The following is a 51903-nucleotide window of genomic DNA, read 5'->3' on the forward strand; positions in this document are numbered from 1 at the left end:
TGGAGGAACACGCCGAGATAATTGCCGCCATTGCCCGAGAGAAGGCAATGAAGGCATGGAAGCGTGAGTGGAAAATCGAACTCATCGAAAAGCACAATCCCGGATGGTGCGATCTGTTCGAACGTCTCGTTTGACCGAGAGCGATCCCAGCTTTCGCTGGGATGACGGTATTATGAGAACGTCCACTCCCCACCCAAAAAACAGACATTGAGTGAGCGCCAAATCGTTCACGCCACTCAAGTCCCCTCACCAGTCGATCGTGCCGCGTCCGTGTTCGGCCAGAAAGGCGTTGGCGCGGCTGAAGTGGCGGCAGCCGAAGAAACCGCGGTGCGCCGACAGCGGGCTGGGATGCGGACCTGACAGCACCAGATGATGGCTCTGCGCGAGGCCCGGTACGCGCATCGCCTTGGTCTGGGCGTGACTGCCCCACAGCAGGAAGACGCAGGGTTCGGCCTTGGCCGCGACGGCTGCGACGACGGCATCGGTGATCGCCTCCCAGCCGCGTTTCTGGTGCGATCCGGCCTGCCCTTCCTCCACCGTCAACGCATTGTTGAGCAGCAGCACGCCCTGCCGCGCCCAGTGTTCGAGATTGCCGTGCCCCGGCGCGGCGACGCCGCAGTCGGTGGCCAGTTCCTTGTAGATGTTCACCAGCGAGGGCGGCGTGCGCACACCCTCCTGCACCGAAAAGGCAAGGCCATGCGCCTGCCCGGCGCCATGATAGGGATCCTGCCCCAGGATCACCACGCGCACCTCGTCCAGCGGCGTCAACTCCAGCGCGCGCAGGCGGGTGCCGCGCGGCGGGTAGATGCGCTTTCCGGCGGCTTCCTGTTCGTGCAGCCAGCCCCCCAGGCGCCGCGACTCGGGCGTAGAGAGCACAGTTTCCAGTGCCCCCTGCCACGAGATCGGAACCGAGGGCGGAACGCCCGGCGCCTGATCCGTGTGATCCATTTGCCTCGCATCCATGGACTTCGCCCTTCGTTGTGCATCGCATCGGCCTGTTGTGCATTGCATCGACAATGCCGCCATTGCGGAAACCGGGTCCAGTCCCTAAGCATTTTCAGATTATGGCTGTCTATCTCCACGAAGAAGATCTCCCCGAGGGCGTGCTCGCTCCGGGCCCCGTCGCCGTCGACACCGAGACGATGGGGCTCATCACCCCGCGTGATCGTCTGTGCGTCGTCCAGATTTCCGATGGCAAGGGCGACGAGCACCTCGTTCGCTTCGCGCCGGGCAGCGACTATGCCGCGCCCAACCTGCGCGCGGTGCTGGCTGATCCGGCCCGGCTGAAGCTCTATCACTTCGCCCGCTTCGATCTGGCGGCGATCGAGCACTACCTCGGCGTCACCGCCGCGCCCGTGTTCTGCACCAAGATCGCCAGCAAGCTGGTCCGCACCTATACCGACCGCCATGGCCTGAAGGATCTGGTGCGCGAACTGCTGGGCAAGGAAGTCTCCAAGCAGCAGCAGTCGAGCGACTGGGGCGCGGCGGAACTGAGCGAACCGCAGAAGGACTATGCCGCCTCCGACGTGCGCTACCTCCACGCCATGCACACCATTCTGGTGGAGCGTCTGGCACGCGAGAAGCGCACCGAGCTGGCGCAGGCCTGTTTCGATTTCCTGCCCGCCCGCGCGCGGCTGGATCTCGCCGGCTGGCCCGAGCACGACATCTTCAGCCACGCCGCGGCCTGATCGCGGCCCCTTCGGAACCATCGCATGTCGGTAGAGGCCACCCAGATCCGCAACCGCCGCCAGCATCTGGCAAGGCCGGGCGGTGCGCGCGACCGGATGATCGCGCTGCTGTCCAGGGCCCTGCCCGCAGGCATCGGCGTGATGCTGGCGGTACTGATCGTCACACCACTGGCGCCGCGCGGCGAAGTCAGCTTCCTGCTCGACCGCAACAAGGTGGCCGTCACCAACGATCGCCTGGCCGCCACCAATGCGGGCTATCGCGGCAAGGATGACCGGGGCCGCCCGTTCCTCATCACAGCCGATCATGCGCTGCAGACATCGGCAACCGACACGATCGTCAACCTGCAGGGGCTCGGCGCCGAGCTGTCGTTGAACGACGGCCCCGCACGGATCGTGGCCCCCACAGGCCGTTATGATTACAGCATCGAAAAACTGCAGGCCGATGGCCCGGTGGTTTTCAACGGGCCTGACGGCTATCATATGACCACCAGCAAGGTGGATATCGACATCAAGACCAAGACTGCTAAGGGAACCGGCGGCGTTCAGGGCCAGGTTCCGACCGGTACGTTCAGCGGAGACACGATGTCTGCCGATTTCGAGAACCGGACGGTCAATCTGGACGGCCGTGCCCGCATGACGATCGTGCCGGGCAAGATGAGGATACCCAAATGACGCTTCGCCGCGCAGGCCGTGCCGTTTTGATGACCGCCATGGCGGGTAGCTGCCTGCTGCTGGCCACGCAGTCCGGCGCGCAGATGCTCAAGGGTCATGACAGCAATGCGCCGGTCCATACCGAAGCCGATCACATCGAGCTTCAGGACAAGCAGAACCGCGTGATCCTGACCGGCAACGTCGATGTCACGCAGGCCGAACTGCGCCTGCGCTCGGCCCGCACGCTGGTCAATTACACACAGGGCAACCAGACGCAGATCCAGCGCATCACCGCCAGCGGCAACGTGATCGTCACGCGTCCGGGTGAAGTGGCGACCGGCGACACCGCGATCTACGATTTCAACAAGCGGATCATCACGATGATCGGCAATGCCACGATCAAGCGCGACAACGGCGATACGCTGCACGGCGGCCGTTTCGTGATCGACCTCAACTCCGGGGTCTCGCAGGCGACGGGCGGGCGCGTCTCAGGCACCTTCACGGTGCCCAAGCAGCAGAACCAGTCCTCGTCGACGCAGAGCACCGCCACGCAGGGCGCGCCCAAGAAGAAGTGATCTTCGCAGGCCTTCCGGAAGCGAAATTCCGGAAGGCCTGCGACCAAACCGTTTTCCTACATCATCGAACCTGCGTATCTGGTTTTGGGCCTTCCTCAGTGACAGGAGTCCCGATGACCAGTCCGATTTCGACCCCCGCCCGCTATACGCCCGCCTTTGCAGTCGGCTTTTCCGACACCGGCGGCGAATTCTCGCTCGTGCATGCAGCACAGCCTCTGCCGGTCACGATGGCCGTCGGCGAGCCTGCAACACCTCTCAGCAGCGCGACCGCCACCAGTCTGACGGCTGGCCCCTACGTTCCGGTTGCCGGCCGCACGGTGATGATCTCGCTTGCGGGAACCTGGTCCGGCGCCGTCCGCCTGCTGCGCTCGATCGATGGCGGCACGACAAAAGTGCCCGTCACTGTGGGTGGCAGCGCCTGGGGACAGTTCACCGGCAATGCCTGCGAGCCGGTATGGGCAGAAGAAGAGGACGGCGTAAGCCTCTGGCTCGATATTACGCTGACCAGCGGCAGCGTCAGCTATCGGCTTTCGCAGTAATACCAAAGCGCGATGAGCTGGACTCATCGCGCTTTGGTGTAAGGGCCCGTTTGAAAATTCGGCATAGCCGGATTTGGCGGCACCGGCACTCTCCCCCACTGAGCACCCAACGGTAGTATCCTGCGGGTGATAGGGTGGGGGAGAGGGCCGGTGCCGAACCAAAAATGCCGCCGCAGGCATTTTTCAAACAAACTCTAAAAGCGCCTTTCGCAAGACCATCGTCATTTGCGGGATCGCCGGCCTTCTGTCGCCATGCATCAATAGGCGCGATCGTGGACCAGCACTCTGAGCGTCATAGCAAGTATCTGGAGGTCGCGCAGGATCGTCCAGCCCTCCAGATATTCCAGATCCGCCTGCAAGCGATCGGTAAGGTCCGATTCGCGATCCGTGGCGCCGCGAAAGCCACGCACCTGCGCCAGCCCGCTGAGGCCCGGCTTCAGGCAGTGCCGCTGCCAATAGCGACGATCGACTTCCCAGAACAGCTTGCTGCCCGCCAGCGAGCCCATGGCATGCGGACGGGGCCCGACAAGGCTCATGTCGCCCAGCAGAACGTTGAACAGTTGCGGCAGCTCATCGATGCTGGTGCCGCGGATGAACCGGCCGACGCGGGTGATCCGCTGATCGGTACGCGACGCGGACTGACTGCCGTCCGCATCGTTCAGCGCGTGGGTCATCGAACGGAACTTGTACATCGAGAAGAAGCGATTGCCGCGACCGATGCGCCGCTGGACGAACAGCACCGGACCACCGTCCTGAAGCTTCACCGCCGCCGCCACGACAAGCAGCAATGGCGAAAGTGCCAGGATTGCCGCACCGGAAAACGCCATGTCGAAGAGCCGCTTCATCGCCCGGTCGCGCAGCCCCAGCGGCCCGGTCGAGACCATGAGCAGACCATAGCCACCAGCAACACGCGCGCCCTGAGCACCGAGCCGCGCGACCTCGTCGTCCAGCACTTCCCCGTCTACATTGGCGCCCTTCAGCACCACAGCCCAGGATGCGCGCCGCTCCGGCGGGCAGCTGACGATCACACGGTCGATATTGCGCAGCACCAGCCCCACGCGCGCCAGCATGTGCGGATCATCGAGGTTCAGGCGCAACCCCATGGCTGCCGCGGAGATGCGGATGGCCCCGGGTATCTGCACTTGCGGGCCACCGTCATCGATCACCAGTTCGTTGATGACGTTGTGTCCGCACCGCCAGCTGACAAAGCTGCGCAGCTGAAGGCGCCCCCATACAGCGAATGCCGATGCGCTCAGGGCCCCGGACACGAAGCCGATGCGCGAAAACTCCGTCGATGCCTTGACCAGGAAGTGTACGAAGATCACCGCGACCAGGCCGACCGCCATGGCGAACAGCGCCCGACCGATGCCGGTCCAGGGGCGTCGCAGTGCCGCGATTGAATAGGCGCCGTTGTACAGGCCGATGGTCAGGTAGATAGGGAAAAGCATCTGCGCGAGCAGCAGGGATTCTTCGGCCCCGCGCTGCCCCATGAAAACATAACCGACGATCGAAAACCCGACCAGGATCGCGAAAATGTCTGCCAGGAGCAGGGCCAAATAGCATTGCAGACGTCGTTGCGTGAGCGAAGGCGCCACGAGCAGTGCACTGTCCGCCAGCTGCGAATCAGCCAATGCCTGTTGGGCGATGGGCGCATTCATGACGTTTGCACTCCCCAACCTGTTCCTCCCGCCCGATAATTCTCAGACGGCGCGCCAGACAGCCCCTTGCTGCACTGCAATAGGTATAACTACCAGGGCATTCTTACGGCAACCACAAATACTGCAATGATGGAATGTTCTGCAGGCAGGGTTATATTTACGATTTGCTGGCGACCTGCGCTATCTGAGCCATCACCTGCGACAGTAAAAGTTCGGAATCCTGATTGTTTTTCATCAGGATGCGATGCGTTTCCACCAGCCTCGCGCCCAGTCGGGCCAACCGCGGACCGTGCCATATCCGCAACTGTGCGCCCAATACCGCCTGATCTTTCCAGAATATCCGACGGGCATCGACTTCAGTCTTGATAAAGGCTGCAATATCGGCCTGCTCGCCCAGCCGCGCGTTGAGCGCCGCCAGTTGTGCCACGCGCCGCTCGATGGCCAGCAACAATCCCACCGGGTTGATCGCCTGATCGCGAAACCGCTTGAGTTCACCTGCCAGCTGGGCCTTCCGGCCGCCCAGCACGGTATCCACCAATGGCCCGAAATCGTCATCCTCGGTTCGCGCAGCCACGGCATCGAGATCGGCAACCGTGACGGCACGCGGTGTCTGCGCCGTCGCATCCATGTAGAGCGCCAGCTTTTCGACCTCGGCACGGGCAAGGCGCGTGTCGAGCCCGGCAGCGCGGGCGATCCGCTCGGCCAGATCGCTGCCCATCTTCAATCCCGCACCATTGGCCATGGCACGTACCGAGCCCGAAACCGCGGCGAGATCGGGCGGATAGAACATCGCGACGAGCGCATCGGGGCGCGGCGCGAGCAATTTGGCGGTGCGCGACTTGTCGGTGGCGCCGGTGGCAACGACCAGCACCGGACAAGGCTCGGCCTCGCCTTCCAGCAGGATCGACAGGGCATCGTGTGCCTCGTCGCCCTGCACGCGGATCCAGATATGGCGCGTACCGCCGAACAGCGAGGTCGAGCGCGCTTCATCGCCCAGCCGGACGGGATCGCGCTTCAGCTCGGCGCCGGTAAACTCGATTCGCTCGCCGGGATCGGGCAACAGGTCGAAAATGCGTGCAGCGGCATCGCCCGCACTCGCCTCGTCACCGCAGAAGAAGAAGACGCGCGCCTGACCCGCGACGCGCTGAGCCAGACCTGCGAAATCGCGCTGGGTGGCCTTCACTGGTCCGTGTCGCCGCGCAGGCGCAGCGCGACACTGGTGACGATCCGGGTGGCGATGTCCTTCGAGAGATTCTCCAGCGCCGTCTGCTCCGCCGCGATTGTGGCATAGTCCGAACTGACCACGTCGATGCCCGCGTCCGAGCTGGCGCTCGAATCGAGCAGGACTTCGCCGGTGGCGTTGTCTACCAGCTGATAGCGCGCGCTGAGCGTGCGGCGTTCGCGCGTGATCGAGTCGTCCGACAGCACCGCAAGGCCTTCAAGCTTGTCATCGAGACGCACATCGAGGCGGTACTTGGGATTACTCGCCTTGCCGCTGCCAAGGCTGTCAACCAGCGCATTGCGCACCAGCCAGCCGTCCTGCCCACTGATCGCCGAAACTTCCACGCTGGAAAGCCCCTGCGCGACCGCGCCATGGCCGCCGCCGGCATACATCGGCGTCAGGCCGCAGCCCGAAAGCGTCAGTGTGACAGCCAGCGCACCGGCAACGAGAGGCAGGACGCGCTTCATGCGACCAGGTTCACCAGACGGTCGGGCACGACGATCACTTTCCTTACCTCGGCTCCATCGAGGGCACGCTGCACCTTCTCGCTGGCGAGGGCAAGCGCTTCGAGCTCCTCCTTCGAGGTGCCCTTGGCGACCGTGAGCGTATCGCGCAGCTTGCCTTTGACCTGCACCGCCACGGTCACTTCGTCGTCGACCAGCAGCGCCGGATCGACCTCGGGCCACAGCGCCTCGGCGACAAGGCCCTCTCCGAAAGTCGACCATGCCTCTTCGGCAAGGTGCGGCATCATCGGTGCGATCAGCAGCAGCAGCGTGCGGATCGCCTGCGAGCGACTGGCAGAGGGCGCGGCCTTTTCGGTGGCGCCGGTCAGCTCGTAGATGCGCGCCACGGCCTTGTTGAAGCCGAGCGATTCGATGTCGCCCGCGATCGCGGCGACGGTCTGGTGCGCCTTGCGGTCCAGACCCTTGTCTTCGCCGGTCGCGCTCGCATCGAACTGGCCGAACAGACGCCACAGGCGCTGCACGAAGCGGCCGCAGCCCTCGATCCCGGCTTCCGACCACGGCAGGTCGCGCTCGGGCGGGCTGTCGGACAGCATGAACCAGCGGATCGCGTCGGCGCCGTAGGTCGCGACGATCTCATCGGGATCGACGACGTTCTTCTTCGACTTCGACATCTTGATGACTTTGCCGACTTCCACCGGCTGGCCATCGGCCTTGAGCGTCGCGCCATCGGCGCTGCGCGTGATCTCGGACGGCGCGAAGAACACCGAACGCCCGCCTTCGGGGCGCGAATAGGTCTCGTGCGTCACCATCCCTTGCGTGAACAGGCTGGCGAACGGTTCCTTGACCTCGACCTTGCCGATCCGGGCCAGTGCGCGGGTCCAGAAGCGGGCATAGAGCAGGTGCAGGATCGCGTGCTCGATCCCGCCGATGTACTGTTCCACCGGCAGCCACCTGGCGATCACCGCCGGGTCGAACGGCGCATCGGCAGGCTGGCTGGCGAAGCGCAGGAAGTACCACGAGCTGTCTGCGAAGGTATCGAGCGTATCGGTCTCGCGCCGCGCTGCGTGCCCGCATTGCGGGCAGTCGACATGCTTCCACGTCGGGTGACGGTCGAGCGGATTGCCCGGCACCGAGAAATCGACGTCCTCGGGCAGCGTGACCGGCAGGTGCTTCTTGGGCACCGGCACCACGCCGCAGATCTCGCAGTGGACGAACGGGATCGGCGTGCCCCAGTAACGCTGGCGCGAAACGCCCCAGTCGCGCAGGCGCCACACCGTCTGGCCCTGTCCCCAGCCCTCGCCCTCGGCGCGGGCGATGACGGCGGCCTTGGCCTCGGCCACGCTCAGACCGTTGAGGAAGTCGGAGTTCACCAGAACGCCGTCGCCAGCCTCTGACTCACCGTCGAAGGGCTTGTCGGCCTCCTCGGCGCTGGCCGCGACGACGCGCAGGATCGGCAGGGCGTACTTGGTCGCGAACTCGAAATCGCGCTGGTCGTGCCCCGGAACGGCCATGACCGCGCCGGTGCCGTAATCCATCAGCACGAAGTTGGCGATGTAGACCGGCAGCTCCGCGCCCGTGAACGGGTGCTTCGCGGTGACGCCAGTATCGAAGCCCAGCTTCTCCGCCGTTTCCAGCTCGGCCGCGGTCGTCCCGCCCTGCTTGCACAGCGCGATGAAGTCCTGCACGTCCGGGCGACCTTCGGCGGCCTTCTGCGCGATCGGGTGATCGGCGGCGACAGCCACGAAGCTGGCGCCGAAAATGGTGTCGGGCCGGGTCGAGTAGACCTCGACGCTGCCGCCGTCGGACAGGTCGAAGCGGAACTGCAAGCCCTGTGACTTGCCGATCCAGTTCTCCTGCATCGTGCGGACCTTATCGGGCCACTTGTCTAGCGTGGAGAGACCTTCGAGCAGTTCGTCGGCAAAGTCGGTGATCTTGAGGAACCACTGGGAGAGCTTGCGCTTCTCGACCAGCGCGCCCGAACGCCAGCCGCGCCCGTCGATCACCTGCTCGTTCGCCAGCACGGTCATGTCGACCGGATCCCAGTTCACCGCCGATTCCTTGCGGTAAACGAGATCGTTCGCATAGAGATCGAGGAACAGCGCCTGTTCGTGGCCGTAGTATTCCGGCTCGCAAGTGGCGATCTCGCGGCTCCAGTCGAGCGCGAAGCCCAGGCGCTTCAACTGCGCCTTCATGTTGGCGATGTTGTCGCGCGTCCAGCCGCCAGGGTGAACGCCCTTTTCCATCGCCGCGTTCTCGGCGGGCATGCCGAACGCGTCCCAGCCCATCGGGTGCAGCACTTCGTGGCCGCGCATGCGCTTGTAGCGCGCCAGCACGTCACCCATCGTATAGTTGCGCACGTGGCCGATGTGGATGCGCCCCGAAGGATAGGGGAACATCTCAAGGACATAGCTGCGCGGCTTGGTGGTCGCATCGTCGGCACGGAAAACCTGTGCCTCATCCCACACCTTCTGCCAGCGCGTGTCCGCCTGAGCCGGATCGAACCGCTCGGTCATTGTATTTCAGTCTCTCTCAAGGGCGCATCGCGCCCTGCGGGGTGGCGCCGCCGGTCCGCTGCCGAACAGGGAACGACGACGCGCAGGAAGAATCAGTTGGAGCTGGTGATCGATTCGCGACGCAGGTCGCGCGCCTTGGTGAGGATGATATCCTCCAGCTTCTGGACCGTTGCAGCCTGTACCGGCGCAGGCGCCCAGGTGCCGTTCTGCTGCACTTCGCGGGTCGCCGCGACGTTCAGCGCATCGGCGCGCAGATCCTGGTCGAGGATCGTCACCGAGACCTTCATCCGCTCGGTCGGGTCCTTGGGGTTGACGTACCAGTCGGTGACGATGACGCCGCCGTTGCTGTCGGTCTGGAGCAGCGGCATGAACGACAGCGCATCGAGGCTGGCGCGCCACAGGTAGCTGTTCACGCCGATCGTCGTCACCTTGGAGGCCGCAAGCACGGCCTGCGACTGCACCGGACGCTTGCCCGCGCACCCCGCCATCGAAAGCGCGACAACGCCGCAGAGGCCGGCGGCGAGACCGGCGCGGGCCAGCTTGCCTGCAAGAGTACGGCCGGTGTCGGTGCTTCCTGTCATCGTAATTCCAGTTCCTGTTCCATGACGTCCATCCGGCCACAGGGGCAACGGGCCTGACGCGCGAAGATCCATCGCCTCTATAGCTGCCCGCGCTCGCGCGGCAAGGGCCACCGCAGCAGGTGCCGTCGTTTGCCGGCCTGTAGACGAAAGCGGATTGCATGCGGGCACGATCGGCGACCGTGGCATTAGGGACGGGCAAGCTAAACGCGCGATGAACGAGGAAAGGGGAACGGGAAGGGTGTACGATGCACGAGACCGCTCCCCACGCCGATCAGCCTGTGTTAAGCCGGATGTTGCTTCATCGGATGCGCCCGAAGCCATCGCCCCGCCGGACGATGCCGCGCTGAAGGAAAACTGGGTCGGATCGTCTGGACATGGCAACCCTTGCCTTATCTCAACCCCGTATCGCGCAAGAGCAGGACTCCGCGCCGCGCTCGGCCATGCGTGCGGGGCTGGGGCTTGCCTCCTGCGTGGCGGTGCTCGCCTTGCCCAGCGCGATGCTCGCCTTTGCAACGAACCTGCGTCACGCCCATGCCGTTACCGTGGTCGACCCGCTGACAGCGGCCACCGATTCGCTCTCGCTTGCCCGCGAAATGGCGCTGCGCTCGCTCGCCAAGGGTCAGCGGTTTCCGTTTACCCCGGCCGGTACGCCCAATCGTCCGGAGCGCGCCGTGACGGTGGCCGTGCGTGTCGACCCCGAAGCCGCCAAGGCGATCATCGTCCATGGGCATATCCCTCTGCCACAGGCCGATGACAGTCCCACTGCGGCCGCCAATCGCATGCGCATCGCACCGGCCGCCTTCAATCTGGGGGTTTCGCGCGGGGGATACCAGTCGTTCTCGCAGCAGAACCTGGTTCCTCCTTCGCCTGTCCCGCACGATATTCAGGACCTTCCCGATCTCAAGCGCTTCAATCTGACGCCAGGCGGGAACAGCAAGGCCGATCCGTCGCGCTTCAGCACGCGACTTTCCTTCGATGACAAGCACCCGACCGGACGATCGCCACGCAGCTATGCCGGTGATTCGAACGAAGTTGACGTCGGCGGCGCCTATCGCGTGACCAAGAATCTCGATGTCACGGCAGGCGTGCGCTACACACAGGACCGCGAGCGACTAATGCCGCTGACCGACGGCAAGCTGGACAGTCAGGCCGTCTACCTCGGCACCCAGTTCAAGTTCTGAAGCCTATATTCCCGTTCTGATAATAAGGGCGCAGGCCCGGGCGAGGGCCCTCGCGTGTCCGTTAAGCGGTCAGATGCAAAGCCCGAATGCAAAGCATTGCGTGCGCGGTGCGCATGTTGCGTTCAAAAATTGCAAGTTTCACTCACCGAACTGCAATCTTGCCCTGCCATCAACCATTTCCTAGCAATAGCATGACTGTCATCGGACAGGCACAAGGGAAAGGATCGATATGGCGAAAGTGGCAATCGTGACCGGTGGAACCCGTGGCATCGGCGAGGCGATCTCGCTCGCCCTGAAAGAGCGTGGCCATACCGTCGTCGCGAACTATGCCGGTAACGAGGAAAAGGCCAAGGCCTTCACCGAACGGACCGGGATCACCGCCTATCGCTGGGACGTGGGCGATCACGAGGCCTGCCTCGTTGGCTGCAAGCGCGTGGAAGATGAAGTCGGCCCGATCGATATCGTCGTCAACAATGCGGGGATCACCCGCGACGGCGTGCTTCACAAGATGACCTTCGATGACTGGAACGAGGTCATGCGGATCAACCTTGGCGGCTGCTTCAACATGGCCAAGGCGACGTTCCCCGGCATGCGCGAGCGCAAGTGGGGCCGTATCGTCAACATCGGCTCGATCAACGGGCAATCGGGCCAGTACGGTCAGGTGAATTACGCCGCTGCCAAGTCCGGCATCCACGGCTTCACCAAGGCGCTGGCGCAGGAAGGCGCCAAGTTCGGCGTGACCGTGAACGCCATCGCGCCCGGCTATATCGACACCGACATGGTCGCTGCCGTCCCCGCCACCGTGCTGGAGAAGATCGTCGCCCGCATCCCGGTGGGCCGCCTTGGCGCCGCCAAGGAAATCGCGCGCGGCGTGGCCTTCCTGTGCGACGACGAAGCCGCGTTCGTCACCGGCTCGACGCTGTCGATCAACGGCGGCCAGCACATGTACTGATCTGGAAGGCCGGGCGCGACAATCCCGTCGCGCCTGCCCTTTCTCGTCATGCCCCGTTGTCCTAGGAAGCGGCCATGACCTCGCCCTATCATCCCCCGGTCAAGCGTTCGGTCGAGATCGCCGGACACAAGACCTCGATCAGCCTCGAACCGGTGTTCTGGGACCGGCTGCGCACAGCGGCGCTACGCGAAGGCGTTCCGGTCAACGCCCTCGTTGCGCGAATCGACGCGGAACGGCTGGAAGCCGATGTGCCTCCCGGTCTGGCGGGGGCCATTCGCATCTGGCTGATGCTCTGCCAGCCCTGACACGAACAAGGGCGGCAAGGCATACGCCCGCCGCCCTTTTCCATGACTTGTGCCGAAGCCTCAGTACGCTGGCGGATCGCTGGCCGGGAAGCTCTCGTCCGAGGCTTCGTCCACCTTGCTCCAGCCCTTGGGCTTGCCGGTCATATTGTCCGGCCCGGCATCGCGGACGTGGCGGTGATCGCTACCGGCAAAGGCCAGTTCGTCCTTGTCGCGGTTGAGGTACTTGTAGAGCGCATAGCCAGCCGCGCCCAGCGCGGCGGTACGGATCAGACCCATGGGTGCATCCTCCTTGGCAGTGAATATCTGCCGGGAAGAACGCGCCCATCGGGCCGTTGGTTGCCGGTGCGGGAAAGACTCCGCCCCGGCTTATCCGTTATTCCCCGCCGACGCGTTCGATCTGCGCGCCGACCAGAGCCAGCTTCTCTTCGAGACGCTCGTACCCGCGGTCGAGGTGATAGAGGCGATGCACCTGCGTCTGCCCCTGCGCGACGAGGCCTGCAATCACCAGGCTCATCGAGGCGCGAAGATCGGTCGCCATCACTTCGGCGCCGTACATCTGCTTCACGCCGTGGACGATCGCCGTGCGGCCCTTAGTCTCGATATGCGCGCCCATGCGGTTCAGTTCGGGGACGTGCATGTAGCGGTTCTCGAAGATCGTCTCGGTGAGCACGCTGGAGCCTTCGGCCATGCACAGCAGCGCCATCAGCTGGGCCTGCATGTCGGTGGCGAAGCCCGGATAGGGTGCGGTCGAGAGCGTGACCGGACGCAGCTTGCCGTCCGATGCCACGTTGATGCCGCCCGCGACCGGCTCGACATGCACGCCCGCATCGCGCAGGGCCTGCACAGTCGCTTCCATGTCCTCGACCTTGGCGCCTTTGAGGAACACCTCGCCGCCGGTGATCGCCGCCGCGCAGGCGTAGGAGCCCGCCTCGATACGGTCGGGCATGACCATGTAGGTCGCGCCGTGCAGACGCGGCACGCCGTGGATGGTGAGGTCGGACGTGCCGATGCCCTCGATCTGCGCGCCCATCGCGACCAGCAGGTTGCACAGGTCGACGATCTCGGGCTCGCGCGCGGCGTTGTGCAGCGTGGACTTGCCGTTGCACAGCACTGCCGTCATCAGCGCGTTCTCGGTCGCGCCGACCGAGACCACCGGGAAAGCATAGCGTCCACCGGGCAGGCCGCCGTCGGGCGCCACGGCCTTCACGTAACCCGCCGCCATCTCGATCTTCGCGCCCAGCGCCTCCAGCGCCTTCAGGTGCAGGTCGATCGGTCGGTTGCCGATGGCGCAGCCGCCGGGCAGCGACACGGTCGCCTCGCCCATGCGCGCCAGCATCGGGCCCAGCACGAGGATCGAGGCGCGCATCTTGCGCACCAGATCATAGGGGGCGACGGTGCTGGTGATGCGCGTCGCCTGCAGGGTCATCACCCGGCCGAAGTCCTCCGGGCGGCTGCCCGCGATGGCCGTGGAAATGCCGAACTGGTTCATCAGGTGCTGGAACCCGTCGATGTCGGCCAGACGCGGCAGGTTGCGCAGCGTCAGCGGCTCATCGGTCAAGAGCGCACAGGGCAGCAGCGTGAGCGCGGCGTTCTTTGCACCGGAAACGGGAATGGTGCCGGAAAGGCGCTTGCCGCCTTCGATGATGATCTTGTCCATTTAGCGCCATGTAAAGGTATTCGCGATAGTCACAAGACGCTGCGTGACGCGCGAGTGTCATTGAGACGGCCCGCAACCTTTGGGCGACCGAAGGCATTGTGTGCCCGTTGCACATTTGTAGTGTTCCGTATCTAATCTGGCCGCCAGCACCAAGGAGGCGACGACCAATCCCATGAGTACCAAGGATTTCCGCAAACCGGTCCGCAAGGCCGTGTTCCCTGTCGCCGGGCTCGGCACCCGTTTCCTGCCTGCCACCAAGGCGATCCCCAAGGAACTGCTGCCGATCGTCGACCGCCCCCTGATCCAGTACGCCGTCGACGAGGCGCGCGAGGCGGGGATCGAGGAATTCATCTTCATCACCGGTCGCGGCAAGACCGCCATCGTCGAACATTTCGACACCGCCTTCGAACTGGAAGCCACCATGCGCGAGCGTGGCAAGTCGCTCGACGTGCTCGACCCCACCCGCATCGCGCCGGGCAATCTCACCACCGTTCGCCAGCAGGTGCCGATGGGCCTTGGCCACGCGGTGTGGTGCGCGCGCGCCGTGGTGGGTGACGAGCCTTTCGCGATCTTCCTGCCCGACGAGATGATGTACGGCTCGCCCGGCTGCATGAAGCAGATGGTCGAGGCTTACGACGAAGTGGGCGGCAACCTGATCTCGGTGCTCGAAGTGCCGCATGAGAGCGTGTCCAGCTACGGCGTGATCGCGCCCGGCGAAGTGCGCGGCAACCTGACCGAAGTGAAGGGGCTGGTCGAAAAGCCCAAGGTCGAGGAAGCGCCGTCGAACAAGATCGTCTCGGGCCGCTACATCCTCCAGCCCGAAATCATGGGCCTGCTCGAAACGCAGGGCAAGGGCGCGGGCGGCGAGATCCAGCTGACCGATTCGATGGCCAAGCTGATCGGCCAGCAGCCGTTCCACGCCGTCACCTTCAACGGCCGCCGCTTCGACTGCGGCTCGAAACTGGGCTTCGTCGAGGCGACGATGGCCGTCGCCCTCGACCGCGCCGACCTCGGCGACGACGTGCGCGCGCTGATGAAGACGATGCTGGGCTAAACCTTGAATGGCTCCCCGCCCGGCATCAAGCGCGGGCGGGGGGCCAACTCTCAACGCTCAGTCTGTCAGGCCGAGCCTTTGGCGTCGCGATAACCGCAACGCTGGCACGCGCTTTTGAATACGAAAAACGGCAGCATGAACGCGAAGTAACGCCGTTCGCAACACGGACATCGGGCCGTCACAGCCAGAACCAGCGCCAGTACGCTCGACACTGCGGCGAGCGGGATCATCGCAATGATGATCCCCGCGTACAAAGCCGACCCCTGCAGGTTCCACACGGTGCCCGGTACAATCGCGGGCACCCATGCCACCATTCCCAATGACACGATCGTTCGTTTGCCCTCAAGAGTCATGACACCTCTTCCCGCGTACAGCCGACCACCTCACTTCGCCGTCGAGGATGAATAAGGCCGCGCGGAAGGCGCCGTGCCCCAGGTCTTGTTCGGCTGGGCCTGCATCGTGAAGTGCAGCGTGCCGCCGGCGCGCACTTCCGCATCGGAAATCCATGTACGGGCCAGCGCCTTGCCGTTCAGCTCCACCCGCCCGACGTAGCGGTTCGCGTCCGACAGGCCATCCACGTCCACGGTGAAGGTCTTGCCGTTGGGCAATTCCACGGCGGCATGGCGCACGAAGGGCCGCCCGATCACATATTGCCCGCTGCCCGGCGTCACCGGGTAGAAACCGAGCCCGGTGAACACCAGCCAGGCCGACATCTGGCCAAGGTCGTCGTTGCCCGATAGGCCGTCCGGCGTCGGCTTGTACTGGCTCTCGACGATCTGCTTGAGCCGCTCCTGCGTGCGCCACGGCGCGCCGGCATAGTCATAGAGATAGGCGACGTGGTGGCTCGGTTCGTTGCCGTGGATGTACTGGCCGATGAGCCCGGCGATATCCTCGGCATGGCTGTAGTCGAGCTTGGAATTGTCATAGTCGAACATCGCATCGAGCTTGGCGACGACCTTCCTGTCACCGCCCAACGCCTTGAACAGCCCGGCCTGATCCTGCGGCACGAACCAGCTGTATTGCCAGGCATTGCCCTCGGTATAGTCCGAACCATAGTTGATCGCGGTGGGATCGAAGGGTGTGCGGAACGACCCGTCGCTCTTGCGCGCGCGGACCCAGCCGGTCTTGGCATCGAAGCTGTTGCGCCAGTACCCGGCGCGCCTGTCGAACGCGGCCTCGATATCCTTGCGGCCCATCTTCTGCGCCATGCGCGCGATGGTCCAGTCATCGTAAGCGTATTCGACCGTCTTGGACGCCGCCTCGGGCTCCTTGTCGATCGGCACATAGCCCAGCTTCATGTAGTAGCCGAGGCCGCCGTAAGGCGCGTAAGTCGCGCTCTTCACCATCGCATCGAGCGCGGCATTCGCATCGAACCCCGGCATGCCCTTGAGGTATGCATCCGCGATCACCGGGACCGCGTGATAGCCGATCATCGTCCAGGTCTCGCGCCCGGCGAACTGCCAGACGGGCAGGATGCCGTAAGGGCTCTCCTGCTGGCTGGCGACCAGCGAGTTCACCACGTCGGCGGTCGTCTGCGCGGGCTGGATCAGCGTCAGCAGCGGATGTTCGGCGCGGAAGGTATCCCACAGCGAGAAGGTGGAGCGGAAGGTAAAGCCCTGCGCCCGATGAACCTGATCGTCCGGCCCGCGATACTGGCCGTCGGCATCGCTCCACACCGAGGGGGCGAGCAGGCTGTGATAGAGCGCGGTATAGAGGTTGGTGCGCATCGGCTGGGGCGCGTCGATCTTCACCCGGTCGAGCGCGCTGCGCCACAGGCTCTCGGTCCGGGCGCGCACGGTGTCGAAATCGGCGCCTTCTGCATCAAGGTTGGCGATGGCGCCTTGCTCGTCCACGCCCGAGAGCGCCACGCGCACTTCCAAGGGCTTGGAAAGCGTGCCGAAATCGAGCCGCGCCTCCAGCGCCTTGCCCAGCTTTTCGGGCAGCGCATCGCTGCCGCGCCCCGGCCCCTGAAAGCCCTTGTAGGCGACATGCTCGTCCCGGTCGAGGAAGGCATGATCCGTCAGCGGCGCGGAAAAGCGCATCGCGAAGAACAGCTTGCGCCCCGCCGCCCAGCCGCGCGTCTCGCGAAAGCCGGTGAGCGTGCCGTCCGGGTGCAGGTGCAGGCCGGACCACAGGACCTTGCCGGGATAATCATAGAGGCTCGATCGCATGTCGAGCAGCAGGTGCGCCTCGGCGCCCTTGGGGAAGGTATAGCGATGGACGCCCACGCGCGTCCCCGCCGTCAGTTCCGCGCGCACGCCGCTGTCGGCCAGCGTCACCGCGTAATAGCCGGGCCTGGCGACTTCGGTATCGTGCGAGAAGTGCTGGCGATAGCCGCCTGCGGGGTTCTTCTCGCTGCCCGGATCCAGTTTCACGGCGGAGGTCGGGCCAACCTCGGGCATGACGAGGAAGTCGCCGAGGTCCGAGTGTCCCGCGCCCGAAAAGTGCGTGTGGCTGAAGCCCTGAATGGTGGTGTCGTGATAGCTGTAGCCCGCCGCGTGGGCGTAGCAGTCGCGCACCTGACACGTCGCGTCGGTATCGGGCGAGAGCTGGACCATGCCGAACGGGGCGCTGGCGCCGGGGAAGGTGTGGCCGTCCGGCCCGGTGCCGATCAGCGGATCGACCGAGGCCAGCGGGTCCGACGTGTCCTGTACAGGCGTATCGGCGATGGACGGAGCCGCGACCAGCGCGGTGCAGGCGAAGAGCGCGGCTGGCAGCGCAGCAAGCGGCGAAAGACGTTTCATGGCCGGGGGTTAAATCACGCCCGCCCCGCGCTGTCCAACCCCCCTGCTGTCCAACCTCGCGCTACTTTCGCTTGGTCGCTGCCTTCGCGAGTATCCCGAACATCGCCCCGCAGCAGGCAAGCCCCAGCACCGTGCCGATGATCGCCCCCCACATCGTGCCGCTGTCGCCGCCGACCATCGCTCCGATCACCGCGCCGAGGATGAAGAAGAGCACGGGAAAGAAGCAACCGATCGCGACCATGGTTTTCGTCCTGTTCTGCGGCACTGCGGCAAACTGCGCTGCGCCGCGATCAGCTTGCGAATGCCCGTCTTGCACTGGCGTCCATAAGCAGGAATGCTGCGCCGCGACAGGTGTTGCCGCCTTTCAGAGAACGAAATAATATTCCCATGCCTTGAAATTTATATCCACCCACTGCACAGCGCGTTCAGACCTCCTCCAACCGGGACACGACGCTTGACCGAGACCGATCACGACGCCTTCCCCAGCGCCACCCACGAAGCCGTGGAGGAGGCCAAGGCCCATCGCCACAGCATGGCGGAGGACGTCTATGCGATGCTGATCGGCTGTACTTTCACCGCCGTCGGCGTCGTGCTGCTCAAGCAGGCGGGGCTCGTTACCGGGAGCACGGCGGGGATCGCGCTGATCCTGTCGTACCTGCTGCCGCTCAGCCCGACGACGCTGATGCTGCTCGTGAACCTGCCGTTCTTCCTCTACGCTGCACGCGCCGTGAACATGACTTTCGCGGTGAAAAGCACGACCGCCAGCGTCGGCATGATGGGCATCGGCTTGCTGGTGCCGCACTATCTGGGCGTCTCGCATATCGACCCGTTCTTCGCGGCGCTGTTTTCCGGCACGCTGATCGGCATGGGCGTGCTGGCCTTGGCACGGCATGGTGCCGGGGCGGGCGGCATCGGCATCATCGCCCTCCACTTTCACGGTTCACGCGGCTGGAATGCGGGGCGCACGCAGATGCTGTTCGACGTGGTGATCCTGACCAGCGCCATCCCGGTGATCGGCCTTCCTCGCGTGGCGATGTCGCTGCTCTCCGCCGCCGCGATCAACGCGGTGATGTACGTGAACCACCGACCCGGCCGCTACAGCGGGCATTGATTACGCCCCCGGCGCGAAGAGGCATAGCGCCTGCGCCGGGATCGCTGCTGTCACGCCCTCCAGCGCCTGCTTGGCAAAGCAGTCTTCCGCCGCCGTATCGAGCACCCGGACCCAGCCGCCCTCGCGCTCGGGCAGCGTGAAGTCCAGCGCGTCCCCGGCATTCAGCACCATGAACAGCGGACGCGGGCCGCCCAGGAACACCTCGCGCGCGGAATAATCGAGCTGGAGCCCGAGCACGCGCAGGCTGGCCTGCTCCCACAGCTCCGGCGTCATTGCGCGCCCGTCCGGCTGGAACCACGCGATTTCGACGCGGCCTTCCTCGCTGCTGGCGCCGAGCAGGAAGTTGTCCTGCGCGAGCACCGGGTGGGCATGGCGCAACTCGATCATGCCGCTGCAGAAGTCGAGCAGGGCATCGTCGCGATGCGGCCAGTCGATCCACGCGGTCTCGTTGTCCTGACAGTAGACGTTATTGTTGCCCTGCTGGCTGTTGCCGATGGCATCGCCCGCCAGCATCATCGGCACCCCTTGCGAGACCAGCAGCGTCGCGATCATCGCCCGGCGACGGCGCGCGCGGGCCGCGTTCACGCCCTCGTCCTCGGTCGCTCCTTTGGCACCCATGTTGTCCGACAGGTTGTTGTCGTGGCCGTCCGCCCCGCCCTCGCCGTTCGCCTCGTTGTGGCGGTCGTTGTACGAGACGGTATCCATCAGCGTGAAGCCGTCGTGCGCGGCGAGGAAGTTGATCGAGGCGGTCGCGCCCCGGTCCGAATGGTTGAACTGCTGCGGCGAGCCGACGAGCACGTTGGCGAGCGGGCCGACCAGCGCCTCGTCGCCGCGCCAGAAGCCGCGCACGGTATCGCGGAACTTGTCATTCCATTCGCGGAAAGGGTGGGGGAAGCCGCCAACCTGATAGCCGCCAAGGCCGACGTCCCACGGCTCGGCAATCAGCTTCACGCCCGCCAGAATCGGGTCCTGCCGGATCGCATCGAAGAACCCGCCCTCGCGATCGAAACCGGTCGCCTCGCGCCCCAGCGTCGAGGCAAGGTCGAAGCGGAACCCGTCGACGTGCATCACCTGCACCCAGTAGCGCAGCGAATCGAGCACCATGCGCAAGACCATCGGATGGGCGACCGAAAGCGTATTGCCGGTGCCGGTCTGATCGAACGAATAGCGCGGGTTCTCGGGGCTGAGCATATAATAGGCAGCATTGTCGAGCCCGCGGAAGCCCAGCGTCGGCCCGCGCTCCGATCCTTCGGCGGTGTGGTTGTAGACCACGTCCATGATCACCTCGATCCCCGCCTTGTGGAACCGCTTCACCATGTCCTTGAACTGGCGGATGGCGCCGGGCGCGGTATCGCCGGTGCGCAGATAGCGCGGCTCGGGCGCGAAATAGCCGAGGCTCTGATAGCCCCAGTAGTTCGACAGGCCCTTGTCGAGCAGCTGGCGGTCGTCGAGGAAGAACTGGCACGGCAGCAGTTCCACCGCCGTCACGCCAAGGCGCCGCAGATGGTCGAGCACCGGCTCGCAGACCATGCCCTCATAGGTGCCGCGCAGCGCCTCGGGCACATCGGGGTGGAGCATGGTCATGCCCTTCACATGCGCTTCGCACAGCACGGTCTCGGTCCACGGACGGGCAATCGCCTGATCGCCCTCCCAGTCGAAATCCGGGTCCTGCACCCGCCCCTTGACCATAAAGGGCGCGGAATCGCGGGCATCGAAGGTCAGGTCGTCGCCGCTCGCAGGGTCATAGCCCCACAGCGCATCGTCCCAGCGGATCTGTCCCGCAATCTCGCGCGCATAGGGATCGAGCAGCAGCTTGTTGGGGTTGAAGCGATGCCCCCGCTCGGGCTCGTAGGCGCCATGGGCGCGGTAGCCGTAGAGCTGCCCCGGTCGCACGCCGGGCAGGTAGCCCGAGAAGATCGAGCCCTCGCGCGAGGGCAGTTCCAGCCGCGCGACTTCCTCGGCGCCATCGGGCGAGAACAGGCACAGCTCCATCGCCTCGGCATTTTCGGAAAAGACCGCGAAGTGCGTCCCCTCCCCGGTGAATTCGGCGCCAAGTTCGGCGCGGATGCGTTCGGGACGGGCGAAAGCGAACAGGGACGAAGACGACATGGCAGTCCTCCTGCGGGGGGCATCACGATCCCGCGCGCCGATGAGGATGCCTCCTCCCGCCCCCCGGAACATGCTGCACTGCAAACTCACGAGGGGGCAGGCGCGTTCCCGAGGGCGGCCTTATGGAATTCGTGATCCGCGTGGAACGTTTCCATGGAGTGAAGAGTACTGCCCCGATGTCATTACCCGCAGACTACAAGTGATGTGGTTGCGAATGATGCACCATCATTGTAGTCAGCTAAAAACTCATGCAAAATATCAAGCATGATTGCCCAAACTATCAGCTTCGCGGGTTACACCTTTGATGGCGACAAGGGTTGCTTCACCTGTCAGCACGTCATCGATGGCGCACCGGTCCTACTTTTCGTCCATGAAGCCGATGGAGACTTACAGTTTCTATGTGGCGCATCTGACCATGATTTTGATGAGCAAGGTCGCTATGTGCACACCGCACACCTTTTAGAATGGCATCCAGATCTGCTCTCGTTGCCAACAGTTGATTTCGGGTTCCTGGCTGAACGAAATGATCGGGACTCGCCGTGGGCAGTCTTGCCCGTAGCGACGTACGATTAGGTTCAACACCGCCCGGATGCTGGCCCCTCCCCAAAGAAAAACGGCCCGCCGGGCGAACCGGGGGCCGTTTTCTTTTGTCCGATCCGGCCCGCCGCAAGGGCAGGCCGAGAACCGGAAAATATCAGCGCTTCGAGAACTGGAAGCTGCGGCGTGCCTTTGCACGGCCGTACTTCTTACGCTCGACGACGCGGCTGTCGCGGGTCAGGAAGCCGGCGGCCTTGACGGCGGCGCGCAGGGCGGGCTCGTACTTGGCGAGGGCCTGGGCGATACCGTGCTTCACAGCGCCGGCCTGGCCCGAGAGACCACCACCCTTGACGGTGGCGACGACGTCGTACTGGTCTTCGCGGCCAGCGACCTGGAAGGTCTGGTTGATGACCAGACGCAGGGTCGGACGGGCGAAGTAGACTTCCTGATCACGGCCATTGACGATGATCTTGCCGGTGCCGGGCTTCAGCCACACGCGAGCCACGGCGTCCTTGCGGCGGCCGGTGGCGTAGGCGCGGCCCTGCGCGTCGATTTCCTGCTCGCGCAGCGGCGCGTTGGAAACGAACACGGGGGTCTCGGTCGACTCGACGGCAACGGTGCCGGCGATGTCTGCGAGGTCCGACAGGCTCTGAACGGTTTCGGTCTCAGACATTATGCGCCCACCTTGTTCTTGCGGTTCATCGAAGCGACGTCGAGCGCTTCGGGCTGGGTGCCACCGTGCGGGTGCTCGGTGCCGGCGTAGATGTGCAGAGCGCGCATCTGGTCACGGCCAAGCGGACCACGCGGGATCATACGCTCGACAGCCTTCTCGAGCACGCGCTCGGGGAAACGACCGGCGAGAACCTTGTCCGCGGTGATTTCCTTGATGCCGCCGGCATAACCGGTGTGCTTGTAGTAGGTCTGCTGCTTGAGCTTGTTGCCCGTGAAGCGCACCTTCTCGGCGTTGATGATGACGACGTGGTCGCCGCAATCAACGTGCGGGGTGAAGCTGGGCTTGTGCTTGCCGCGCAGCAGGTCGGCAACGATGACGGCCAGACGGCCAACCACCAGATTTTCGGCATCGATCAGATGCCACTTCTTTTCCACCTCGGCCGGCTTGATCGACCGGGTGACCTTCGTGAGCGCCTTCATGGCAGGTCAATCCTTGTTCGAGCGCGCTGCTGAACGATCGACCATCAAAAGGCGAATCTCCCGAGCGGCGCGTGGGAAGGCGCGCCCAATCGTCGAAATCCCCCCCCAAGTCAAGGCAAGTGCGGGTTTCCAGAGAGGTAAAATGATACCTCTGCGTTATCCGAGGCCATTCAGCCACGCCAGAGTCGCGGGCGCCGCGGCGTCACAGCGCCAGCCGAGCACGGCGGGCGTCTCGTAAGGGTGGAGTGCGGAAATCCGCGCCACCGCGCGCTCCAGCAGGGCCGCGCGGGTCTTGAACAGCACGCCGTGTTCTAAGGCTTCGTCCTTCACGCCGTTCCACACGAAGCGCGAGGTCATCGCCGGAAGCACGTTGCCGCAGGCGACGAGGCCTTCGTAGAGCAGCGTATCGATCACCGCCAGCGCCGAGGCCTCGTCCGGGAAGGGGCACCAGATCAGCGCGCCGTTCTCGGAAGCATCGGCCTCGTCAATCAACGGCGGCGCCCCAGCGCATGCGCGCCCCAGGTGGTGGCGCAGACCAGCAGCGCGGCGCAGACCTGATGCGCGACCGCGATCGGGATCGACACGCCCGACCACACCGTGCTGATCCCCAGCACCACCTGCAATCCGAAGGCGCAGTGCAGCGCGAAGCTCACCTCACGGCGGCGAGCGGCCTTCAGGCGGCGCCCCATCGCGATCAGGATGGCCACCACCACCCAGGCCCACCAGCGGTGGACGAAGTGGGTGAGATAGAGATCGTCGAACAGCGCGTGGAACAAGCCGCCCGTCCAGTCGACGCCATCGGGGAAGAAGCTGCCCTGCATCAGCGGCCAGGCATCGACATGGAACCAGCCGGAACCGGCGACATAGCCTGCACGTAGCCCCGCCACCATCGCGCCCATGAAGATCTGCATCGCCAGCGCGACCAGCGCCAGCGCACCGAAGCGCGTCAGTCTGGCCGGCGGATCGCCCTCCGCCCCCAGCGCCCGCAGATCGAGCGCGGTCCACACTAGGCCGCCCAGCGTGAACAGCGCGGTGATCAGGTGGGCGGCGAGCCAGTAGTGGCTCACCCGGTCCTGCGCGTCAGGCGTCAGGCCCGAATGCACCATCAGCCAGCCGATCGTGCCCTGCAGGCCGATCAGTGCGGTCAGCGCGATCAGGCGCGGGCGATAGCCCAGCGGGATCGTGCGGCGAATCCAGAACCACGCCAGCGGCAGCACCATCGCCATGCCGATCACACGGCCGAGCAGGCGGTGGAACCACTCCCAGAAATAGATGCCCTTGTACTGCGACAGCGTCATGCCCGCCGGGCCGTTGACGTCGATATACTGCGGGATGTGCTTGTAGCGCGCGAACTCGATCTGCCACTGCGCATCGGTCAGCGGCGGGAGCGCGCCCGTCACCGGCTTCCACTCGGTGATCGACAGGCCCGATTCGGTCAGGCGGGTGATACCGCCCACACACACGATCATGATGACGAGGCAGGCCACGATCAGCAGCCAGCGGGCCATCGGCCGGGTATCGTCGACAGTGCCGATCAGCGCGTGACTCGGCCGGGCTTTGCGGGAAGGTGCCTTCATGCCGGTCATCCCTGATAGTTTACGACCTGTTGTGCAAGAGACACATTGACCGGGGATGCGACCGGACGTGCCCGTCCCAAGGTCGGGACAGGCCGGGTACGACATGCGCACGCCAGACGAGCAGCCGCTCTTGCATGATGTTACAACGTAACATATTAGCCGTCTCATGCGTAACGCCATCGCCTCTGTCATCCTCCATTTTGGCCGCCACCGCTTCGACCGCCTCGGCATTGTGCTCAGCGGCCTGTGTGCGGTGCACTGCATGCTGACCGCGCTGCTGGTGGGTGTGCTGGGGATCGGCGGCAGCGTGCTGCTCTCGCCCGAGATCCACCATGTGGGCCTGGCGCTGGCAGTCGTGATCGCCGGGATCGGGCTTGGTTTCGGCGCGTATCGCCACGGCCAGCGTCTGCCACTGGCGATCGGCGCGGCAGGCCTTGCGCTGATGACCACGGCGCTGTTCGTCCGCCACGGGCTGGAGGAAGGCGCATTCACCGTCGCAGGCGTCGTCCTCGTCGCCTTCGCGCATATCCGCAACCTCCACGCCGGGCATTGATAGAGATACCGGGGAAGACAAGCTGGACGCGCGCGCACTTCTCCTTAAAAATCCCCGCGCAGGGTATTCTCAAACCCGCAGGGACCGCTATCTGGCCTGCATGGCCGAGAATACTCCCGTTTCGCTTTCGCTGACCGTCAATGGCGAACCGCGCCGCATCGCCGCCGGATCGACCATCGCCGACCTCGTGGCCGAGATCGGCCTCGATCCCGCCAAGGTCGCGGTGGAACGCAATGCCGAGATCGCCCCTCGCTCGCTGCTCGGTGAGATCGCGCTGACCGACGGCGACGTGCTGGAGATCGTCCACTTCGTCGGCGGCGGCTGACGCAACGGCAGCCCCGGCCTCGATGACCTCCCTGACTTACGCTTTCCCCGAAAGCCTCGCTCCCCCCGAAAGGATGCGCCCCCGTGACCGATACTGCTGCTGATACCTGGACCCCGGACACCTGGACTGTCGCCGGTCGTACCTTCACCTCGCGCCTGATCGTGGGCACCGGCAAGTACAAGGACTTCGCGCAGAATGCGGCGGCGGTGGAAGCCTCGGGCGCGGAGATCGTCACGGTCGCCGTGCGCCGCGTCAATGTGTCGGACCCCAAGGCGCCGATGCTGACCGACTTCATCGACCCGAAGAAGATCACCTACCTGCCCAACACCGCCGGTTGCTTCACCGCCGACGATGCCATCCGCACGCTGCGCCTCGCGCGCGAGGCGGGCGGCTGGGATCTGGTGAAGCTGGAAGTGCTGGGCGAGGCGCGCACGCTCTATCCCGACATGCGCGAGACGCTGAAGGCCACCGAGATCCTGGCGAAGGAAGGCTTCCTGCCGATGGTCTACTGCGTCGACGATCCGATTGCGGCCAAGCAGCTGGAAGAGTGCGGCGCTGTCGCGGTGATGCCGCTGGGCGCGCCGATCGGCTCAGGCCTCGGCATCCAGAACAAGGTGACGGTGCGCCTGATCGTCGAGGGCGCCAGGGTGCCGGTGCTGGTCGATGCGGGCGTGGGCACGGCTTCCGAAGCGGCGGTCGCGATGGAACTGGGCTGCGACGGCGTGCTGATGAACACCGCCATCGCCGAGGCGAAAGACCCGATCCGCATGGCCCGCGCGATGAAGCTGGCGGTGCAGGGCGGGCGCGACGCCTACCTCGCAGGCCGCATGCCCACGCGCAAGTACGCCGATCCGTCGAGCCCGCTGGCCGGGCTTATCTGAGGGGGACTCTTCCCCCTCCCCCTATCATATCCCTGTTTCGTCACCCCCGCGCAGGCGGGGGTCAAGCTTCTGCGCGCGTCAGGAGGCACCGCCTCTCCGGCGCGCACGAATCCAACCCGACCCACATCCTTTCTGATTTCTTAATTTCCCGTTCGTCGCAAATCGGGAAACAAAGCATTGCATAGTTAATGGAACAGAAAGCGGAAAAGTGCTTTTCTCTCTATGCGAAAGCGCATCAGCCTTTCGAGTCGCAGGGAGATACGACCATGGCCACCAAGGGCACGGCAACCGTCACCATCAGCGAACTGCGCGAGTTCGCCAGCTTCGCGCCTGCAGAGCAGCGCTATATCCGGCGCAGCCTCGACGTGGCGCTCGGCAAGCCGGACACCTACAAGCGCTGGGCCCGCGATGCCGGAGAAATGGTCTCCATCCGCGAACAGTACGAAATCTATCGCAGCATCGACGCGCTGCGCGCGCTCCATCCCGAAGAGGCGGGGCTCGATGGCGTCGAGGATTTCCTCGGCCCGCTGATCCGCATGGCTGCCTTCGATCTGGCGCAGGAACGGCTCGATTCGTTCAGCGCGTTTCGCTTCCTCTACGAGCGGCTGCTCGGTGCCTGGTCGCGCCCTTGGCTGCCCAGCGCGTTCTGCGGCGCCGCCGCGCTGCCACTGATCCGCCCGGAACGCCGTCGCCTGCTGCTCCACTCGATCAGCGAAGCCGCCGCGATGGCGCAGGGCTGGTCGGGCCGCGAACCGAAGTTCTATCCCGAATGGATCGAGAAGGAAGTCGCCTGATCTAGGAAATATCGGGGGCGCGCATCCGCTGACGCGCCGCGCGCCCCTCTCCTCTCACCTCTTCAAACCGGCCCATCTTCACACCGGCTCCGGAAGCGCCTGCGCACTCTCGCTCGCCCGCGCCCTGGCCACCAGACGGTTGACGTAATCCAGCTTCGCCACGATCGCGTCCGACAGGTGGAACGGATAGAGATCCGGCTGTCCCATCGAGCGGTTGATCGCATTCATCGCGAACGACAGCGGCGCCATCTGCCCGGCGAGCGCCGCCGTGGGCGCGGTGTAGGGATCGAAATCGACCTCCACTTCGCCATCGCCTGCAGCACCTTCGCCTGCCAGTCCGCTCAGGTGCAGGTGGAAGCCTTCCGCCGTCGCCAGCACGTCGACGATGTGCAGGTAATGCGCGAAGGTCTCGGCAAAATCCTCCCACGGATGCATCGTCGCATAGGCGCTGACGTAATCGGTGGTCCATACCGTGCCGCCATCCCCATAGTGCGAATTAAGGCTCGATTCGTAATCGACCGTCTCGTCGCCGAACAGCGCGCGGAAGGCCGCCAGTTCCTCCGGGTCGTGCTCGACCAGCCGCGACCAGTAATGGTGGCCCACCTCGTGCCGGAAATGGCCCAGCAGCGTGCGGTAGGGCTCGCCCATGGCGTGGCGGATACGCTCGCGCTCGGCATCGTCGGCCTCGATCAGGTTCAGCGTGACAAGCCCGCCATCGTGGCCGGTCATCACCTGCGGGGTGCCTGCGGCCTCCGCTGCCGGATCGTAGAGGAAATCGAAGGCCAGCCCCTGCACCGTGCGGCCCGAGGTTTCGTCCAGCTTGGTCTCCAGCGGCAGGCCGAGCTTGATCAGCGTATGGAACATCCGCCGCTTGGCCTCCTCGATCTTCGCCCAGCGCGGCGGGACCGAGGGCTGCGACAGGTCGGGGATCGTGCGATTGTGGCGGCAGGCGAGGCACATCTGCGTCTCGTCATGCTGGGTGACCAGCCAGTTGCAGATCGCATAGGCATTGTTGTTGGCGCAGACGACGACCTCGCCCACGGCCCCCTGCCCATCGCGCCAGACGGTAGCCTCGTCCGCCAGGAAACGGAAGGCGTCGATCGCAGGGTCATAGCCCAGCGTCGCGTTGCAGCCGGGGCAGACGCGGACTTCGAAATGGTTGAGGCGCTGGCAGTTGGGGCAAGCGAACGAGCGCATCGAAACGGGCCTTCCTGTCGAGTGACGAACTAGCGCTTCGCTCAACGCGGAAAGGCCCGCTGCGTTCCTTTCAGGGGCATATGTTGAAATTCGGCGCCGCCGAATTTGGGCGGCACCGGCCCTCTCCCCCACCCGGCCTCCCACGAATGTACCCTGTTGGGAGGCCGGGTGGGGGAGAGGGCCGGTGCCGAAACAAAGACGCCCGGCCTCGGTCAGCTTCGATAGAGCGCATCCACCCGGTCGCCATAGCGTTCGCGCAGCTTGTGGCGGCGGATCTTGAGGCTGGGGGTCATCTCCTCGTTCTCGATCGAGAACGCCTCGTCCGCGAAGGTGAACTGGCGCACCTTCTCGATCACCGAGAGATCGGCGTTGACCCGGTCGATGGCGGTGCGCACTGCCGCACGGAATGTCGCAAGCTCCTGCAACTGCGCGACAGTTCCGCTCTCGCCATGCTCCGCAGCCCAGGCCTCGGCCCATTCGGCATCGGGCACGATCAGGCCCACCACGTACGGCCGCCGGTCGCCGCTGACCATCGCCTGCGCGATTTCGGGCTGGAGCGTCAGCATCGATTCGACCTTCTGCGGAGAGACATTGTCGCCCTTGTCGTTGACGATCATGTCCTTCTTGCGATCGGTGATGACGATGCGCCCGCGCTCGTCGATGTGGCCGATGTCGCCGGTCTGGAGCCAGCCATCTTTCAGCGCCGCCGCCGTTGCCGCACTGTTCTGCCAGTAGCCGAACATCACCAGTTCGCCGCGCACGAGAATCTCGCCGTCCTCGGCGATCTTCACGTCCACGCCGCGCAGCGCCGGGCCTACCGTATCGAACTTCACGCCCGCTTTCGGACGGTTGCACGAGATCACCGGCCCCGCCTCGGTCTGGCCATAGCCCTGCAGCAGCGTCAGCCCCATGCCGCCGAAGAAGGCGCCGATCTCGGGGTTGAGCGGCGCGCCGCCCGAAACCAGCGCCTTGTTCCGCCCGCCGAAGCGCTTGCGCACCTTGGGGCGCAGCGTGCGCTCGATGATCGGATCGAGCAGTCGGTCGGCGAGCGTGGTGCGGCCCTGTTCGCGGCGCAGTGCCGCGCCCACGGCAGCCTGCATCAGCTTCTTGGCGAGCCCGCCCTGCTTGTCGATCTGCTTGATGATCCGCGCGCGCAGCACCTCGAACAGGCGCGGCACCACGACCATCACCGTCGGGCCGACCTCCTCCAGATTGGCCGCCAGCTTGTCGAGCCCTTCGCAGTAATAGATCTGGCCGCCCACCGCGATCGGCAGGAACTGCCCGCCGGTATGCTCGTAGGCATGGCTGAGCGGCAGGAACGAGAGGAAGATTTCCGGCTGCGAGAGGCCGAAGTCCTCGTCGATGATGGCGCCTGCTCCGGCGACGTTGGCCAGAATCATGCCGTGGTGCTGGCACACCCCGCGCGGCGCTCCGCCGGTGCCGCTGGTATAGATGATGCAGGCCAGATCCTTGCGCCCGATCCCGGCGATCGTCGCCTCCACTTCGGCGCGGGCAGGCTGGTAATCGCCCTCCAGCAGTTCCTGCCAGTCATGCACCATGACCGAACCGCCCTGTGCGGGCGCCAGCGTCTCCATGCCGATCAGGTGGCGGCACAGGTCGGTCTGGTCGATCGCCGCGCGCAGCGTCTTGGCGAGCTTCGCGGTCGAGCAGATCGCCGCGCTGGCCCCTGAGTTTTCGAGGATATGGACGTGATCGCGCACCGTATTGGTGGTGTAGGTGGGCACGGTGATGCAGCCCGCCGCCATGATCGCGAGGTCTGCCAGACACCATTCGGGCCGGTTTTCGGAAACGATCACCACGCGCTCGCCGGGCGCGATGCCCAGCCGCCGGATCGCCGCCGCCATCGTGCAGACGCGCCGCGCGGCCTCGCGCCAGCTCAGCGCGTGCCATTCGCCATCCTGTTTGGTCCACAGCATCGGCTCCTCGTCCAGCGCATCGGCGCGCGACAGGAACAGCGAGACGAGGTTGGGGCACTCGTCCAAGTCGGCAATCTTCATGGCGATCCCGTTATCCTTTTATCGGCATCCTCTCCACGCACCGCTCTAGGCGCGGGAGAGGCGGCCCACAAGCAGGGCCGGTTGGGCGAACAGTGCCCTGGTAATGTTACGGTGAGACAGTCTGCATAAAGAGACACGCTTTCCGGGCGGGAGAAGTTCCCGCCGCCCGCGAAGCGCTGTCAGGCGGTGCCTACCGCCTCGGCGATGGACGAGAAGCCATCGCGCTTCATCAACTGCTCCAGTCCGGCGCAGATTGTCTTCGCGATGCCCGGTCCTTCATAGACCATCGCGCTGTAGAGCTGGATCAGGCTGGCACCCGCGCGGATGCGCGCCCAGGCGTCATCGGCATTGGCGATGCCACCCACGCCGATGAGCGGCACCGCGCCGCCGGTCGCCTTGCGGAATTCCACCAGACGGCGATGCGCCATGTCCTTGAGCGGGGCCCCGGAAAGCCCGCCGCTCTCGCCGCCATGGGGCGAGGCCAGCGCCGGACGCGAGATCGTGGTGTTGGTGACGATCAGCGCGCCCAGCGTCTTGTCGATGGCGATGCGCGCGATCGAATCGATATCGGCAGGCTCAAGGTCGGGGGCGACCTTGAGGAAGATCGGCGGGCCGCTGCCCTGTCCGCAGGTCGCATCGCGTTCGGCGATCACGGCGTCGAGCAGGCTGGTCAGTGCCGATTCGTCCTGCAGCGCGCGCAGGCCCGGCGTGTTGGGGCTGGAAACGTTGACGACGATATAGCTGCACAGCGGCGCCATCAGCCGGACAAGGTGCGTGTAGTCCGCCACGCGGTCCTGCGAATCCTTGTTCGCACCGATGTTCATGCCGATCACGCCGGGGCGTCCAGCGCGCGCCTTGAGCCGGGCCGCCGCCGCATCGCCGCCATGGTTGTTGAAGCCCATGCGGTTGATCACCGCGCGGTCCTCGACCAGCCGGAACAGGCGCGGGCGCACGTTGCCCGCCTGCGGGCGCGGCGTCACCGAACCGACCTCGGCATAGCCGAAGCCCATGCCCAGAATAGCATCCGGGGCCTCGGCGTTCTTGTCGAATCCGGCCGCCATGCCCACGGGGTTGGGGAATTGCAGCCCGGCCACCGTACAGGCGAGCGGCCCGTCATGGCGGATTTCGGCCTTGGGGTTCTGCAGACGCAGGGCGCGGAAGGCCAATCCGTGTGCCGTTTCGGCATCGAGTCGGAAGAGCAGCGGGCGAAGAAGGGCGTAGTTCACAAAACGCGCATAACGCCAACGGTTGCATGGTGGCAATGTGTTGCATGAACAGCACAGCGGGAGCTTCACTTGCGGAAAGTTGCGAAGTTTCACCCCTCCCCCGGCACACCGTGTCGCGTTTCTACAATAAATCGGACAATTCTCCTCCTACACCGGCCCTGCGACCCGAAGGGCTCGTAGCCGGTTTGTGCACGAGTTCCTTATTAACTAAGCGGCGGTCCTTCCTCGGAGGGGCCGCCCTTTTTTCGTTTGGCCGGAACGGCGCGCCTGCGCCACGCCCTCGCACCGGCCTTTGCAGTTGCGAAAGACTCGCAAAAACTGGCTGAATTCTGCGCCTTTTACCCCATTGAAACCTCGACGGACCTGCACTAGGTGCAAATCGGAAGGAATCGCTCCGATTTGTCGGGAGCGCTTCCGGAAACACGTTTTCAGAGTTTCGAATCGATGCGCCTGTCCAGCATGGCCGACTATGCCGTTGTGATCATGTCCGCTGCCGCAAGGCATTGCGGAACATGCGCGATGGTGTCCGCCGCACAGGTTAACCGAGGGCAGGCACACCAAACGGGCGAGAACACCGCTGCCCTGCGCGGGCGGATTTCCGCCGCACAACTGGCCGAGGAAACCGGCCTGCCCGTTCCCACGGTGCAGAAGCTGGTCAGCAAGCTGAGCGCGGCCGGCCTCATGCGCTCCTCGCGCGGGGTCGGCGGCGGCCTTCGCCTCGCCCGCCCGCCAGCGACGATCTCGCTGGCCGATATCGTCGAGGCGGTGGAAGGGCCGATCGCGCTCACCGCCTGCCTCGAAACGCACAAGACCGACTGCACGCTGCACGAGGCCTGCCATGTCCGCCCGCACTGGCCCCAGGTCAACGCGGCGGTACGCGGCGCCCTTGCGGGCGTCACTCTGACCGCCCTGGTCGAGCAACCGAGATGACCGAGAAGACCATGAACACAACCGCCCTCTCGCCCGACACCACCCCGCAGGAACCCGTGCGCGATCAGGCCGCGCGCGATGCCGCCGCCCGCGCTGCCGAATACGAGCACGGCTGGGTTTCCGACATCGAGCAGGAATACGGCCCCAAGGGCCTGTCCGAGGACACCGTGCGCTTCATCTCGGCCAAGAAGGACGAGCCGGAGTGGATGCTCGAATGGCGCCTCAAGGCCTATCGCCGCTGGCTGGAGATGACCCCGCCGGACTGGGCCAAGCTGAACGTCCCGCCGATCGACTATCAGGAGGCCTATTACTGGGCCGCGCCCAAGAAGAAGGACGGCCCGGCCAGCCTTGACGAGGTCGATCCCGAGATCCTGCGCGTCTATGAGAAGCTCGGCATCTCGCTGGAGGAGCAGAAAGTGCTCGCCGGTGTCGAGGGCGCGCGCAAGGTCGCCGTCGATGCGGTGTTCGATTCGGTCTCCGTCGCCACCACCTTCCGCAAGGAGCTGGAGCAGGCGGGCGTGATCTTCCGCTCGATCTCCGAGGCGATCCGCGAATATCCCGAGCTGGTGAAGAAGTGGCTGGGCCGCGTCGTGCCGGTGCAGGACAACTACTTCGCGGCGCTGAACTGCGCGGTCTTCTCCGACGGCACCTTCGTCTATATCCCCGAAGGCGTGCGCTGCCCGATGGAGCTGAGCACCTATTTCCGCATCAATGCCGAGAATACCGGCCAGTTCGAGCGCACGCTGATCGTCGCCGAAAAGGGCTCCTACGTCTCGTACCTCGAAGGCTGCACCGCGCCGATGCGCGACGAGAACCAGCTGCACGCCGCCGTCGTCGAACTCGTCGCGCTGGACGATGCCGAGATCAAGTACTCCACGGTGCAGAACTGGTATCCCGGCAATGCCGAGGGCAAGGGCGGCATCTACAACTTCGTGACCAAGCGCGGCCTGTGCCAGGGTGCGCGCTCGAAGATCTCGTGGACGCAGGTCGAAACCGGCTCGGCGATCACCTGGAAGTACCCCTCGTGCGTGCTCAACGGCGAGGATTCGGTGGGCGAGTTCTACTCGGTCGCCGTCACCAACAACTTCCAGCAGGCCGATACCGGCACCAAGATGATCCACAACGGCAAGGGCAGCCGCTCGACGATCATCTCGAAGGGCATTTCGGCGGGCAAGAGCAACAACACCTATCGCGGGCTGGTGCGCGTGGCCGCCAATGCCGAGGGCGTGCGCAACTTCACCCAGTGCGATTCGCTGCTGCTCGGCAAGGAATGCGGCGCCCACACCGTGCCTTATATCGAGGTAAAGAACCCCTCGGCCCAGATCGAGCACGAGGCCACCACCAGCAAGATCAGCGACGACCAGCTGTTCTACGCGATGCAGCGCGGCCTCGACACCGAAGCGGCGGTCGGCCTGATCGTCAACGGCTTCGCCAAGGAAGTGCTCCAGCAGCTGCCGATGGAATTCGCGGTCGAAGCACAGAAGCTGCTCGGCATCAGCCTTGAGGGGAGCGTGGGCTAAGCCCGCTCCAACCAGAATGAACGATAAAGGACTTACACCATGACCGCCCGCAAGACCCTGGGCATCAGCACGGCGACAGCGCCCAAGGCGGATGCCAAGGCCAGCTTCAATGTCACCGGCGCGCGCCTCGAAACGCTCAAGGAGCGGGCCAAGGACATGCGCCGCCATCCCAGCGAGGCGCAGAAGGCGCTGTGGGCGCAGCTTTCGGGCTCGAAGCAGGGCGGCGTGAAGTTCATCCGCTACAGCGTTGTCGGCTCGACCGTGGTCGATTTCGCCTGCCCCTCGCGCTGGATCGTCGTCCAGCTCAGCCCCGAGGATTCCAACCCCGACGTCAGCGAGTTGCAGGACCGCAAGCTGACCGACGTCGGCATCCGCGTGCTGCGCTTCTCGGAAGAGGAAGTGCTCGGCAACGTCGAGAGCGTGCTGCGCGAGATCACCGCCGAACTCGCGGTGCCGTTCGACAAGCGCTCTGCGCGCAAGAAGGCGGGCGCCCGCCCGGCCACAACATTCGCCCCCAATTTCGCCTCCAGCTTCGAGGGCGACGAAGGATGACCATGCTTACGATCGACAACCTCCACGCCACCGTAGCCGAAAAGCCGATCCTGAAGGGCCTGTCGCTGACGATCAATCCGGGCGAGGTCCATGCGATCATGGGCCCGAACGGCGCGGGCAAGTCGACGCTGGGCTACACGCTCGGCGGCCGTCCCGGCTACGAGGTGACCGGCGGCAGCGTCGATTTCGGCGGTGAGGATCTGCTGGAGATGGAGCCGCACGAGCGCGCTGCGGCTGGCCTGTTCCTGGGCTTCCAGTATCCGGTCGAGATCCCCGGCGTCTCCTACGTCCAGTTCCTGCGCGAAGCGGCCAATGCCCAGCGCCGGGTGCGTGGTGAGGAACCGCTGTCGGGCGGCGCCTTCCTGAAGCTCGCCAAGGAAAAGGCCGCGCTGCTGCGCATGGACATGGACATGCTGAAGCGCCCGGTGAACGTCGGCTTCTCGGGCGGCGAGAAGAAGCGCGCCGAGATGGTGCAGATGGGCATCCTCGATCCCAAGCTGGCGATCCTCGACGAGACCGATTCCGGCCTCGACATCGACGCCCTGCGCATCTGCGGCGAAGGCATCAACGCGATCATGCGCACGCCGGACAAGTCGGTGCTGCTGATCACCCACTACCAGCGCCTGCTGGACTACGTGAAGCCGGACTTCGTCCACGTTCTGGCCGCCGGCCGCATCGTCAAGTCGGGCGGCGCCGACCTCGCGCTCCAGTTGGAGGAAGAGGGCTACGAAGCCGTGGTGCAAGAGCAGGCGGCATGAGCAGCGCACTCGCTCTCCCTTCCCGGCGCGACGAGGATTTCCGCTATTCGGACATCGCCGCGCTGGAGACCGTCTGGCCGATCCCGGTCGAGACGCTGACCGTCGCCGACGGTGACGAGCAGTCGTTCGAGATCGTCGAGACCGGCGAGGGCGCCGTGGCCCGCCACTTCGCGATCACGCTGGGCAAGGGCGCGAAGCTGGACCTGCGCGTGCTGGTCGCGGGGCCAAGCTATGGCCGCATCGCCGTGGACGTGACGCTGGGCGAAGCGGCAGACTTCACCATCGGCGCCGCGCAGCTGGGCGGCTCCTCGCACACGGTCGAGATCGTCACGCAAGTCACGCATACCGCACTCAATGCCACGTCGAGCCAGATCGTGCGCTCGGTCCTGGCCGAGCACGCGACCGGCACGTACCTTGGCCGCATTGCCGTGGCGCGCGGGGCCGATGGCACCGATGCCGAACAGTCGGTGCGCGCCATGCTGCTCGACCGCACGGCGACCGCCAATGCCCGGCCCGAGCTGGAAATCTTCGCCGACGACGTGAAGGCCGCGCATGGCTGCGCCATCGGTGAACTGGACGCGCAGGGGTTGTTCTACCTGACCTCGCGCGGGCTCGATCCGCAGCGCGCCAAGCAGCTGATGTTGCAGGCTTTCGTCGCCGAAGCCTTTGCCGGTGCCCCCGGCGAAGAGGCGCTCGGCCTGGCCGCACAGACCCGCCTTGCCGCGCTGCTGGGCGTTGCGCTGGCGGAAGATCTGGAGGACGCATGACAACGGACACGCTCACCCATCTGTCGCTGCGCGATCAGTTCCCGGGCATGTCCGGGCACTGGCACTATCTCGACACTGCCGCGACGGCGCAAAAGCCGCAGGCGGTGATCGAAGCGACCGTGAAGGCGATGGGCGAGGATTACGCCACCGTCCATCGCGGCGTCTATTCGCGCTCCGCCGAGATGACCCTGCGCTTCGAGGCGGCCCGCCGCCGCATCGCGACGTTCATCGGCGCGCGCGAAGACGAGATCGTGTTCACGCGCGGCGCCACCGAATCGATCAACCTCGTCGCGCAGACATGGGGCCTCACCAACCTGAAGCCCGGCGACCGCGTGCTGCTCTCGCTGCTGGAGCATCACTCCAACATCGTGCCCTGGCAGATTTTGCGTGAGCGCACCGGGATCGAGATCGACGTCTGTCCGCTGACCGCCGATGGCCGGATCGACCTCGACGCCGCCGAGGCGATGCTGACCGAGCGTCACAAGCTGGTCGCGCTGGCGCATGTCTCGAACGTGCTCGGCTCGATCCTCGACGTGCCGCGTGCGGCAGCCCTTGCCCACAAGGTCGGCGCCAAGCTGCTGGTCGATGGCTGTCAGGCCGCGCCGCGCATCGCGCTCGACATGGCCGCTCTCGGCTGTGACTTCTACGCCTTCTCGGCGCACAAGCTCTACGGCCCCAACGGCATCGGCGTGCTGTGGGCGCGCAGCGAGATCCTCGATGGCATGCCCCCGATGCAGGGCGGCGGCTCGATGATCGACCGCGTGACCTTTGCCGAGACCACCTATGCTCCGCCGCCGCAGCGCTTCGAGGCGGGCACGCCCGCGATCATCGAGGCGATCGGCTTCGCCGCTGCGGTCGACTGGCTGAGCGATGTCGGCATCGACGTGGCCGACGCGCACGAGAAGGCGCTGGCGGCCAAGCTGCGCGAGGCGCTGCGCGCGCGCAACGACGTGACGCTGTTCGGACCGGACGAATCCGCCGGGATCGTCAGTTTTGCGCTCGACGGGGTGCATCCGCACGACCTCGGCACCATATTGGATGAAGAAGGCGCCGATGGGGCCCGCGTGGCGATCCGCGCCGGCCACCACTGCGCGCAGCCGCTGATGGAGCATCTGGGCGTGCCCGCCACCGCCCGCGCCAGCTTCGGCCTGTACAATGACGAGAGCGATATCGACGCCCTGATGCAGGGGATCGAGCGCACCAGGAGAATTTTCGGATGACCGACCAGTCCACTTCCGGCGAAACCCGCAAGTTCGACGTCGAGGAAGTCGAAGCCGCGCCCGCGCCGCCCCGCGCGCGGGTGGACGATGCGCCGGTTCCGGCACCCTCGGAAGAGCCGCGTCGCCGCGACTATCTCGACGGGTTCCTTGCCGAAACGCCGCACGGCACGAACCCCGGCGAGCCGGGCGGGGCGACCTACGATGGCGTGATCGAGGCGCTCAAGCAGATCTACGACCCGGAAATCCCGGTGAACATCTACGATCTCGGCCTGATTTACGGCGTCGACATCACCGACGAAGGTTCGGTCGCGGTGACGATGACGCTCACCACGCCGCATTGCCCGGTCGCCGAATCGATGCCCGGCGAAGTGGAGCTGCGCGTCGCCGCCGTTCCGGGTGTGCGCGATGCCGAGGTCAACCTGATCTGGGATCCGCCGTGGGACATGGCCAAGATGTCCGACGAGGCGAAGCTCGAACTGGGCATGCTGTGACCGAGGTTGCCACCCCTACGGTGACGATACGCCTCGCCGACTATGGCGATGCGGATGACGGCGCACACGTCATCGCGCTGCTCGATGCCTATGCGCGCGATCCGATGGGCGGCGGCAACCCCCTACCCGATACGGTACGCGCCACGCTGGTGCCCGCGCTCGCCGCGCATCCCGGCGCGTTCTCGCTGCTGGCGTTTCTCGGTGACGAGGCGGTGGGCCTTGCCAACTGCCAAACCGGGTTCTCGACCTTCAAGGCTCGCCCGCTCGTCAACATCCACGACCTTTCGGTGCTGCCCGGCGCGCGCGGACACGGCGTCGGCAAGGCGCTGATGGCGGCGGTGGAAACCGAGGCACGGCGACGTGGGGCCTGCAAGGTCACGCTCGAAGTGCTCTCCGGCAATGCCCGTGCGCAAGGGCTCTACCGCGCCATGGGCTTTGGCGATTTCGCGCTCGATCCCGAAGTCGGAACGGCGCAATTCTGGGAAAAGACGTTATGACCGCCACCACGACCACCCGCGCCCGTCCCGCCGCCGTCCTGCTGACGCCCGGCGCCGAGACGCGCATCGCCAACCTGATGGCGCAGGCGCCCGAGGGCACCATCGGCGTCAAGCTCTCCACCCCGCGCCGGGGCTGCTCGGGCCTTGCCTACTCGGTCGACTACGTGACGGCGGAAAGCCCGATGGACGAGAAGATCGCCACCCCCGGCGGCACCTTCTACATCGATGCCGCCTCGGTGCTCTACCTGATCGGCAGCACGATGGACTGGCGCGAGGACGATTTCACCGCGGGCTTCGTGTTCGACAACCCCAACGCCAAAGGCGCCTGCGGCTGCGGCGAAAGCTTCACGGTGTAATAAAAAGGGCGGCCCCGGAGAAATCCAGCCGCCCTTTTCCCTATCTGCCTCTCAGCGCTGCGACACAGGCCCCGCGATCGACATCCTTGCCGTCCGAGGCCCGGCGTGCATCGACATAGCTGGCCAAGGGCTCGCGCGACTGGGTGGTGGGGTACAGGTAGATATCGAGCACGCAGGCGTTCCCGGTGAACTGCAGCTTGCGAGCATCGCCATCCCACACATCGAGGCGCGGTTTGCCGAACTGGCGCTCCAGCTGCCCTTGTGTGGCGCCGATCACCCCTTCGAGACCCGGCGCGCGCTGGAATTCGGGATTGCGCGGCGGGGCGACCACCGGCTTGCGCACCGGCGCTTCGTGCCCGCGCGACGGACGCGGCGTGCTCTGGACACCGCCGCCGGTCGCCGAACAGGCCGCCAGCCCCAGTGCCAGCAGCGAGGCGACGACAGGCCCTCGCACCGCCTGCCACAGTGACGACGATCGCGGCGACGATCGTGGCGACCATACCGGCACGCTCATGCCCCCCGAAATACCCCGTTCCATCGTTATGCCCGTCTCATGCCCGCCACTATGCTGAACCTGCGCGTCTTGCCCGCCTGCGACGTGCTGTCAACGCCTACGCACCTTGCCGAGCGGCGGAGCGCGCGCTAGTCGCGGTTACAGGACAGACATTTTCCGCCCGGCGCGCCTTTCGCGCGGGTGTTCACACCATTTTCCAAGGACGCTCCCCCACATGACCACGCCCGCTACCCTCGATGTCGTCGCCATCGGCAATGCCATCGTCGATGTCATGGCCCCCTGTGCCGATGCCAAGATCGCCGAACTCGGCCTCCAGCGCGGCGGCATGACGCTGGTCGATACCGAGCGCGCCCAGGAGCTGTACGATGCCATGGGCCCCGCGCGCGAGATCTCGGGCGGTTCGGCGGCGAACACGCTGGCCGGCCTTGCCGCGCTTGGCGCCAAGTGCGCCTTCATCGGCCAGGTCGCGGAAGACCAGCTCGGCGAAGTCTTCGCGCATGACATCCGCGCCGGCGGCATCGCCTTCGACACCCCCGCCCGCGAAGGCAATCCGCCCACCGCGCGCTGCCTGATCTTCGTTTCGCCCGATGGCCAGCGTACGATGAACACCTTCCTCGGCGCCTCGCAGTTCCTGCCCGCCGACGCGCTGAACGTCGACACCATCGCCAGCGCGCAGGTGCTTTACCTCGAAGGCTACCTGTGGGATCCGGAAGAGCCCCGCGCCGCCATGCGCCGCGCCATCGCCGCCTCGCGCGATGCCGGTCGCAAGGTCGCCTTCACGCTGTCCGACGCTTTCGTGATCTCGCGCCACGGCGACGATTTCCGCGATCTGATCGCCCAGGGCCAGATCGACATCCTGTTCGCCAACGAAGGTGAGCTGGCCGCGCTGACCGGCGAAGACGATTGCGACGCCGGTATCGCCAAGCTGACCCCCAACGTGCCGGTGCTGGTCGTCACGCGCGGTGCAGAGGGCGCAGTGGCCGTCGTCGATGGCGCCATGGTTTCCGTGCCCGCCGAGCCGATCGCCAAGGTGGTCGACACTACCGGTGCGGGCGACCTGTTCGCCGCGGGCTTCCTGTTCGGCCACGTTCGCGGTCTCGCCCCCGAGACCTGCCTCAAGATGGGCGCGATCTGCGCCGCCGAAGTGATCTCGCACTACGGCGCCCGGCCCGAGGCCGACATCGCCGCGCTCGTCTCCGAAGCGACCGCCTGAGCACCACCTTGAGCACCGCTGCGCCCGCCCCGGATAAGCCCGTCGCCCTCATCGACTTCGAAGCGAGTTGCCTGCCCGAGCACGGGCAGTCCTTCCCGATCGAGGTCGCGCTGGCACGGGTGGACGGGCGCAGTGCCTCGTGGCTGATCCGTCCCTTGCCCGCCTGGCAGCACTGGGACTGGTCGAGCGAGGCGGAAAGCCTGCACGGCATCAGCCGCGCGATGCTGGCAGGCGAAGGGCAGGCCCCGGTGGAGGTGCTCGACCAGATCGTCGCCTTCGTCGAAGGCTGCGATGTCTATGCCGACGCCGAAGTCGACGTGTTCTGGCTCGACCTGCTGGCCCACGCGGTGGACCGCGCGGCCCCCTTCCCGGTGCGGTATCTTGGCGAATACTTCGCCGACCGGGGCTATTCGCGCCCGCAGGTGGTCGCCGCGCTGGAAGAAGCCAAGCTGCGCCTGCCGCGCGAACATCTGGCGCGCGAGGATGCCAAGCGCCTGGCGCTGACGGTGCGCCTGCTCGATGAGAGTGCCGCTGCGTGAAGACGCGGGATGCCGTCCGCCTGAAAATCCATGTGCCCGTGGCGGCGGAGACCCTCGCCGCGATGCTGGCGGGCAATGCCGGGGCGGCGGAACGCGATCCCGTGCTCGCCGCGATGTTCGCCATCGTGCGTGCCGACAATCCGCTGGGCCACTTCGATCTCTATTCGGGCGTCGTCGAACTCTCGCCGGGCTGGGAGAGCTTCCGCCCCGGCGCGAACGCCACCCCGACGCTCGGCGCCAGCGGCGAGACCGCGCTCTCGCCCACCGTGGCGCTGGTGATCCACGCCGCCTGTGCGATGGACGATCCGGCACTGGACCACGCCGTGGCGCAGGTCATGGCCGCGCACCCTTGGGAAACCCCGGTCATCGAGATCGCGCCGGTTCGGCTGGTAATTCGGTAAGACCGACAAGGGCAGACACTCGGTGTTGTGTTCCGCCATCCCGCCGCAGTCGTAAACAGGCGCCGCAGCGCGATTTTCCTACATGTCCGGCCTTGCGGTAAAACCGGGCCATGTCGCCCCGCCTTCACCCTCTCCTGCGCGTGTTCCTGCAACGGGCCGCCCCGTCACCTTGCCCCTCACGCAAGGTGACAGATTTCCCGGCGATGTTAACGCCGTTAACCTGCAAGATGACGCGCTTTTCCGCGCAAATTGACGCTTCTGAGGCGGAAACGCGAGTTTGTCCTCTGGACCGTGTCACCTGTGTCAACCAGCCCCGCGCAAGTGTCACCTTGCACAGGCCGCAGGTCACAGCGATGGCTGTGCGGCGGGCACCGACTGCTGCGGGGCGGCCCCCTGCAACGTCCCCAGACATTGCGCCTTGGCCTTGTCGAGATCGTCGGCATAGGCGGCGGCGACATCGGCGGGCAGGTCGCAGTCCATCGCCGGGCGCACCGGATGTTTGCGCTGGCACCTGGCATCGCTGGAGAACCACTTGCCGCGACAGTCCTGATAGGCCTCGATATCGCTCTGGCGCATCGCCCGGCAGCTGGCGTTCCAGCGGTTGCGATAGGCAAGGCCCGCCATGTTCACGCAGTCGTCGTAGCCGGTCTGTGCCGCCACCTTGCGCTTCGCCTCGGCCACGGCGGCATCGCGCGCGGCCTTGTTCTGCGCCTTGTCGGCATCGGCCTGCCGCGCCGCCGCCTGCGTCTCCACGCTCTGCGTATGGAGCGGCAGGTAGAGCCCGTAGTACCCGCCGATGCCCGCCCCCGCCATCAGCGCGGCGGCGGCGAGGCTCAGCTTGAGGATGGCATCGACGTCGAGCTTCATGATGGATCAGCTTCCCTTGGTTGTTTCGCGGGCAACCTCGCGCCAGCCGATGTCGCGGCGGCAGAAGCCGCTAGCGAAATCGATCCTGTCGAGCGCGGCATAGGCATGGGCCTGCGCCTCCCGCACCGAGCCACCGCGCGCCGTGACGTTCAGCACGCGCCCGCCGCTGGCGACCAGTGCGCCGTCCTTCAGCGCGGTGCCTGCGTGGAAGACTTTTGCGCCATCCGCCTCGGCCTCGACAAGGCCTGCGATCGCGCCGCCCTTCTCGGGCGTATCGGGATAGCCCTTCGCCGCCATCACCACCGTCAGCGCGGTATCGTGGCTGAACTTCGGCACTTCGATCGCGGCAAGGCGGTTCTCGGCGCAGGCATGGAGCAGCTCCACCAGATCCGATTCGAGGCGCAGCAGCATCACCTGACACTCGGGATCGCCGAAGCGGCAGTTGTATTCGATCAGCTTGGGGCCTTCATCCGTCAGCATCACGCCCAGGAACAGCACGCCAGAATAGGGCGTGCCGTCATCCTCAAGCTGGCGCACGGTCGGCGCGATGATGCGTTCGAGCACTTCGGCTTCCAGCGCCGGGGTCAGCACCGGGGCCGGGCTATAGGCGCCCATGCCGCCGGTGTTGGGGCCGGTATCGCCCTCGCCCACGCGCTTGTGGTCCTGCGCCGAGGCGAAGGGGACAATGGTGGAACCGTCGGTCAGCGCGAAGAAGCTGGCTTCCTCGCCCTCCATGAATTCCTCGATCACCGCCTCTGCACCGGCTTCGCCGAAGCGCCCGGCGAAAATGTCCGCCACGGCAGCCTCTGCCTCGGCCATGGTCATCGCCACGGTCACGCCCTTGCCCGCCGCCAGACCATCGGCCTTGATGACCACCGGCGCGCCGAACTGCGCCAGCGCCGTAAGCGCCGCCGCTTCGTCGGTCACGCGCACGTAACCTGCGGTCGGAATCCCCGCCCGCTCGCACAGATCCTTGGTGAAGCCCTTGGACCCTTCCAGCTGCGCCGCCGCCTTGCTCGGCCCAAATACGGCAAAGCCCTCGGCCCGCAGCGAATCGGCAAGCCCGTCGACCAGCGGCGCCTCGGGACCGATGACGACGAGGCCGACGACATTCGCTTCGCAGAAAGCGATCACGGCGGCATGGTCGGTCGCGTCCAGCGCGATGCATGTTGCAACCTCGGAAATGCCGGGATTTCCGGGCGCTGCCCACAGGGTGTCGCAGGCCGGGGATTGCGCCAGCTTCCAGGCCAGCGCATGTTCGCGGCCGCCCGAGCCCAGAAGAAGGATGTTCATGCGCTGTGCCTTTCGACGATGACGAATATGAAGATGGTCGTTCGGGAGGGCTGGTAGCGAAGCAGGACGCAGGCGACAACGCCGCGCCGCTTTCCATCAGCGAGATTTCCGCGATCCTCAAGCGTACGGTCGAGGACCGCTTCGGGTTCGTGCGCCTGCGCGGCGAGCTTTCGGGCGTGAAACGCGCGGCCTCGGGCCACCTCTATTGCGCGCTCAAGGACGACAAGGCCGTCATCGACGGGGTGATGTGGCGCGGCGGTGCCCAGCGCCTCGCCTTCCGCCCCGAAGATGGCGTGGAAGTGATCGCCACCGGCAAGCTGACCACCTATCCGGGCCGCTCGAAGTACCAGATCGTCATCGAAACGATGGAGATCGCGGGCGAAGGCGCGCTGCTGGCGCTGCTCGAAAAGCTGCGTGCCCGGCTGGCGGCAGAGGGCCTGTTCGCCCCCGAACGCAAGCGCGCCCTGCCGTTTCTGCCGCGCACCATCGGCGTCGTCACCTCGCCGACCGGCGCGGTGATCCGGGATATTCTCCACCGGCTGGCAGACCGCTTCCCCAGCCACGTCCTCGTCTGGCCGGTGCTGGTGCAGGGCGAAGGCTCCGCCGAACAGGTCGCCCGCGCGGTGCGTGGCTTCTCCGAGATGCCCGAGCATGGTCCGGTGCCGCGCCCCGATCTGGTGATCGTCGCGCGCGGCGGCGGCTCGATCGAGGACTTGTGGGGCTTCAACGAGGAAATCGTCGTCCGCGCGGTCGCCGAATCGCGTATCCCGGTGGTCTCCGCCGTCGGCCACGAAACCGACACGACCCTTTGCGACTACGCCGCCGACCGCCGCGCACCGACGCCGACCGCCGCTGCCGAGATCGCGGTGCCGGTCCGCAGCGAACTCGCGGCCACCCTCGACGAGATGGGCTATCGCATGCGTCGCAGCGCCGGTCGCCCGGTCATGCTGGGGCGCGAGCGGCTCGAAGCCCGTGTCCAGCGCCTGCCCAGGCCCGAGGCAATTCTGGCCCAGCGCCAGCAGGGACTCGACGATCTGGCCGAGCGCCTGCGGCGAGCTTTGCGCGATCAGGCCACCGGCAAGCGCGAGCGTCTGGGTCAGGTGGCAGCGCGGCTCTCGCTGCCGCTGCTGCGCCACCGCGTGCAGACCAGCGCCGAGCGCCTTGCCCGCACCGGACTGGAACCGCGCCTGCTCGAGCGCCGGATGGTGCGCGCGCAGGGCGACCTTGCCCAACTTGCCCGCGTGCTGCCGCAGCTGAACCCGGACAAGCCGCTGGAGCGTGGCTTCGCACGGGTGGTGAGCGCGCAAGGCCAGACGCTGACCAGCGCCGCATCGGCCGGGCAGGAAGCGGTTCTGGTCCTGAAATTCCGAGACGGCGATCTGGCGGTACAGGTGGACGGCGCCGTTTCCGCGCCGCCCGCTTCCACGCCCCCCAAGGCACCGCGTCCGACACGACCGACCAGCCCATCGGCACGGCAGGGGGATTTGTTTTGAAGCCGGGGCTCTGCTAGGATTACTTCCATGTTGATGTCATCCGCAGATCGCCCCGCCACGCTCCAGTACGGCCCCGGCAGCTTCCGCGTCCTGCGCGCGGGCTCCTATGTCGAGTGCGCGGTAACGGCAGAGAAGATCCCGCTGGAAGAGCTGCGCTACTGGAGTGCGGAACGGCAGGAAGCCTATGCTTCGCCCGAGATCGCGACGCGCCGGATGCTTTCGCCGGCGTGAGGCTGCTGACGCAAGCCGGATTGCTCGGCGCAGCAGCAGCCTTGCTGGTCGGGGCTGCGCCTGCCTCGCTGCTTCCGGCCCAGCGCCCGGACGATAGCCTGCAATCGGGCCGTGCCATCGGCATGATCCGCTACAAGGGTGAATTGACACAGGGCGGCTGGGTGCGCGGCACGGTGCCGCAGGGCACCCGCACGCTGACCTTCGACGGCACGCCCATTCCGATCGCACCCGATGGCGACTGGTTCGCCGCGTTCGACCGGGATGCGGGGCCGAGCGCCACGCTCGTCGCGACGCTGGCGGATGGCCGCAGCGTCACCCAGCAGATCGCGGTGTCCCCGCGCGCCTGGCACATCGAAAACATCAATATCGCGCGAGGCACGGGCGGACCCAGCTCCGCTTTCATGGCCTTGCGTCAGCCGGAACTCGACCGCATCCACGCCGCCCGTGCGCTGCGGACCGACGCGCAAGGCTGGCGCCAGAAATTCATCTGGCCCGCACAGGGGCGCATTTCCGGCCAGTTCGGATCCCAGCGCATCTATCGCGGCGAGCCGGGGGCCTATCATTCCGGGCTCGACATCGCGACAGGGCGCAGCGGTACGCCGTTTGTCGCCCCTGCAGATGGCGTGGTAATTCTGGCGGCAGACAAGCCTTTCACGCTGGAGGGCAACCTGCTGATGATCGACCACGGCATGGGGCTGAACAGTGCGTTCCTGCACTGCTCGCAGATTCTCGTCCATCAGGGCGACCATGTGAAGCAGGGGCAGGTCATCGGCCTGATCGGCATGACCGGGCGCGCCACCGGCCCGCACCTGCACTGGAGCCTGATGTGGCAGGGGTCTCGGGTCGATCCGATCCTGTTTACCGGACCGATGAAATAAAGGCCGCTTTCAGCCGCTTCCCGAACAGGCCGTTTGAATAAGGCGATGGAGCGCAGACACACGAAAGGGCGCGCAGGATTGCCCTGCGCGCCCTTTCGTAAACCTGCCTTCCAGCTGCGTGCTCCGTAATCAGAGCATCACAGGGTGGAAAATCAGGCGGCGACTGCCTGCTTCTTCAGCTCGCGCTTCACCTTGACGGCGCGCGGCGAAAGCTTGGCGTCCGAGGTCTTCAGCAGCCAGTTGTCGAGACCGCCATTGTGCTCGACCGAGCGCAGACCGTGGGTCGAAACGCGGAACTTGAAGCTGCGGTCCAGAGTCTCCGACATCAGCGTGACGTTCTGGAGGTTGGGCAGGTAGACGCGCTTCGTCTTGTTGTTGGCGTGGCTGACGTTGCAGCCAACCTGACGGCCCTTGCCGGTCAGTTCGCAAATGCGGGACATGCTGTTTCTCGCTCGAAAATGTTCTGTGCCGTTACACGGGAAGGCGCGCCATTAGCGATTCTATAGGGCGAGGTCAAGTTGCGCACAGGAATTCCACGCGCTAGCGATAGGGCGATGACCCGCTGGCCGATCCCCGAACCGATGCTGAAAGCCCTGGAACAGGCACACAAAGCCGCAGAAGCGGGCGAAGTGCCCATCGGCGCGGTGATCGTCAAGCACGGCCAGGTGATCGCCTGTGGACGCAATGCGCCGCGCGAACGCCACGACCCTACCAGCCATGCGGAGATCGAGGCGATTCGGGCCGCCGCTCTTGCATTGGGTAACGAGCGACTCGAAGGTTGCGAGCTATGGGTCACGCTGGAGCCTTGCGCCATGTGCGCAGGCGCCATCGCCCATGCCCGGATCGCCCGCGTCTATTATGCCGCCTCCGATCCCAAGGGCGGCGCGGTGGAGCATGGCGCGCGGGTGTTCGAGCATCCGCAATGCCTGCATCGCCCCGAGGTCTACTCCGGCATCGCCGCTGCCGAGGCCTCGGCACTGCTGAAAGCCTTCTTCGCCGCGCGGCGCTGACTAGGATCCTGGCCCTAGGGTTGATCGACATTCAGAAGATGACGAGCCGAAAATGGTGATTTTTCGAGACCCGGAGCGCAGCGTACTTTCTGTACGTGAGCACCGGAAGCTCGGAAAATCGCCATTTGCAGGCCGTCAGGGCTGAATGTCGATCGGCCCTAGAGCCCGCGCCAGATTTTCAACGACTCTCCGTCTGCCGCGCCGAAACGCTGGGAATCACACCGGGCAGGACGAAAATGCCGGTCGGTGCAGAGCTGCACTTCGCGCAGCCATCCGCCGCGATTGGCGACAATCCCTACGGCATCGCGGCGCCAGCCCGGATTCTCGGCCAGGAAGGCATCGCGCAAGTCTCCGGCGACAAGCCCGCGCTTTCGCGAAAGGAAGTCCGCATCGGGCCAGTGCAGCGAACGCCACAGAATGCCGCTGACCCTGAAATAGCCCTCAGGGCTTCGGGCCATGCAACTGCCATGCTTGGCCCACTCATGCGCCAGCAGCGAGGGCGATGGCGTCATGCACAAGGCGCCGCGCAATGTCTGCACCGAGGGAGGAGTTGCCCCGCACCACTGCGGAGCACCGCCTGCCCCGCCTTCCGGCCACAGCCCGTGCAGGACGAAGCCGAACCGGCCCTGTCGGCCGGAACACTGCATCGAGCCCTTGTCGTGCGCGAAATGGCAATATTCCGGCGACCAGCTGGCCGCCAGCGTGTAGCCCACCGCGACGCCCCGGCGTACAGGCCCGTCAGGCATTACCGGGCGCGGTGGCGGGATCGTCGCAGGGACGCGGCACTGGTAAGCTTGCGCGAACACCGGCAATGGCGAAATCGCGGCGACCGCCGCGACAAGAGCGGCGGCAGCGAGTCTCACAGCGGCGTGAAGTCCAGACCTATGTCGGCGGCCGGCGCACTCTGGGTGAGACGCCCGACCGAGACATAGGTGACACCGCTCGCCGCGATCGCGCCGATGGTGGAAAGATTGACCCCGCCCGACGCTTCGGTCGGTACGCGCCCGGCGACCATGCCCACAGCTGCGCGCAGCGTTTCCGGCCCCATATTGTCCAGCAGCAGATGATGCGCCCCCGCAGCCAGCGCGGGCTCGATCTGGTCGAGGCGATCCACCTCGCAGATGATCTGCGGCACGCCCGCCTCACGCGCACGGCGTACGGCCTCTTCAACACTACCCGCAACAAGGACGTGATTGTCCTTGATCATCGCCGCGTCCCACAGCCCCATACGGTGATTGCGTGCGCCGCCGGTGCGAGTGGCATACTTCTCCAGATGACGCAGACCAGGGATGGTCTTGCGCGTATCGAGCAGCGTGGCATGGCCTTCCATCGCCTCGACATAGAGCCGCGTCATCGTCGCGATGCCGGTCAGGTGCTGCACCGTATTCAACGCACTGCGCTCCGCCGTCAGCATGGCGCGGGCAAGGCCGGAGAAGCGCATCAAGGCCGTGCCGGGTTCCACCACAGAACCTTCCTCGACAAGGATTTCGATGTTCATCGTCGGATCGAGATGGCGAAAAAATGCTGCGGCAATGGGCAGGCCCGCCACGACAACAGCGTCACGCGATTCCATGACGCCGGAAAACCGGTCATCCGCCCCGATGACACTGAGCGCCGTCACGTCGCGCCCTCCCCCGGCAAGGCCAACGCCAAGATCCTCGTCCAGCGTGGATGCGACGAAGGTGCCCAGATCGAAGCCGGGAATGTCGAGCGTGGTTTGCAACGTATCGGTAGTCATGCGCTCTTCTATTCCTTCTCGGCCCGGCAAAGTCGAGACGCTCCTGCCGGGATGGAACAGAAATACGCGCCATACGAAAAGAGCCGCCCCACCGGGCGGCCCTTCGCTTGATCGTTCTGCCCGAGCGCCTCAGTGCGCGCCGCGCGTATCGTCCTGCGAAACTGGGGTGATCTTCACCTCCACGCGGCGATTGGCCGCCCGGCCTTCCGGCGTGTTGTTGTCGGCCACCGGATAACGCTCGCCCAGACCTTCGGTGCGGATGCGATTCCGGTTCACGCCGCGCATCGCCAGATAGCTGGCGACAGAATCCGCACGTCGCTGCGACAGATCCATGTTGTACTGATCCGAACCGGTCGAATCCGTGTGTCCGTAGACGTCGATCAGACTGTTCGGATACTGGTTCATGCTGGCGGCAACTTTGTCCAGCGTAGCCTGGAACGACGGGCTGATCGCCGTCGAATCGACCGCGAATGTCACATCCGGCAGGTTCAGGAGAATACCGTCCCCCGTATCGCTGACATTGACGCCGGAACCTGCAGTCTGTTCCTTGAGTTCGCGGATCTGCTTGTCTTTCTGGTAGCCGATCGCAGCCCCAGCGACACCGCCGATACCCGCGCCCATGATGCGCGCGGTCTTGCCACCAATCACGCTGCCCAGCAGATAGCCGAGGCCGGCGCCGCCGGCACCGCCGATTGCCGTTCGCGAAACCTTGCGCTCGCCGGTGTTCGGATCGGTCACACACGCGGATACCGTCACCAGCGCACATACGGCCGCCACCGATGTGAGAATGCGAGACGTCTTCATGGTTTGTCGTTCCCTCTCGAATAATACCGTCTTGTTCTTCGCATGGTTTATGTGCGGTCATGAACATGAATGGCAAATGGATAGTGATCTGGGGGCGAGGCAGTAACGAGCCCGCCCCCTCGCCAGTTCCGCCTCCAACCATTTGCCCTCTGCATGACAGGCCCTCTTCGCGTTCGCGCAAATCTCTGCTAGCGCTGGAGGCACTGTGACACCCTTTCCCTGGACCGACCTGCTCATCATCGTTGGGCTCATCCTGCTCAACGGTCTGTTTTCCATGTCCGAACTGGCAATCGTCTCGGCGCGGGCCGCACGATTGAAGATATCGGCGGACAAGGGCAGCGGTGCAGCGCAGACCGCGCTCACGCTTGCGGCGGACCCTGGGAAGTTCCTCTCCACTGTGCAGATCGGGATCACCCTGATCGGAATTGTGGCAGGCGCCTATTCCGGGGCGAGCCTGGGCCAGCCCGTGGCGGAGCGGCTTGCAGCGCTTGGCGTGCCAGCCCGCTATTCCGGTGAAGCCGGCTTCACTCTGGTCATCATCGTGACCACATACGCCAGCCTCGTGATCGGTGAACTGGTTCCCAAGCAGCTGGCCCTGCGCGCGGCGGAGCCGATCGCGCTGATCGCGGCGCGCCCGATGGTCATCATGTCGCGCGTCATGGCACCCTTTGTGTGGCTGCTCGATCGCTCCTCCGGCGCTCTCCTCAAGCTGCTCGGCGCACGCCGGGGCGGAGAGGAACGGATCACCGCGGAAGAACTCCAGATGATCTTCGCAGAGGCCACCCGCTCGGGCGCCATCGCCGAAGACGAGCGCGCGATGATGGCGGGCGTCCTGCGCCTTGCCGACCGGCCCGTCCGCGAGTTGATGACCCCGCGCAACCAGCTCTACGCCATCGAGGCGGATGCGACCGAGGAAGACCTGCGCGCCCGCATCGAGGCATCGCCCCACTCGCTTCTGCCGGTCATCGAGCGCGATGCCCCCGACAACGTTCTGGGCATCCTCAAGGTACGTGAAGTGCTGGCCGCCATTGTGGCCGGGCAGACGGTCGATATTTCCGCCATGATGAAGAAGGCCGAAGTCATCCCGGACCAGCTCGACGCCACCGACGCCCTGCGCACCTTGCAACAGGCAGAAGTTCCGATGGCGATGGTCCATGACGAATATGGACATCTCGAAGGCGTGGTGACGCCCAACGACGTGCTCGAAGCCATCGCCGGTACGTTCGTCAGCCATCAGGATGAAGGCGATTCACCGATGGTCGTGGAGCGTGAGGACGGCTCTCTGCTCATCTCCGGGGCGATGGCAGCCGACGCGATGGCAGACCGTCTGGGTATTTCGCTCCCGGAAGATCGCGAATATGCCACAGCTGCCGGCTTCGTCCTGGGTGTTCTCAGGCAGGTGCCCAGCGAGGGCGATCATTTCACCGAACAGGATTGGCGTTTTGAAGTCGTCGATATGGACGGGCTCAGGATCGACAAGCTGCTGGTGGAGAGCCTGGCCTCTCAGGCTGCCGAACACGTTGTCGCAAGCGACTGATCGCCATCCGCCTGCGCTCTAAGCTACGCCGCTGCTGTTAAAGTCATCCCGCTGTATGATTTCTGATGCCTGAGATAAGCAGGCTCAGTGTGGTTAGTGCTGCGCCCGTCAGGCCGGCAACGCTCAGTGCGACAACAACCGGTTCGGCTTGGTGGGCCAAAGCACGACGGCAACTTCCAAACTGGCTATATACGTTTCTCATCACGGATACTCCTTTCCGTGATAAGTACCCCCGCTCTCCCTTTCGCAGAACTGGGATAATCCTGCGCTTTTCGTTCGACTTTCCCGAACGGGGCAGAAGAAACTTCCCCCTCCAGCTTCACCCGGACATGATGCACCACACCACCATCTGATGGGCGAACTTTACGATACGCTTCCGCTTGATCGCATGGAGCCCCACCTAGGTCAGGTCAGTGCCATTGCTGATTGTCGCTGTCTTGGGATCCAGCGGGTTTGCGTGGGATGCGAGAAGCGCTTGTTTTTCGGCGTAAGCTGTTAAAATAAAGTACAAAAAAGCCGTCCTCGGCTTAACCGGGACGGCGTGTGTGTATTCAGTTGGTTGCGGGGGCAGGATTTGAACCTGCGACCTTCAGGTTATGAGCCTGACGAGCTACCGGGCTGCTCCACCCCGCGACACTGAGGGCTTGAGTTGAGCCCGTAGTTTTTGCGTTCTGTAGGAACGCGAAGAGGCCCACTTGGGGCCTCTTGATTGTTTTTGAGATTGTGAATGGGTTTCAGCACGCCGGCTTCAATGCCTGGCGACGTCCTACTCTTCCAACGCTTAAGCGGTAGTACCATCGGCGCTGTCAGGTTTCACGGCCGAGTTCGAGAAGGGATCGGGTGGGTCACTGACGCTATGGTCACCAAGCAATGGAGCTGGCGTGCTGGTTTTTTAATCGATGTATCCCGTGCGTATTCAGATGTGTGTCTGGCTGCTTATCGTCCGTCATCTTTGACGTGTCCTGCATAGCAGGGCTGTCATTGATGGTGGGATTCTACAAGCATGATCAGAGTTATTAGGACCGGTTAG

General features: G+C 65.4%; 58 protein-coding genes, 1 tRNA gene and 1 rRNA gene. 32 read left to right on the forward strand and 28 right to left on the reverse strand.

Going from position 1 to position 51903, the window contains the following annotated elements:
• Positions 1–134: GIY-YIG nuclease family protein (locus AC3EC3_RS17545; protein WP_488490943.1), on the forward strand; the 134-nt coding region annotated here is incomplete at its 5' end.
• Between the two features lie 112 nt (positions 135–246).
• Here the strand turns inward: AC3EC3_RS17545 and AC3EC3_RS17550 are convergent.
• The gene (locus tag AC3EC3_RS17550; RefSeq protein ID WP_488490893.1) at positions 247–948 is read right to left on the reverse strand and encodes a uracil-DNA glycosylase; all 702 of its coding nucleotides are present in this window, start codon (positions 946–948) and stop codon (positions 247–249) included.
• A 116-nt stretch (positions 949–1064) separates the two neighbouring features.
• Here AC3EC3_RS17550 and AC3EC3_RS17555 point away from each other — a divergent pair, with 116 nt between their 5' ends.
• The 4 genes from AC3EC3_RS17555 to AC3EC3_RS17570 all read left to right on the forward strand — a co-directional run bounded on the left by AC3EC3_RS17555 (position 1065) and on the right by AC3EC3_RS17570 (position 3453).
• Positions 1065–1688, forward strand: a complete 624-nt coding sequence (locus AC3EC3_RS17555; RefSeq protein ID WP_488490894.1) for a ribonuclease D — start codon at positions 1065–1067, stop codon at positions 1686–1688.
• A gap of 24 nt (positions 1689–1712) precedes the next feature.
• Positions 1713–2360 (forward strand): LPS export ABC transporter periplasmic protein LptC, encoded by a 648-nt coding sequence (locus tag AC3EC3_RS17560; protein ID WP_488490895.1) that lies wholly within the window; start codon positions 1713–1715, stop codon positions 2358–2360.
• Positions 2357–2914: an LptA/OstA family protein gene (locus AC3EC3_RS17565; RefSeq protein ID WP_409934929.1), complete on the forward strand. Its 558-nt coding sequence runs from the start codon at positions 2357–2359 to the stop codon at positions 2912–2914. The genes AC3EC3_RS17560 and AC3EC3_RS17565 overlap by 4 nt, the downstream gene beginning before the upstream one ends.
• A 113-nt stretch (positions 2915–3027) precedes the next feature.
• Entirely contained in the window at positions 3028–3453 is a 426-nt protein-coding gene (locus AC3EC3_RS17570; RefSeq protein ID WP_488490896.1) for a hypothetical protein, read from the forward strand.
• Between the two features lie 257 nt (positions 3454–3710).
• On the opposite strand, the gene AC3EC3_RS17575 is transcribed toward AC3EC3_RS17570, so the two are convergent.
• The 5 genes from AC3EC3_RS17575 to AC3EC3_RS17595 form a co-directional block, all read right to left on the reverse strand.
• Positions 3711–5111, reverse strand: coding sequence for a sugar transferase (locus AC3EC3_RS17575; protein WP_488490897.1), 1401 nt, complete (start codon positions 5109–5111; stop codon positions 3711–3713).
• A 157-nt stretch (positions 5112–5268) separates the two neighbouring features.
• Positions 5269–6294, reverse strand: a complete 1026-nt coding sequence (gene holA / locus AC3EC3_RS17580; protein ID WP_488490898.1) for a DNA polymerase III subunit delta — start codon at positions 6292–6294, stop codon at positions 5269–5271.
• Positions 6291–6800, reverse strand: a complete 510-nt coding sequence (gene lptE, locus AC3EC3_RS17585; protein WP_488490899.1) for an LPS assembly lipoprotein LptE — start codon at positions 6798–6800, stop codon at positions 6291–6293. The genes holA and lptE overlap by 4 nt, the downstream gene beginning before the upstream one ends.
• Positions 6797–9310 (reverse strand): leucine--tRNA ligase, encoded by a 2514-nt coding sequence (gene leuS, locus AC3EC3_RS17590; protein ID WP_488490900.1) that lies wholly within the window; start codon positions 9308–9310, stop codon positions 6797–6799. Before leuS ends, lptE begins: the two co-directional genes overlap by 4 nt.
• 92 nt (positions 9311–9402) lie before the next feature.
• Positions 9403–9891, reverse strand: a complete 489-nt coding sequence (locus tag AC3EC3_RS17595) for a DUF3576 domain-containing protein (protein ID WP_409934928.1) — start codon at positions 9889–9891, stop codon at positions 9403–9405.
• A gap of 374 nt (positions 9892–10265) precedes the next feature.
• Here AC3EC3_RS17595 and AC3EC3_RS17600 point away from each other — a divergent pair, with 374 nt between their 5' ends.
• From AC3EC3_RS17600 to AC3EC3_RS17610, 3 genes are all read left to right on the forward strand, one after another.
• Entirely contained in the window at positions 10266–11072 is an 807-nt protein-coding gene (locus AC3EC3_RS17600; protein ID WP_488490901.1) for a hypothetical protein, read from the forward strand.
• Positions 11073–11301: 229 nt separating this feature from the next.
• Positions 11302–12024 carry an acetoacetyl-CoA reductase gene (gene phbB / locus AC3EC3_RS17605; RefSeq protein WP_488490902.1) on the forward strand — a complete coding sequence of 241 codons (723 nt, stop codon included), beginning with the start codon at positions 11302–11304 and terminating at the stop codon, positions 12022–12024.
• 74 nt (positions 12025–12098) lie between these two features.
• Complete coding sequence (locus AC3EC3_RS17610) at positions 12099–12329, forward strand: ribbon-helix-helix domain-containing protein (RefSeq protein WP_488490903.1); 231 nt, start codon at positions 12099–12101, stop codon at positions 12327–12329.
• 60 nt (positions 12330–12389) lie between these two features.
• Here AC3EC3_RS17610 and AC3EC3_RS17615 read toward each other — a convergent pair whose 3' ends face one another.
• On the reverse strand, positions 12390–12605 hold the full coding sequence (locus tag AC3EC3_RS17615) for a hypothetical protein (RefSeq protein WP_488490904.1): 216 nt from the start codon (positions 12603–12605) through the stop codon (positions 12390–12392).
• A gap of 97 nt (positions 12606–12702) precedes the next feature.
• Positions 12703–13986 carry a UDP-N-acetylglucosamine 1-carboxyvinyltransferase gene (gene murA / locus AC3EC3_RS17620; protein WP_488490905.1) on the reverse strand — a complete coding sequence of 428 codons (1284 nt, stop codon included), beginning with the start codon at positions 13984–13986 and terminating at the stop codon, positions 12703–12705.
• A gap of 172 nt (positions 13987–14158) precedes the next feature.
• Between murA and galU the strand changes: the two genes are divergently transcribed.
• Positions 14159–15040, forward strand: a complete 882-nt coding sequence (galU, locus tag AC3EC3_RS17625) for a UTP--glucose-1-phosphate uridylyltransferase GalU (protein ID WP_488490906.1) — start codon at positions 14159–14161, stop codon at positions 15038–15040.
• Between the two features lie 65 nt (positions 15041–15105).
• On the opposite strand, the gene AC3EC3_RS17630 is transcribed toward galU, so the two are convergent.
• The 3 genes from AC3EC3_RS17630 to AC3EC3_RS17640 all read right to left on the reverse strand — a co-directional run bounded on the left by AC3EC3_RS17630 (position 15106) and on the right by AC3EC3_RS17640 (position 18025).
• On the reverse strand, positions 15106–15393 hold the full coding sequence (locus AC3EC3_RS17630; protein WP_488490907.1) for a hypothetical protein: 288 nt from the start codon (positions 15391–15393) through the stop codon (positions 15106–15108).
• A gap of 30 nt (positions 15394–15423) precedes the next feature.
• Positions 15424–17784: a GH92 family glycosyl hydrolase gene (locus tag AC3EC3_RS17635; RefSeq protein WP_488490908.1), complete on the reverse strand. Its 2361-nt coding sequence runs from the start codon at positions 17782–17784 to the stop codon at positions 15424–15426.
• Between the two features lie 61 nt (positions 17785–17845).
• Positions 17846–18025 carry a hypothetical protein gene (locus tag AC3EC3_RS17640; RefSeq protein ID WP_488490909.1) on the reverse strand — a complete coding sequence of 60 codons (180 nt, stop codon included), beginning with the start codon at positions 18023–18025 and terminating at the stop codon, positions 17846–17848.
• 213 nt (positions 18026–18238) lie between these two features.
• Between AC3EC3_RS17640 and AC3EC3_RS17645 the strand changes: the two genes are divergently transcribed.
• On the forward strand, positions 18239–18895 hold the full coding sequence (locus AC3EC3_RS17645) for a YitT family protein (RefSeq protein WP_488490910.1): 657 nt from the start codon (positions 18239–18241) through the stop codon (positions 18893–18895).
• Here the strand turns inward: AC3EC3_RS17645 and glgX are convergent, their stop codons facing one another.
• Positions 18896–21004, reverse strand: coding sequence for a glycogen debranching protein GlgX (glgX, locus tag AC3EC3_RS17650; RefSeq protein WP_488490911.1), 2109 nt, complete (start codon positions 21002–21004; stop codon positions 18896–18898).
• Between the two features lie 264 nt (positions 21005–21268).
• Between glgX and AC3EC3_RS17655 the strand changes: the two genes are divergently transcribed.
• Entirely contained in the window at positions 21269–21577 is a 309-nt protein-coding gene (locus AC3EC3_RS17655; protein WP_488490912.1) for a hypothetical protein, read from the forward strand.
• 121 nt (positions 21578–21698) lie between these two features.
• Here the strand turns inward: AC3EC3_RS17655 and rpsI are convergent, their stop codons facing one another.
• The 4 genes from rpsI to AC3EC3_RS17675 form a co-directional block, all read right to left on the reverse strand.
• Positions 21699–22214 (reverse strand): 30S ribosomal protein S9, encoded by a 516-nt coding sequence (rpsI, locus tag AC3EC3_RS17660; RefSeq protein WP_488490913.1) that lies wholly within the window; start codon positions 22212–22214, stop codon positions 21699–21701.
• Complete coding sequence (rplM, locus tag AC3EC3_RS17665) at positions 22214–22693, reverse strand: 50S ribosomal protein L13 (protein WP_260926306.1); 480 nt, start codon at positions 22691–22693, stop codon at positions 22214–22216. The genes rpsI and rplM overlap by 1 nt, the downstream gene beginning before the upstream one ends.
• 156 nt (positions 22694–22849) lie before the next feature.
• Complete coding sequence (gene cutA, locus AC3EC3_RS17670; RefSeq protein WP_488490914.1) at positions 22850–23185, reverse strand: divalent-cation tolerance protein CutA; 336 nt, start codon at positions 23183–23185, stop codon at positions 22850–22852.
• Positions 23182–24270 carry a COX15/CtaA family protein gene (locus AC3EC3_RS17675; RefSeq protein ID WP_488490915.1) on the reverse strand — a complete coding sequence of 363 codons (1089 nt, stop codon included), beginning with the start codon at positions 24268–24270 and terminating at the stop codon, positions 23182–23184. The genes cutA and AC3EC3_RS17675 overlap by 4 nt, the downstream gene beginning before the upstream one ends.
• A gap of 166 nt (positions 24271–24436) precedes the next feature.
• Here AC3EC3_RS17675 and AC3EC3_RS17680 point away from each other — a divergent pair, with 166 nt between their 5' ends.
• The 4 genes from AC3EC3_RS17680 (at position 24437) to AC3EC3_RS17695 (ending at position 26823) form a co-directional block, all read left to right on the forward strand.
• A complete protein-coding gene (locus AC3EC3_RS17680; protein ID WP_488490916.1) occupies positions 24437–24823 on the forward strand; it encodes a MerC domain-containing protein in 387 nt (128 codons plus the stop codon).
• A 100-nt stretch (positions 24824–24923) separates the two neighbouring features.
• A complete protein-coding gene (gene thiS, locus AC3EC3_RS17685; RefSeq protein ID WP_260926298.1) occupies positions 24924–25148 on the forward strand; it encodes a sulfur carrier protein ThiS in 225 nt (74 codons plus the stop codon).
• 83 nt (positions 25149–25231) lie between these two features.
• Positions 25232–26029 (forward strand): bifunctional sulfur carrier protein/thiazole synthase protein, encoded by a 798-nt coding sequence (locus AC3EC3_RS17690; protein ID WP_488490917.1) that lies wholly within the window; start codon positions 25232–25234, stop codon positions 26027–26029.
• A 266-nt stretch (positions 26030–26295) separates the two neighbouring features.
• Complete coding sequence (locus tag AC3EC3_RS17695; RefSeq protein ID WP_488490918.1) at positions 26296–26823, forward strand: hypothetical protein; 528 nt, start codon at positions 26296–26298, stop codon at positions 26821–26823.
• 78 nt (positions 26824–26901) lie between these two features.
• On the opposite strand, the gene AC3EC3_RS17700 is transcribed toward AC3EC3_RS17695, so the two are convergent.
• The 3 genes from AC3EC3_RS17700 to AC3EC3_RS17710 all read right to left on the reverse strand — a co-directional run bounded on the left by AC3EC3_RS17700 (position 26902) and on the right by AC3EC3_RS17710 (position 31264).
• The gene (locus AC3EC3_RS17700; protein WP_488490919.1) at positions 26902–28020 is read right to left on the reverse strand and encodes a zinc-binding metallopeptidase family protein; all 1119 of its coding nucleotides are present in this window, start codon (positions 28018–28020) and stop codon (positions 26902–26904) included.
• Between the two features lie 212 nt (positions 28021–28232).
• Positions 28233–30038, reverse strand: a complete 1806-nt coding sequence (locus tag AC3EC3_RS17705; protein ID WP_488490920.1) for an AMP-dependent synthetase/ligase — start codon at positions 30036–30038, stop codon at positions 28233–28235.
• A gap of 179 nt (positions 30039–30217) precedes the next feature.
• Positions 30218–31264, reverse strand: a complete 1047-nt coding sequence (locus tag AC3EC3_RS17710) for a quinone-dependent dihydroorotate dehydrogenase (protein WP_488490921.1) — start codon at positions 31262–31264, stop codon at positions 30218–30220.
• A gap of 444 nt (positions 31265–31708) precedes the next feature.
• Between AC3EC3_RS17710 and AC3EC3_RS17715 the strand changes: the two genes are divergently transcribed.
• Genes AC3EC3_RS17715 through AC3EC3_RS17755 form a run of 9 tightly spaced genes read left to right on the forward strand, consistent with a single transcriptional unit; the run spans position 31709 to position 38355 of the window.
• The gene (locus AC3EC3_RS17715; RefSeq protein WP_488490922.1) at positions 31709–32194 is read left to right on the forward strand and encodes an RrF2 family transcriptional regulator; all 486 of its coding nucleotides are present in this window, start codon (positions 31709–31711) and stop codon (positions 32192–32194) included.
• Between the two features lie 11 nt (positions 32195–32205).
• Positions 32206–33714 (forward strand): Fe-S cluster assembly protein SufB, encoded by a 1509-nt coding sequence (gene sufB / locus AC3EC3_RS17720; protein WP_488490923.1) that lies wholly within the window; start codon positions 32206–32208, stop codon positions 33712–33714.
• A 39-nt stretch (positions 33715–33753) separates the two neighbouring features.
• Positions 33754–34266 (forward strand): endonuclease domain-containing protein, encoded by a 513-nt coding sequence (locus AC3EC3_RS17725; protein ID WP_488490924.1) that lies wholly within the window; start codon positions 33754–33756, stop codon positions 34264–34266.
• Positions 34267–34268: 2 nt separating this feature from the next.
• Entirely contained in the window at positions 34269–35024 is a 756-nt protein-coding gene (sufC, locus tag AC3EC3_RS17730) for a Fe-S cluster assembly ATPase SufC (RefSeq protein ID WP_488490944.1), read from the forward strand.
• Positions 35021–35791, forward strand: coding sequence for a SufD family Fe-S cluster assembly protein (locus AC3EC3_RS17735; RefSeq protein WP_488490925.1), 771 nt, complete (start codon positions 35021–35023; stop codon positions 35789–35791). Before sufC ends, AC3EC3_RS17735 begins: the two co-directional genes overlap by 4 nt.
• Positions 35788–37011 (forward strand): aminotransferase class V-fold PLP-dependent enzyme, encoded by a 1224-nt coding sequence (locus AC3EC3_RS17740; protein WP_488490926.1) that lies wholly within the window; start codon positions 35788–35790, stop codon positions 37009–37011. Before AC3EC3_RS17735 ends, AC3EC3_RS17740 begins: the two co-directional genes overlap by 4 nt.
• On the forward strand, positions 37008–37502 hold the full coding sequence (locus tag AC3EC3_RS17745) for an SUF system Fe-S cluster assembly protein (RefSeq protein ID WP_488490927.1): 495 nt from the start codon (positions 37008–37010) through the stop codon (positions 37500–37502). The genes AC3EC3_RS17740 and AC3EC3_RS17745 overlap by 4 nt, the downstream gene beginning before the upstream one ends.
• A gap of 20 nt (positions 37503–37522) precedes the next feature.
• Positions 37523–37999 (forward strand): GNAT family N-acetyltransferase, encoded by a 477-nt coding sequence (locus AC3EC3_RS17750; protein ID WP_488490928.1) that lies wholly within the window; start codon positions 37523–37525, stop codon positions 37997–37999.
• Entirely contained in the window at positions 37996–38355 is a 360-nt protein-coding gene (locus AC3EC3_RS17755; protein ID WP_488490929.1) for a HesB/IscA family protein, read from the forward strand. The genes AC3EC3_RS17750 and AC3EC3_RS17755 overlap by 4 nt, the downstream gene beginning before the upstream one ends.
• Before the next feature lie 40 nt (positions 38356–38395).
• Here the strand turns inward: AC3EC3_RS17755 and AC3EC3_RS17760 are convergent, their stop codons facing one another.
• Positions 38396–38893 carry a hypothetical protein gene (locus AC3EC3_RS17760; protein ID WP_488490930.1) on the reverse strand — a complete coding sequence of 166 codons (498 nt, stop codon included), beginning with the start codon at positions 38891–38893 and terminating at the stop codon, positions 38396–38398.
• Positions 38894–39083: 190 nt separating this feature from the next.
• Between AC3EC3_RS17760 and AC3EC3_RS17765 the strand changes: the two genes are divergently transcribed.
• Genes AC3EC3_RS17765 through AC3EC3_RS17775 form a run of 3 tightly spaced genes read left to right on the forward strand, consistent with a single transcriptional unit; the run spans position 39084 to position 41022 of the window.
• Positions 39084–40082, forward strand: coding sequence for an adenosine kinase (locus tag AC3EC3_RS17765; protein ID WP_488490931.1), 999 nt, complete (start codon positions 39084–39086; stop codon positions 40080–40082).
• Positions 40083–40090: 8 nt separating this feature from the next.
• Complete coding sequence (locus tag AC3EC3_RS17770; protein ID WP_488490932.1) at positions 40091–40621, forward strand: 3'-5' exonuclease; 531 nt, start codon at positions 40091–40093, stop codon at positions 40619–40621.
• Entirely contained in the window at positions 40618–41022 is a 405-nt protein-coding gene (locus AC3EC3_RS17775; protein ID WP_488490933.1) for a hypothetical protein, read from the forward strand. The genes AC3EC3_RS17770 and AC3EC3_RS17775 overlap by 4 nt, the downstream gene beginning before the upstream one ends.
• Positions 41023–41367: 345 nt before the next feature.
• On the opposite strand, the gene AC3EC3_RS17780 is transcribed toward AC3EC3_RS17775, so the two are convergent.
• Entirely contained in the window at positions 41368–41889 is a 522-nt protein-coding gene (locus AC3EC3_RS17780; RefSeq protein ID WP_488490934.1) for a hypothetical protein, read from the reverse strand.
• Positions 41890–41895: 6 nt separating this feature from the next.
• On the reverse strand, positions 41896–43182 hold the full coding sequence (purD, locus tag AC3EC3_RS17785) for a phosphoribosylamine--glycine ligase (protein WP_488490935.1): 1287 nt from the start codon (positions 43180–43182) through the stop codon (positions 41896–41898).
• Between the two features lie 5 nt (positions 43183–43187).
• On the opposite strand from purD, the gene xseA reads away from it, so the two are divergent.
• Genes xseA through AC3EC3_RS17800 form a run of 3 tightly spaced genes read left to right on the forward strand, consistent with a single transcriptional unit; the run spans position 43188 to position 45784 of the window.
• Positions 43188–44675 (forward strand): exodeoxyribonuclease VII large subunit, encoded by a 1488-nt coding sequence (xseA, locus tag AC3EC3_RS17790; protein WP_488490936.1) that lies wholly within the window; start codon positions 43188–43190, stop codon positions 44673–44675.
• Between the two features lie 27 nt (positions 44676–44702).
• Entirely contained in the window at positions 44703–44906 is a 204-nt protein-coding gene (locus AC3EC3_RS17795) for a DUF2093 domain-containing protein (RefSeq protein WP_488490937.1), read from the forward strand.
• Positions 44903–45784 carry a M23 family metallopeptidase gene (locus AC3EC3_RS17800; protein ID WP_488490938.1) on the forward strand — a complete coding sequence of 294 codons (882 nt, stop codon included), beginning with the start codon at positions 44903–44905 and terminating at the stop codon, positions 45782–45784. Before AC3EC3_RS17795 ends, AC3EC3_RS17800 begins: the two co-directional genes overlap by 4 nt.
• Before the next feature lie 152 nt (positions 45785–45936).
• Here AC3EC3_RS17800 and rpmB read toward each other — a convergent pair whose 3' ends face one another.
• The gene (rpmB, locus tag AC3EC3_RS17805) at positions 45937–46224 is read right to left on the reverse strand and encodes a 50S ribosomal protein L28 (protein WP_260926256.1); all 288 of its coding nucleotides are present in this window, start codon (positions 46222–46224) and stop codon (positions 45937–45939) included.
• 114 nt (positions 46225–46338) lie between these two features.
• Here rpmB and AC3EC3_RS17810 point away from each other — a divergent pair, with 114 nt between their 5' ends.
• The gene (locus AC3EC3_RS17810) at positions 46339–46794 is read left to right on the forward strand and encodes a nucleoside deaminase (protein ID WP_488490939.1); all 456 of its coding nucleotides are present in this window, start codon (positions 46339–46341) and stop codon (positions 46792–46794) included.
• A 158-nt stretch (positions 46795–46952) separates the two neighbouring features.
• Here the strand turns inward: AC3EC3_RS17810 and AC3EC3_RS17815 are convergent, their stop codons facing one another.
• The 3 genes from AC3EC3_RS17815 to AC3EC3_RS17825 all read right to left on the reverse strand — a co-directional run bounded on the left by AC3EC3_RS17815 (position 46953) and on the right by AC3EC3_RS17825 (position 49336).
• Positions 46953–47657, reverse strand: a complete 705-nt coding sequence (locus tag AC3EC3_RS17815) for a ribonuclease T2 family protein (protein ID WP_488490940.1) — start codon at positions 47655–47657, stop codon at positions 46953–46955.
• A complete protein-coding gene (gene nadC / locus AC3EC3_RS17820) occupies positions 47654–48532 on the reverse strand; it encodes a carboxylating nicotinate-nucleotide diphosphorylase (protein WP_488490941.1) in 879 nt (292 codons plus the stop codon). The genes AC3EC3_RS17815 and nadC overlap by 4 nt, the downstream gene beginning before the upstream one ends.
• Before the next feature lie 129 nt (positions 48533–48661).
• Positions 48662–49336 (reverse strand): YiaD family glycine zipper/OmpA-like lipoprotein, encoded by a 675-nt coding sequence (locus AC3EC3_RS17825; protein ID WP_260926248.1) that lies wholly within the window; start codon positions 49334–49336, stop codon positions 48662–48664.
• A 205-nt stretch (positions 49337–49541) separates the two neighbouring features.
• On the opposite strand from AC3EC3_RS17825, the gene AC3EC3_RS17830 reads away from it, so the two are divergent.
• A complete protein-coding gene (locus tag AC3EC3_RS17830) occupies positions 49542–50873 on the forward strand; it encodes a hemolysin family protein (RefSeq protein ID WP_488490942.1) in 1332 nt (443 codons plus the stop codon).
• Positions 50874–51429: 556 nt separating this feature from the next.
• Here AC3EC3_RS17830 and AC3EC3_RS17835 read toward each other — a convergent pair.
• Positions 51430–51506, reverse strand: a tRNA-Met gene (locus AC3EC3_RS17835).
• A 120-nt stretch (positions 51507–51626) separates the two neighbouring features.
• Positions 51627–51741, reverse strand: a 5S ribosomal RNA gene (rrf, locus tag AC3EC3_RS17840).
• Positions 51742–51903 lie beyond the last annotated feature (162 nt).

This window comes from Novosphingobium sp. BAM6 (assembly GCF_057784955.1).

What these genes read in the sequence shown, in the direction of transcription:
- AC3EC3_RS17550 (WP_488490893.1), bottom strand. Translation starts at nt 948, where the DNA reads ATGGATCACACGGATCAGGCGCCGGGCGTTCCGCCCTCGGTTCCGATC.
- AC3EC3_RS17555 (WP_488490894.1), top strand. Translation starts at nt 1,065, where the DNA reads ATGGCTGTCTATCTCCACGAAGAAGATCTCCCCGAGGGCGTGCTCGCT.
- AC3EC3_RS17560 (WP_488490895.1), top strand. Translation starts at nt 1,713, where the DNA reads ATGTCGGTAGAGGCCACCCAGATCCGCAACCGCCGCCAGCATCTGGCA.
- AC3EC3_RS17565 (WP_409934929.1), top strand. Translation starts at nt 2,357, where the DNA reads ATGACGCTTCGCCGCGCAGGCCGTGCCGTTTTGATGACCGCCATGGCG.
- AC3EC3_RS17570 (WP_488490896.1), top strand. Translation starts at nt 3,028, where the DNA reads ATGACCAGTCCGATTTCGACCCCCGCCCGCTATACGCCCGCCTTTGCA.
- AC3EC3_RS17575 (WP_488490897.1), bottom strand. Translation starts at nt 5,111, where the DNA reads ATGAATGCGCCCATCGCCCAACAGGCATTGGCTGATTCGCAGCTGGCG.
- lptE (WP_488490899.1), bottom strand. Translation starts at nt 6,800, where the DNA reads ATGAAGCGCGTCCTGCCTCTCGTTGCCGGTGCGCTGGCTGTCACACTG.
- leuS (WP_488490900.1), bottom strand. Translation starts at nt 9,310, where the DNA reads ATGACCGAGCGGTTCGATCCGGCTCAGGCGGACACGCGCTGGCAGAAG.
- AC3EC3_RS17595 (WP_409934928.1), bottom strand. Translation starts at nt 9,891, where the DNA reads ATGACAGGAAGCACCGACACCGGCCGTACTCTTGCAGGCAAGCTGGCC.
- AC3EC3_RS17600 (WP_488490901.1), top strand. Translation starts at nt 10,266, where the DNA reads ATGGCAACCCTTGCCTTATCTCAACCCCGTATCGCGCAAGAGCAGGAC.
- phbB (WP_488490902.1), top strand. Translation starts at nt 11,302, where the DNA reads ATGGCGAAAGTGGCAATCGTGACCGGTGGAACCCGTGGCATCGGCGAG.
- AC3EC3_RS17610 (WP_488490903.1), top strand. Translation starts at nt 12,099, where the DNA reads ATGACCTCGCCCTATCATCCCCCGGTCAAGCGTTCGGTCGAGATCGCC.
- AC3EC3_RS17615 (WP_488490904.1), bottom strand. Translation starts at nt 12,605, where the DNA reads ATGGGTCTGATCCGTACCGCCGCGCTGGGCGCGGCTGGCTATGCGCTC.
- murA (WP_488490905.1), bottom strand. Translation starts at nt 13,986, where the DNA reads ATGGACAAGATCATCATCGAAGGCGGCAAGCGCCTTTCCGGCACCATT.
- galU (WP_488490906.1), top strand. Translation starts at nt 14,159, where the DNA reads ATGAGTACCAAGGATTTCCGCAAACCGGTCCGCAAGGCCGTGTTCCCT.
- AC3EC3_RS17630 (WP_488490907.1), bottom strand. Translation starts at nt 15,393, where the DNA reads ATGACTCTTGAGGGCAAACGAACGATCGTGTCATTGGGAATGGTGGCA.
- AC3EC3_RS17635 (WP_488490908.1), bottom strand. Translation starts at nt 17,784, where the DNA reads ATGAAACGTCTTTCGCCGCTTGCTGCGCTGCCAGCCGCGCTCTTCGCC.
- AC3EC3_RS17640 (WP_488490909.1), bottom strand. Translation starts at nt 18,025, where the DNA reads ATGGTCGCGATCGGTTGCTTCTTTCCCGTGCTCTTCTTCATCCTCGGC.
- glgX (WP_488490911.1), bottom strand. Translation starts at nt 21,004, where the DNA reads ATGTCGTCTTCGTCCCTGTTCGCTTTCGCCCGTCCCGAACGCATCCGC.
- AC3EC3_RS17655 (WP_488490912.1), top strand. Translation starts at nt 21,269, where the DNA reads ATGATTGCCCAAACTATCAGCTTCGCGGGTTACACCTTTGATGGCGAC.
- rpsI (WP_488490913.1), bottom strand. Translation starts at nt 22,214, where the DNA reads ATGTCTGAGACCGAAACCGTTCAGAGCCTGTCGGACCTCGCAGACATC.
- rplM (WP_260926306.1), bottom strand. Translation starts at nt 22,693, where the DNA reads ATGAAGGCGCTCACGAAGGTCACCCGGTCGATCAAGCCGGCCGAGGTG.
- AC3EC3_RS17675 (WP_488490915.1), bottom strand. Translation starts at nt 24,270, where the DNA reads ATGAAGGCACCTTCCCGCAAAGCCCGGCCGAGTCACGCGCTGATCGGC.
- AC3EC3_RS17680 (WP_488490916.1), top strand. Translation starts at nt 24,437, where the DNA reads ATGCGTAACGCCATCGCCTCTGTCATCCTCCATTTTGGCCGCCACCGC.
- thiS (WP_260926298.1), top strand. Translation starts at nt 24,924, where the DNA reads ATGGCCGAGAATACTCCCGTTTCGCTTTCGCTGACCGTCAATGGCGAA.
- AC3EC3_RS17695 (WP_488490918.1), top strand. Translation starts at nt 26,296, where the DNA reads ATGGCCACCAAGGGCACGGCAACCGTCACCATCAGCGAACTGCGCGAG.
- AC3EC3_RS17700 (WP_488490919.1), bottom strand. Translation starts at nt 28,020, where the DNA reads ATGCGCTCGTTCGCTTGCCCCAACTGCCAGCGCCTCAACCATTTCGAA.
- AC3EC3_RS17705 (WP_488490920.1), bottom strand. Translation starts at nt 30,038, where the DNA reads ATGAAGATTGCCGACTTGGACGAGTGCCCCAACCTCGTCTCGCTGTTC.
- AC3EC3_RS17715 (WP_488490922.1), top strand. Translation starts at nt 31,709, where the DNA reads ATGCGCCTGTCCAGCATGGCCGACTATGCCGTTGTGATCATGTCCGCT.
- sufB (WP_488490923.1), top strand. Translation starts at nt 32,206, where the DNA reads ATGAACACAACCGCCCTCTCGCCCGACACCACCCCGCAGGAACCCGTG.
- AC3EC3_RS17725 (WP_488490924.1), top strand. Translation starts at nt 33,754, where the DNA reads ATGACCGCCCGCAAGACCCTGGGCATCAGCACGGCGACAGCGCCCAAG.
- sufC (WP_488490944.1), top strand. Translation starts at nt 34,269, where the DNA reads ATGCTTACGATCGACAACCTCCACGCCACCGTAGCCGAAAAGCCGATC.
- AC3EC3_RS17735 (WP_488490925.1), top strand. Translation starts at nt 35,021, where the DNA reads ATGAGCAGCGCACTCGCTCTCCCTTCCCGGCGCGACGAGGATTTCCGC.
- AC3EC3_RS17740 (WP_488490926.1), top strand. Translation starts at nt 35,788, where the DNA reads ATGACAACGGACACGCTCACCCATCTGTCGCTGCGCGATCAGTTCCCG.
- AC3EC3_RS17745 (WP_488490927.1), top strand. Translation starts at nt 37,008, where the DNA reads ATGACCGACCAGTCCACTTCCGGCGAAACCCGCAAGTTCGACGTCGAG.
- AC3EC3_RS17755 (WP_488490929.1), top strand. Translation starts at nt 37,996, where the DNA reads ATGACCGCCACCACGACCACCCGCGCCCGTCCCGCCGCCGTCCTGCTG.
- AC3EC3_RS17760 (WP_488490930.1), bottom strand. Translation starts at nt 38,893, where the DNA reads ATGGAACGGGGTATTTCGGGGGGCATGAGCGTGCCGGTATGGTCGCCA.
- AC3EC3_RS17765 (WP_488490931.1), top strand. Translation starts at nt 39,084, where the DNA reads ATGACCACGCCCGCTACCCTCGATGTCGTCGCCATCGGCAATGCCATC.
- AC3EC3_RS17780 (WP_488490934.1), bottom strand. Translation starts at nt 41,889, where the DNA reads ATGAAGCTCGACGTCGATGCCATCCTCAAGCTGAGCCTCGCCGCCGCC.
- purD (WP_488490935.1), bottom strand. Translation starts at nt 43,182, where the DNA reads ATGAACATCCTTCTTCTGGGCTCGGGCGGCCGCGAACATGCGCTGGCC.
- AC3EC3_RS17795 (WP_488490937.1), top strand. Translation starts at nt 44,703, where the DNA reads ATGTTGATGTCATCCGCAGATCGCCCCGCCACGCTCCAGTACGGCCCC.
- rpmB (WP_260926256.1), bottom strand. Translation starts at nt 46,224, where the DNA reads ATGTCCCGCATTTGCGAACTGACCGGCAAGGGCCGTCAGGTTGGCTGC.
- AC3EC3_RS17810 (WP_488490939.1), top strand. Translation starts at nt 46,339, where the DNA reads ATGACCCGCTGGCCGATCCCCGAACCGATGCTGAAAGCCCTGGAACAG.
- nadC (WP_488490941.1), bottom strand. Translation starts at nt 48,532, where the DNA reads ATGACTACCGATACGTTGCAAACCACGCTCGACATTCCCGGCTTCGAT.
- AC3EC3_RS17825 (WP_260926248.1), bottom strand. Translation starts at nt 49,336, where the DNA reads ATGAAGACGTCTCGCATTCTCACATCGGTGGCGGCCGTATGTGCGCTG.